This is a genomic window from Chryseobacterium sp. TB1-D10, assembly GCF_059803555.1.
Window position 1 is genome coordinate 1 of the sequence record NZ_JAPFHB010000017.1, and the last position, 45,181, is coordinate 45,181.

The 45,181-nt window shown below is 36.2% G+C and carries 53 protein-coding genes and 2 pseudogenes; 35 read left to right on the forward strand and 20 right to left on the reverse strand.

Going from position 1 to position 45,181, the window contains the following annotated elements:
- The 13 genes and pseudogenes from OPU68_RS17450 to OPU68_RS17510 form a co-directional block, all read left to right on the forward strand.
- The coding region (locus OPU68_RS17450) for an RHS repeat-associated core domain-containing protein (protein ID WP_498475199.1) at nucleotides 1-909 on the forward strand (909 nt) is incomplete at its 5' end.
- A 10-nt stretch (nucleotides 910-919) separates the two neighbouring features.
- Nucleotides 920-1,396, forward strand: a complete 477-nt coding sequence (locus tag OPU68_RS17455; RefSeq protein WP_498475200.1) for an Imm26 family immunity protein — start codon at nucleotides 920-922, stop codon at nucleotides 1,394-1,396.
- 15 nt (nucleotides 1,397-1,411) lie between these two features.
- Nucleotides 1,412-1,726 (forward strand): hypothetical protein, encoded by a 315-nt coding sequence (locus OPU68_RS17460; protein WP_498475201.1) that lies wholly within the window; start codon nucleotides 1,412-1,414, stop codon nucleotides 1,724-1,726.
- Nucleotides 1,727-2,002: 276 nt separating this feature from the next.
- Nucleotides 2,003-2,566, forward strand: a complete 564-nt coding sequence (locus OPU68_RS17465; protein WP_498475202.1) for a hypothetical protein — start codon at nucleotides 2,003-2,005, stop codon at nucleotides 2,564-2,566.
- Between the two features lie 331 nt (nucleotides 2,567-2,897).
- On the forward strand, nucleotides 2,898-4,958 hold the full coding sequence (locus OPU68_RS17470; protein ID WP_498475203.1) for an RHS repeat domain-containing protein: 2,061 nt from the start codon (nucleotides 2,898-2,900) through the stop codon (nucleotides 4,956-4,958).
- Nucleotides 4,936-5,538 carry a hypothetical protein gene (locus OPU68_RS17475; protein WP_498475204.1) on the forward strand — a complete coding sequence of 201 codons (603 nt, stop codon included), beginning with the start codon at nucleotides 4,936-4,938 and terminating at the stop codon, nucleotides 5,536-5,538. Before OPU68_RS17470 ends, OPU68_RS17475 begins: the two co-directional genes overlap by 23 nt.
- Before the next feature lie 115 nt (nucleotides 5,539-5,653).
- Complete coding sequence (locus OPU68_RS17480) at nucleotides 5,654-5,794, forward strand: hypothetical protein (RefSeq protein WP_498475205.1); 141 nt, start codon at nucleotides 5,654-5,656, stop codon at nucleotides 5,792-5,794.
- A gap of 52 nt (nucleotides 5,795-5,846) precedes the next feature.
- Nucleotides 5,847-7,175 carry an RHS repeat domain-containing protein gene (locus tag OPU68_RS17485; protein ID WP_498475206.1) on the forward strand — a complete coding sequence of 443 codons (1,329 nt, stop codon included), beginning with the start codon at nucleotides 5,847-5,849 and terminating at the stop codon, nucleotides 7,173-7,175.
- Nucleotides 7,172-7,567, forward strand: a complete 396-nt coding sequence (locus OPU68_RS17490) for a hypothetical protein (protein WP_498475207.1) — start codon at nucleotides 7,172-7,174, stop codon at nucleotides 7,565-7,567. Before OPU68_RS17485 ends, OPU68_RS17490 begins: the two co-directional genes overlap by 4 nt.
- 30 nt (nucleotides 7,568-7,597) lie before the next feature.
- Nucleotides 7,598-7,789: pseudogene (locus tag OPU68_RS17495) on the forward strand (RHS repeat-associated core domain-containing protein); the annotation flags it as partial.
- 637 nt (nucleotides 7,790-8,426) lie between these two features.
- The gene (locus OPU68_RS17500) at nucleotides 8,427-8,963 is read left to right on the forward strand and encodes a hypothetical protein (protein ID WP_498475208.1); all 537 of its coding nucleotides are present in this window, start codon (nucleotides 8,427-8,429) and stop codon (nucleotides 8,961-8,963) included.
- 163 nt (nucleotides 8,964-9,126) lie between these two features.
- Nucleotides 9,127-10,032, forward strand: a pseudogene (locus OPU68_RS17505) (RHS repeat-associated core domain-containing protein); the annotation flags it as partial.
- Nucleotides 10,025-10,621: a hypothetical protein gene (locus OPU68_RS17510; RefSeq protein ID WP_498475209.1), complete on the forward strand. Its 597-nt coding sequence runs from the start codon at nucleotides 10,025-10,027 to the stop codon at nucleotides 10,619-10,621. The pseudogene OPU68_RS17505 and the gene OPU68_RS17510, both read left to right, overlap by 8 nt.
- Before the next feature lie 37 nt (nucleotides 10,622-10,658).
- On the opposite strand, the gene OPU68_RS17515 is transcribed toward OPU68_RS17510, so the two are convergent.
- Nucleotides 10,659-10,988 carry a hypothetical protein gene (locus tag OPU68_RS17515; RefSeq protein WP_498475210.1) on the reverse strand — a complete coding sequence of 110 codons (330 nt, stop codon included), beginning with the start codon at nucleotides 10,986-10,988 and terminating at the stop codon, nucleotides 10,659-10,661.
- Between the two features lie 36 nt (nucleotides 10,989-11,024).
- Here OPU68_RS17515 and OPU68_RS17520 point away from each other — a divergent pair, with 36 nt between their 5' ends.
- The 10 genes from OPU68_RS17520 to OPU68_RS17565 all read left to right on the forward strand — a co-directional run bounded on the left by OPU68_RS17520 (nucleotide 11,025) and on the right by OPU68_RS17565 (nucleotide 19,666).
- The gene (locus OPU68_RS17520) at nucleotides 11,025-11,216 is read left to right on the forward strand and encodes a hypothetical protein (RefSeq protein ID WP_498475211.1); all 192 of its coding nucleotides are present in this window, start codon (nucleotides 11,025-11,027) and stop codon (nucleotides 11,214-11,216) included.
- Nucleotides 11,217-11,243: 27 nt separating this feature from the next.
- A complete protein-coding gene (locus OPU68_RS17525) occupies nucleotides 11,244-11,609 on the forward strand; it encodes a hypothetical protein (RefSeq protein ID WP_498475212.1) in 366 nt (121 codons plus the stop codon).
- Nucleotides 11,610-11,777: 168 nt separating this feature from the next.
- On the forward strand, nucleotides 11,778-13,421 hold the full coding sequence (gene pgi / locus OPU68_RS17530) for a glucose-6-phosphate isomerase (RefSeq protein WP_498475213.1): 1,644 nt from the start codon (nucleotides 11,778-11,780) through the stop codon (nucleotides 13,419-13,421).
- Nucleotides 13,422-13,492: 71 nt separating this feature from the next.
- Nucleotides 13,493-14,377, forward strand: coding sequence for a bifunctional 5,10-methylenetetrahydrofolate dehydrogenase/5,10-methenyltetrahydrofolate cyclohydrolase (locus OPU68_RS17535; RefSeq protein WP_498475214.1), 885 nt, complete (start codon nucleotides 13,493-13,495; stop codon nucleotides 14,375-14,377).
- Complete coding sequence (locus OPU68_RS17540) at nucleotides 14,370-15,002, forward strand: 7-carboxy-7-deazaguanine synthase QueE (RefSeq protein ID WP_498475215.1); 633 nt, start codon at nucleotides 14,370-14,372, stop codon at nucleotides 15,000-15,002. The genes OPU68_RS17535 and OPU68_RS17540 overlap by 8 nt, the downstream gene beginning before the upstream one ends.
- A gap of 9 nt (nucleotides 15,003-15,011) precedes the next feature.
- Nucleotides 15,012-16,382 carry an exopolysaccharide biosynthesis polyprenyl glycosylphosphotransferase gene (locus tag OPU68_RS17545; RefSeq protein ID WP_498475216.1) on the forward strand — a complete coding sequence of 457 codons (1,371 nt, stop codon included), beginning with the start codon at nucleotides 15,012-15,014 and terminating at the stop codon, nucleotides 16,380-16,382.
- A 31-nt stretch (nucleotides 16,383-16,413) separates the two neighbouring features.
- The gene (locus tag OPU68_RS17550) at nucleotides 16,414-17,166 is read left to right on the forward strand and encodes an MlaE family ABC transporter permease (RefSeq protein ID WP_498475217.1); all 753 of its coding nucleotides are present in this window, start codon (nucleotides 16,414-16,416) and stop codon (nucleotides 17,164-17,166) included.
- Nucleotides 17,166-17,984, forward strand: coding sequence for an ABC transporter ATP-binding protein (locus OPU68_RS17555; RefSeq protein WP_498475218.1), 819 nt, complete (start codon nucleotides 17,166-17,168; stop codon nucleotides 17,982-17,984). Before OPU68_RS17550 ends, OPU68_RS17555 begins: the two co-directional genes overlap by 1 nt.
- Entirely contained in the window at nucleotides 17,968-18,603 is a 636-nt protein-coding gene (locus OPU68_RS17560) for an outer membrane beta-barrel protein (protein WP_498475219.1), read from the forward strand. Before OPU68_RS17555 ends, OPU68_RS17560 begins: the two co-directional genes overlap by 17 nt.
- Before the next feature lie 217 nt (nucleotides 18,604-18,820).
- Nucleotides 18,821-19,666, forward strand: a complete 846-nt coding sequence (locus OPU68_RS17565; RefSeq protein WP_498475220.1) for an AraC family transcriptional regulator — start codon at nucleotides 18,821-18,823, stop codon at nucleotides 19,664-19,666.
- Here the strand turns inward: OPU68_RS17565 and OPU68_RS17570 are convergent.
- From OPU68_RS17570 to OPU68_RS17585, 4 genes are read right to left on the reverse strand one after another with little or no spacing between them, the layout of a single operon-like run.
- Nucleotides 19,663-19,941, reverse strand: a complete 279-nt coding sequence (locus tag OPU68_RS17570) for a hypothetical protein (protein WP_498475221.1) — start codon at nucleotides 19,939-19,941, stop codon at nucleotides 19,663-19,665. The genes OPU68_RS17565 and OPU68_RS17570 overlap by 4 nt on opposite strands.
- A gap of 28 nt (nucleotides 19,942-19,969) precedes the next feature.
- Entirely contained in the window at nucleotides 19,970-20,776 is an 807-nt protein-coding gene (locus OPU68_RS17575) for a M48 family metallopeptidase (protein ID WP_498475222.1), read from the reverse strand.
- Nucleotides 20,777-20,827: 51 nt separating this feature from the next.
- Nucleotides 20,828-21,883, reverse strand: a complete 1,056-nt coding sequence (gene thiL, locus OPU68_RS17580; protein ID WP_498475223.1) for a thiamine-phosphate kinase — start codon at nucleotides 21,881-21,883, stop codon at nucleotides 20,828-20,830.
- A 59-nt stretch (nucleotides 21,884-21,942) separates the two neighbouring features.
- Nucleotides 21,943-22,446 carry an acyl-CoA thioesterase gene (locus tag OPU68_RS17585; protein WP_498475225.1) on the reverse strand — a complete coding sequence of 168 codons (504 nt, stop codon included), beginning with the start codon at nucleotides 22,444-22,446 and terminating at the stop codon, nucleotides 21,943-21,945.
- A gap of 168 nt (nucleotides 22,447-22,614) precedes the next feature.
- Here OPU68_RS17585 and OPU68_RS17590 point away from each other — a divergent pair, with 168 nt between their 5' ends.
- The 4 genes from OPU68_RS17590 to OPU68_RS17605 are packed head-to-tail and all read left to right on the forward strand — an operon-like array spanning nucleotide 22,615 to nucleotide 25,778.
- Entirely contained in the window at nucleotides 22,615-23,826 is a 1,212-nt protein-coding gene (locus OPU68_RS17590; RefSeq protein ID WP_498475226.1) for a BaiN/RdsA family NAD(P)/FAD-dependent oxidoreductase, read from the forward strand.
- Nucleotides 23,827-23,877: 51 nt separating this feature from the next.
- Nucleotides 23,878-24,210 (forward strand): bacteriophage spanin2 family protein, encoded by a 333-nt coding sequence (locus OPU68_RS17595; protein ID WP_498475227.1) that lies wholly within the window; start codon nucleotides 23,878-23,880, stop codon nucleotides 24,208-24,210.
- A gap of 9 nt (nucleotides 24,211-24,219) precedes the next feature.
- Entirely contained in the window at nucleotides 24,220-24,855 is a 636-nt protein-coding gene (locus OPU68_RS17600) for a DUF2306 domain-containing protein (protein WP_498475228.1), read from the forward strand.
- Nucleotides 24,852-25,778 carry a YARHG domain-containing protein gene (locus tag OPU68_RS17605; RefSeq protein ID WP_498475229.1) on the forward strand — a complete coding sequence of 309 codons (927 nt, stop codon included), beginning with the start codon at nucleotides 24,852-24,854 and terminating at the stop codon, nucleotides 25,776-25,778. The genes OPU68_RS17600 and OPU68_RS17605 overlap by 4 nt, the downstream gene beginning before the upstream one ends.
- On the opposite strand, the gene OPU68_RS17610 is transcribed toward OPU68_RS17605, so the two are convergent.
- A complete protein-coding gene (locus OPU68_RS17610) occupies nucleotides 25,757-26,137 on the reverse strand; it encodes a ribosomal maturation YjgA family protein (RefSeq protein WP_498475230.1) in 381 nt (126 codons plus the stop codon). The genes OPU68_RS17605 and OPU68_RS17610 overlap by 22 nt on opposite strands.
- The gene (locus OPU68_RS17615) at nucleotides 26,134-26,631 is read right to left on the reverse strand and encodes a hypothetical protein (protein WP_498475231.1); all 498 of its coding nucleotides are present in this window, start codon (nucleotides 26,629-26,631) and stop codon (nucleotides 26,134-26,136) included. Before OPU68_RS17615 ends, OPU68_RS17610 begins: the two co-directional genes overlap by 4 nt.
- A 193-nt stretch (nucleotides 26,632-26,824) precedes the next feature.
- Between OPU68_RS17615 and OPU68_RS17620 the strand changes: the two genes are divergently transcribed.
- The 3 genes from OPU68_RS17620 to OPU68_RS17630 are packed head-to-tail and all read left to right on the forward strand — an operon-like array spanning nucleotide 26,825 to nucleotide 27,445.
- Nucleotides 26,825-27,019, forward strand: coding sequence for a hypothetical protein (locus OPU68_RS17620; protein ID WP_498475232.1), 195 nt, complete (start codon nucleotides 26,825-26,827; stop codon nucleotides 27,017-27,019).
- Nucleotides 27,020-27,027: 8 nt separating this feature from the next.
- Nucleotides 27,028-27,198 carry an energy transducer TonB gene (locus tag OPU68_RS17625; protein WP_498475233.1) on the forward strand — a complete coding sequence of 57 codons (171 nt, stop codon included), beginning with the start codon at nucleotides 27,028-27,030 and terminating at the stop codon, nucleotides 27,196-27,198.
- Between the two features lie 52 nt (nucleotides 27,199-27,250).
- Entirely contained in the window at nucleotides 27,251-27,445 is a 195-nt protein-coding gene (locus tag OPU68_RS17630) for a hypothetical protein (protein WP_498475234.1), read from the forward strand.
- 2 nt (nucleotides 27,446-27,447) lie between these two features.
- On the opposite strand, the gene mutS is transcribed toward OPU68_RS17630, so the two are convergent.
- Entirely contained in the window at nucleotides 27,448-30,003 is a 2,556-nt protein-coding gene (gene mutS / locus OPU68_RS17635) for a DNA mismatch repair protein MutS (protein WP_498475251.1), read from the reverse strand.
- A 171-nt stretch (nucleotides 30,004-30,174) separates the two neighbouring features.
- On the opposite strand from mutS, the gene OPU68_RS17640 reads away from it, so the two are divergent.
- The 3 genes from OPU68_RS17640 to OPU68_RS17650 all read left to right on the forward strand — a co-directional run bounded on the left by OPU68_RS17640 (nucleotide 30,175) and on the right by OPU68_RS17650 (nucleotide 32,658).
- Nucleotides 30,175-30,669: a hypothetical protein gene (locus OPU68_RS17640; RefSeq protein ID WP_498475235.1), complete on the forward strand. Its 495-nt coding sequence runs from the start codon at nucleotides 30,175-30,177 to the stop codon at nucleotides 30,667-30,669.
- Between the two features lie 157 nt (nucleotides 30,670-30,826).
- Nucleotides 30,827-32,236, forward strand: a complete 1,410-nt coding sequence (locus OPU68_RS17645; protein WP_498475236.1) for an MBL fold metallo-hydrolase — start codon at nucleotides 30,827-30,829, stop codon at nucleotides 32,234-32,236.
- Between the two features lie 119 nt (nucleotides 32,237-32,355).
- A complete protein-coding gene (locus OPU68_RS17650) occupies nucleotides 32,356-32,658 on the forward strand; it encodes a thioredoxin family protein (RefSeq protein ID WP_498475237.1) in 303 nt (100 codons plus the stop codon).
- On the opposite strand, the gene OPU68_RS17655 is transcribed toward OPU68_RS17650, so the two are convergent.
- Nucleotides 32,655-33,416 carry a nitrilase-related carbon-nitrogen hydrolase gene (locus OPU68_RS17655; RefSeq protein ID WP_498475238.1) on the reverse strand — a complete coding sequence of 254 codons (762 nt, stop codon included), beginning with the start codon at nucleotides 33,414-33,416 and terminating at the stop codon, nucleotides 32,655-32,657. The genes OPU68_RS17650 and OPU68_RS17655 overlap by 4 nt on opposite strands.
- A gap of 231 nt (nucleotides 33,417-33,647) precedes the next feature.
- Between OPU68_RS17655 and OPU68_RS17660 the strand changes: the two genes are divergently transcribed.
- Complete coding sequence (locus OPU68_RS17660; RefSeq protein WP_498475239.1) at nucleotides 33,648-34,442, forward strand: murein L,D-transpeptidase catalytic domain family protein; 795 nt, start codon at nucleotides 33,648-33,650, stop codon at nucleotides 34,440-34,442.
- Between the two features lie 58 nt (nucleotides 34,443-34,500).
- On the opposite strand, the gene OPU68_RS17665 is transcribed toward OPU68_RS17660, so the two are convergent.
- Together OPU68_RS17665 and OPU68_RS17670 are read right to left on the reverse strand one after the other, a co-directional pair.
- A complete protein-coding gene (locus OPU68_RS17665) occupies nucleotides 34,501-35,190 on the reverse strand; it encodes a response regulator transcription factor (protein ID WP_498475240.1) in 690 nt (229 codons plus the stop codon).
- Between the two features lie 151 nt (nucleotides 35,191-35,341).
- Nucleotides 35,342-36,883, reverse strand: a complete 1,542-nt coding sequence (locus OPU68_RS17670; RefSeq protein WP_498475241.1) for a sensor histidine kinase — start codon at nucleotides 36,881-36,883, stop codon at nucleotides 35,342-35,344.
- Between the two features lie 190 nt (nucleotides 36,884-37,073).
- Here OPU68_RS17670 and OPU68_RS17675 point away from each other — a divergent pair, with 190 nt between their 5' ends.
- The gene (locus OPU68_RS17675) at nucleotides 37,074-37,565 is read left to right on the forward strand and encodes an SRPBCC family protein (protein WP_498475242.1); all 492 of its coding nucleotides are present in this window, start codon (nucleotides 37,074-37,076) and stop codon (nucleotides 37,563-37,565) included.
- Between the two features lie 82 nt (nucleotides 37,566-37,647).
- Here the strand turns inward: OPU68_RS17675 and OPU68_RS17680 are convergent, their stop codons facing one another.
- The 9 genes from OPU68_RS17680 to OPU68_RS17720 form a co-directional block, all read right to left on the reverse strand.
- A complete protein-coding gene (locus OPU68_RS17680; RefSeq protein WP_498475243.1) occupies nucleotides 37,648-37,992 on the reverse strand; it encodes a hypothetical protein in 345 nt (114 codons plus the stop codon).
- A 2-nt stretch (nucleotides 37,993-37,994) separates the two neighbouring features.
- A complete protein-coding gene (locus tag OPU68_RS17685) occupies nucleotides 37,995-40,040 on the reverse strand; it encodes a S9 family peptidase (protein WP_498475244.1) in 2,046 nt (681 codons plus the stop codon).
- Between the two features lie 102 nt (nucleotides 40,041-40,142).
- A complete protein-coding gene (locus OPU68_RS17690; RefSeq protein ID WP_498475245.1) occupies nucleotides 40,143-40,883 on the reverse strand; it encodes a uroporphyrinogen-III synthase in 741 nt (246 codons plus the stop codon).
- A 21-nt stretch (nucleotides 40,884-40,904) separates the two neighbouring features.
- Nucleotides 40,905-41,546 carry a DUF4271 domain-containing protein gene (locus OPU68_RS17695; RefSeq protein WP_498475246.1) on the reverse strand — a complete coding sequence of 214 codons (642 nt, stop codon included), beginning with the start codon at nucleotides 41,544-41,546 and terminating at the stop codon, nucleotides 40,905-40,907.
- A gap of 232 nt (nucleotides 41,547-41,778) precedes the next feature.
- Nucleotides 41,779-42,195, reverse strand: a complete 417-nt coding sequence (locus OPU68_RS17700) for a hypothetical protein (protein WP_498475247.1) — start codon at nucleotides 42,193-42,195, stop codon at nucleotides 41,779-41,781.
- A 59-nt stretch (nucleotides 42,196-42,254) separates the two neighbouring features.
- The gene (locus OPU68_RS17705; RefSeq protein WP_498475248.1) at nucleotides 42,255-43,457 is read right to left on the reverse strand and encodes an RHS repeat domain-containing protein; all 1,203 of its coding nucleotides are present in this window, start codon (nucleotides 43,455-43,457) and stop codon (nucleotides 42,255-42,257) included.
- A gap of 52 nt (nucleotides 43,458-43,509) precedes the next feature.
- Entirely contained in the window at nucleotides 43,510-43,728 is a 219-nt protein-coding gene (locus OPU68_RS17710; protein ID WP_498475249.1) for a hypothetical protein, read from the reverse strand.
- A 21-nt stretch (nucleotides 43,729-43,749) separates the two neighbouring features.
- Nucleotides 43,750-44,223 (reverse strand): hypothetical protein, encoded by a 474-nt coding sequence (locus tag OPU68_RS17715; protein ID WP_307427496.1) that lies wholly within the window; start codon nucleotides 44,221-44,223, stop codon nucleotides 43,750-43,752.
- A 7-nt stretch (nucleotides 44,224-44,230) separates the two neighbouring features.
- On the reverse strand, nucleotides 44,231-45,181 hold a 951-nt coding region (locus tag OPU68_RS17720), incomplete at its 5' end, for an RHS repeat-associated core domain-containing protein (RefSeq protein WP_498475250.1).

Here is a 45,181-nt window from a genome sequence, read left to right on the forward strand (position 1 = left end):
TATCCATTTGGGATGAGTTTTTTGAAACCTTTTGGTCAGGTTTCTGTATATGATCCAATGGCGATTCCTTATAATTACAAGTACAATGGTAAGGAACTGCAAGAGACGGGAATGTATGACTATGGCTGGAGAAATTACGCTCCCGACATCGGTAGATGGATAACTCCCGACCCATTACTTCAAGATTTAGACTTTACTTTTAATCCCAACGAGGTTGACGAAGATGACGACGACGAAGTTGAAGAAGCTACAGCTACGACACTTGGAGTTGGTGGCGGAATCTTCAATCCAAACAATCTCAATCCTTATACTTACGGATACAATGACCCAGTAAGATTTAATGACCCAGACGGAAAATGCCCGATTTGTATTTTAGTATTATTGGCGGTTACCATATCAGAACCATTTAAAAACGGAACAGGAAATCCACAAGCAGACAGACAGGCTTTTAAACAAGCGGAAAGTTTTAGAAATAACCAAATTGCAGATGTCGTAACCGGAGGCGGTGGAAGGGCTAAGACAAGCGCAAGTGTTGTTATGAATGTTGCGAAAAAAGAAGTTCAAAAACAGGTTCAAAAAGAAGTTCAGAAGACTTTTCAAACATATACTAAAACAAATCCTAAAAATGGAGAAGTTTATTCTGGAAAAACAAGTGGTACTAAAACCCCTCAAAAAAATGTTGAAACAAGGGATGGTAATCATCATATGAATAAAAAAGGATTTGGTCCTGCTAAATTGGATAAATCTTCTAAAAATTCAGATGCTATCCGTGGTAGAGAACAACAGCTTATCAAAAAAAATGGAGGAGCAAAATCTCAAGGAGGAACTTCGGGAAATCAAAGAAATTCAGTAAGTCCAAATAATCCTAATGCTAAGAAGTATGAAGATGCAGCTAAAAAATTAAAATAAATTTGGTAAAATGGCTAAGCAAAGAAGAACAAGAGGCTCTATATTAGAGATAAAATTAGACAATGGAAAATATGCATATGCGCAAGACTTGGATGTAGATGTGCTTTTCTATGACATTTATTTAGATAATCCTTTGAAAGATTTGACAATATTAAATGAAGTAAAACCATTATTTTTCATAGGGGTTTATAATGATGTAATAACCAATGGTGATTGGAAAAAGATAGGAAAATTACCCATAAAAGAAGATTATAAAGAAACTCCTTTAAAGTTTATACAAGATGGTTTAAATCCTAATAATTTTGAATTATATAATCCCAATACAGGAGAAATTACCCCTACAACAAAAAAGAAAATAATAGGCTTAGAACGTGCTTCTGTTTGGGACAAAAATCACGTAGAAGATAGAATTATAGACTATTATAACCAAAAGCCTTGTGTTTGGTTAAAAGAAGATAGAGAATTATTTAATAGAGATTTACCATAAAAAAAATAAGTTATTATGAGCATTAAGGATTTAAATGATTTTAAAATCATAATAAAAGGGCAACTTTGGGTTAATCTTCCAGTTATGTTAGTTATACTATTGTTCTGGTATATGCTATTTTTTAAATTTAATTTAGATTATAGATTAAGTGGAATACTCGGTTGTGTAATAGGATGGCTTTTATGGGAGATTTTAATTAGAAAATGGATTGTTTGGTGCTTAAACAATGATGTTAAGCCTGATAGAATATTGAAATTAGGTAAAAGGTCATTGTTGCTTTGGGGAAGAAATCAAATAGATGAGATTTTGAAAAAAAAGACAAAAAGATAAATAACAACAACCCTCCCCAGCTGGTGCGAGCGTCTCGCTCGTTCGTATTGACAGTCAGATAATAATTTGAAATTATTGATATAAATTATTACCGGGCAGACGGCGCAAAGCTGAAAAAGCAATTTACGCTGGTCAATAGTGACGGAATAAAGATTATCAATATCAAAAAATGTTGTAGGCGGATTAACTGTTGATAGGACAACAAGTAGTCAGATTGGTGGTGGAGTGAAATCAACTGTATCTGGAAGTTCGGGTGTAATTAAAAGAGATTGATTTATGTTTTATAAAGTTTCAAGCAAACAATCATTAAATGATAGGAATAAGATTTTTTTAGGGAGTGGAATTCCCACACTCGAAAAGAAAGCTTTTAAAAAATCTCCATTTGAAAGTAGTTGGTACGGAGAGTACAACAAGGATATAAAAGGTTATTCCTACGAACTCTGTAGATTGAAAGGGAATTATTTAGAAACTCTCATTATAAATATTCTGAAAGATGAAGATTGGATACAGATTTATTTAAATATTTTTGAATTAGAACCAGTACCAAATAAAATTGAAGAACTAATTGGAAGAGATGGAATAAATTTTCACATGTTACCAAATAATATAACTAAAATGAGATTGAGAAGTGATGATTATAAAGGTCCTCCATTGTTCCATATGCTTTTTTCTCCCGAACATAAAATTGGGAAATATAATACAGAGCAAGGTTATAAAAAAGAGGTTTTAAAATTGGAGAAATTAGTAAAATCTGATATGGATAATATTGACTCTTTTGTGAATAGATGGCACGAATTACACATACCTCAAAAGACAGACTGGGAAGGCAATACAATTTAAATGTATTTTAAACTCAAACAAACCCACCATAATGCGGTGGGTTTACGTTTTAGATAATGTTATAAAGTTAGTGATGGTAGAGATTTTAAATATTAAGCTATTGAAAATCAATTAAAATAATAATTATAAATTAAATAAAAGAGAGTAGAATTTATCTGCTCTCTTTTATTTTTACAGAAAAAACGTGTCGAAAATGATTGAGGGTCATAAGGTGTTTCAAATTTAGTGACGGTACCAGACCAGACCCATCGGCACGTACAGCTACAACCATCTGGGCGGCTTTACCAAAACCGAAAGCACTTTGGATTTTACTGGCGTTCCCCAGAAAACAATGACCTACCACAAAAGAAGAAATGCTGATGCGGAACTGGTGGTAAAGGAAGATTTTGTATATGACAACCAAAACCGTCTGACGGTGCATACCCACAAGGTGAATAGCGATGCTCCGGTAACACTTGCCAAAAACAAGTACAACGAGATAGGACAGCTGACGGAGAAAGAAGTGGGCGGAGACCAGAACGGTAACAGTCCACTGCAAACCGTTAGCTATGCTTACAACATCCGCGGCTGGATGACCGGGATCAACAGCGGGGATATCCTTTACAATCCCTCAGACGGCTCCTACCTTCTTACCGGCGGAAAGCTATTCGGCTATAACATCCGGTACAACAATCCCGTAACCCCTTCCCTCGGCGCTGCAAAATACAACGGCAATATTGCCGAGGTGGATTGGATCTCAAAGGATGTTTCCCTGAAACGCTATGGCTACCAGTATGACGGGCTGAACAGGCTGTTGAGAGGCAATTACCAGGATCCCGGACGTGCATTACCGGAAACCCACATCAATGATGAAACACTCACCTATGATCTGAACGGCAATATCAAAACCCTGGTCAGAAATAGCAAACACGACAAACAATACACGCCGATTGTTGTAGACAATCTGGGCTACCAGTACACAGGAAACAGAGTCACCAATATTACAGACGGATCCGGCAACAGCAGCGGCTACGAAGGCGGCGGGCAAAACATTCCTTATGATGTCAACGGTAATATGACTGCAATGCCGGACAAAGGGATCTCTGCCATTGCCTACAATTTTCTGAACCTGCCAACGCAAATAAACCAGAATGTCAATGTGACTAATTATTTTTACAGGGCAGACGGAGTAAAGGTGAAGAAGAAATTTGTCTTGACCAACTCAGCTGGAACAAAGATTATCAATACCGAGTATCTGGATGGGTTCCAATACTCTACGCCTAATACGGAGCCAATACGCAAGGCGTTGGAAACGAAGGACGATGCCACAATGGATGTCGCAACCGCCGGAGAGGAAGAAGCTTTCTCCAAGGATGAGGATAAAAGAATAGCCATTATAGATACCGGAAACCCGCCTGTGGTAGACAATATGATCCTTTCTTTCTTCCCGACTTCTGAAGGTTTTTATGATTATGAGAATTTTCGTTATATTTACCAGTATAAGGATCATCTTGGGAATGTGAGGGTGAGCTATGTGAAAAACAGCGCAGGCGATCTTGAGATTAGAGACCGGAATGATTATTATCCTTTCGGGATGAGTTTTTTGAAACCTTTTGGTCAGGTTTCTGTGTATGATCCGATGGCGATTCCTTATAATTACAAGTACCAAGGACAAGAGCTCCAAGAGACTGGTTTTTACTCATTTAAGTGGAGAAATTACGACCCGAGCATTGGAAGATTTTTATCAATCGACCCATTAAGTGAGAAGTTTCCTTACAATTCTACTTATGCTTTCCAAGAGAATAAATTAGGAATGGGACGGGAATTTGAAGGTCTTGAATTAGTTCCTTTTGAGTTCCTGATTACGTCTAATTCTGCCATTGAACCTGTTATTCCACTTGCAGAAGCTGGTATAAGAGAAATTCCAATTGAGCCGGTTGTTATAACAGCTTCTAGAGCAACACCACCTTCCGCTCCGGGATTCTGGGAAAAAATCGGAAATTGGTTTGATTCTGTATTCGATAGCAGTAGCGAGTCAACAGCACCTAGGTCTATGGATAAAACCGTAGAAAATATAAAACCTGAGAGTACGGCTGAAAGTGCTACTGAAACTGGGAAAATTTATAGAGTTCCAGGAGAGCAAACAGAAAGTGGTAAACCATATGTTGGCAGGACTAAGCAAAGTAGTCCGGCGCAAAGAGGAAGGGGCGCAAATGATGGTAGAAACAGAGGAGGAGACACAGAAGTAGTAGACAAATATGACCCTAAAAATCCAGGAGAAGGTGCATATAAAGAACAAAAGGCAATAGATAAAGAAGGAGGCATTAAAAATTTAGATAATAAAAGAAATGAGGTTAGCCCTAAACGAATGAAAGAATTAGATAATACTTATGGAGACAATAAACATCGATAAAAAAGCAGAATTTTGGGATTGGTTTGAATCGCATCATTCAGAATTACCTTCAGATAAAATTACCGATGCTTTAATTAATGAGCTTAATGATAAAATATTATCTCTGGCTGATTTAAATTGGGAAATTAGAGAAGGTGTAGAAAAGTCGAATATGTTAATCATTTCTGCGGGTGGCGATAATGAATTAATACCTGTAGCTAAAAAAATTATAGAAGTAGCACCAAATCTTAAAGATTGGGAATATAGTTATTATAAACCTCCTAAAAAATGGAACTACAGTTTATCCCTTAAAGAGCATATTGGTTTTGATAAAGAAATTAGTATTGATAATTGGGAATATGTTTTGTTGAAGTTTAATGATGGTACATTCGGAATTGTTATTAAAGCAGACAATATAAATACTTTCAAAGAAGATGATAAGTATACAATTGCAGATATAGTATTAGAAAGTATTTTAGGAGATGATTTAAGTTATAGCTTAATTAAAAATGTTGAAATTGTAGACGATTTTGCGAGTAGCCAAATCGAAAATAAGAACAATATAAAATATCTTTTTAATCATCTGTTAGAACGGATTTAGATAACTTAAAACTAAAAAGCCACCGCAATGCGGTGGCTTTTTGCTGTTATTATTTTTCAAACTGCTTATCCACAAGGTCGATGAAACCTTGCGCCAGTTCATCGAGTATCGGGAAATGCTTCTCTCCAAGTTGGCAGAAGTTCCTGTACAGGTTCTTGTGGGGATTGATGAACTCAAAGAAATCAAAGGGCAGTTTTTTGATAAGGTAGGTAAAGTCCTTGACCTTTGGGTCAGCGTACTCGCAGAGCTTCCATAGGATGCGGATGTTGATGTCGTTGGGACGGTAACCAAGGGTTGCATACGGAAATATGGCGCAAATAAACCAGAATGTCAATGTGACTAATTATTTTTACAGGGCAGACGGAGTAAAGGTGAAGAAGAAATTTGTCCTGACCAACTCAGCTGGAACAAAGATTATCAATACAGAACATCTGGACGGTTTCCAATACTCTACGCCTAATACGGAGCCAATACGCAAGGCATTGGAAACGAAGGACGATGCCACAATGGATGTCGCAACCGCCGGAGAGGAAGAAGCTTTCTCCAAAGATGAGGATAAAAGAATAGCCATTATAGATACCGGAAACCCTCCTGTGGTAGACAATATGATCCTTTCTTTCTTCCCGACTTCTGAAGGTTTTTACGATTATGAGAATTTTCGTTATATTTACCAGTACAAGGATCATCTTGGGAATGTGAGGGTGAGCTATGTGAAAAACAGCGCAGGCGATCTTGAGATTAGAGACCGGAATGATTATTATCCTTTCGGGATGAGTTTTTTGAAACCTTTTGGGCAGGTTTCTGTATATGATCCAATGGCGATTCCTTATAATTACAAGTATAACGGAAAGGAACTTCAAGAGACTGGGATGTATGATTATGGGGCGAGGATGTATATGCCAGATATCGGGAGATGGGGTGTTGTTGACCCTCTAGTGGAGAAACATCCTGACTTAAATCCTATGATGTATGCTGCAAATAATCCGTTAATGTTTATTGATCCTGATGGGAGAGATTGGGTAATAACGCAGAGCTATGATAAGAAAACAAATACTACTAATTATCAAATATCATTTACAGGCGCTGTATTAAATAGTTCATCAAATAAGAAAATTGATATGGCAGGATTTGCTAAGGCTGTACAAAGTCAGACAGAAGCTATTTTCAATAAAATAGATAATAATCCTAATGTAACAGTTTCAGCTGATATTAATATTAGGGTTATAGATGATAAAGAAGACCTCAAAAGTACAGATACATTAATTGAAATCAAGGACTCTAGTTCTAAAGATTTTGATGTCTATAAAGACGGTAAGACAGAGGTGCCTGGACAAGCAATGAATGGAAAGGAAATATCTGTAAATGAAAAATATGTTGGTGCTATGATCAGCGGTAAAAACAGTAAAACAATGCCACACGAAATAGGGCATACTGCTGGGTTAAAACATCCTGCGATGGACGAAGGTAATACATTTGGTGCTTCTCAAGAAGGTACAACATCAAATTCAAACTTTATGATACAGGGTAGAATAGCAAAACCTTCAGGTTTGAATGTTTATCAAATAAACAGGATGAATCGATTATATAAAGCCGGTAGTTTAAATAAGAAAAATATCAATCCTGTACATCAAAAATGAAAAATATTATTATAATCCTATTTTTAATTCTTACTTCTTGTCAAGATAAAAATACTTTAAATGAGAAAAAAATATTTTATTCGGAATTGACTGAACCGCAAGATTATATATATGTTGAATTATTATCATATTATCCTGCAAGTAATGCAGCGCAATCAAATTTTTATATTCTAAAAAATGCTGATAATAATGATACTCTATTAGTTGTTGATAAAGATAATCTTCCTGTTTCAGATTTTATAAAACATTATAATGGGGCTAAAAACACAGCTATAATATTAAGAAAATCTGACTTAAAGAATAAAGAAGAATATTTGGTTGAAATCCCTTCTAACTATAATACTAAAAATAAAAGAATTTATTTAGGAGAGTTAATTAGATTAATGGAATAGAAGATATGCCAAATTAGTAATTTTAAGAATTACAAGTACAATGGTAAAGAGCTACAGGAGACCGGAATGTACGACTACGGAGCGAGATTCTATATGCCGGATATCGGGAGATGGGGTGTGGTGGATCCTTTAGCAGAACAGTATAGAAGACATTCACCATATAACTATGCTGTAAATAATCCAATTAGATTTATCGACCCTGATGGTAGGTCTGCAACCGATATTTTCAAATGGGATAGTAAAGGAAAATTAACTAATGTGGCTCCTTCTGACAGAGACGTTATATATGCTGAAAATCAGTTTAAAAGTGATGGAAAAACTCTTAAAGAAGATGCAAAAGGTGTAGATGTAGGAACTCAAGGAACAGTGGAGGCAAATAAGGAAGTAGTTAAATTAGACAGCCCAATCACTGATTCTAAAGGAGGCTCATCTGATACCATGACGACTCTTAAACTCGACAACTCAGGTAAAGCGACAGAATTAGCAGAGTACATGTATAAAAATAATGGCAGTATTGAATTTGCAAATGGAACCTATGGTTCATCAGAGAAAGGAGGAACTATGTCAGTAATTTCAACATTTGGATTAAAAGGTATTTCTCCAATTGACCCACGAATCAATGGCATGACAAATTTCCCGGGTATAATGAGTTCATATGCATTAACCAGTCACGACCATAATCATCCATTAAATACTCTACCAAGCGGTTATTTTCCTTGGGGAAATGTTGGAGGTGAAAACAGAAAAATTTGGAGAGGCAATTACGATTACGATAATACAGTTAATCCAATTTATAAAAACACAATTTTTAGAGTTTATTGAAATGGTTCATATACAACATACAATAACAATGGTACAAATGAAAAATAAACTTACGTTATTATTTTTAACTTTTACATTTCAATTGACTTTTTCACAAATTCCTTGTGTTTCAAAAAAATATACATTTGATAATTTTATTGAGGCTTTTATTAGTATAAATAACGACGAAAATTTCAAACCCGACCTATCAATCATGCACATATCAAGTTTTTATTATACAGATAAGGGGTATATGATTACTATTACAAGGGACAATATCGAATCAACAATGGTAAATCCAAAGTCTCCCAATTTGGAATATTTTAAATATAGTGGTTTTGATTTATTACTTCAAGGTAAGACAGCCAAGGATATAACTTTTTTAAAAAAAATTATAAAGAAAAAAACAATATCAAATTTATCTAAAATTAAGTTTAAAGAGCCTTACGAGGATGTTTCAAATGACCCATATCAATGGTTTCTTTTATTTGATAAAAAAATGAATTTAATAAACTATACTTTGCCTGAAAGCAAGGAAAAGATTATTGGGCTATTTAAAGATTTCAAAATAAAAATTAATGTAAACAAAAGGTAATGTTTCAAACTTAGTGATGGCTATGATTTATGTTTCCCAGTACAAAGACCATTTTGGAAATGTGAGGGTGAGCTATGTAAAAAAACACGGCAGGCGATCCTATGATAATGGACAGGAATGATTATTATCCCTTTGGGATGAGTTTTTTGAAACCTTTGGTCAGTCCTCAGTGTATGATCCGATGGCGATTCCGTATAATTACAAGTACAATGGGAAAGAATTGCAAGAGACGGGAATGTATGATTATGGAGCTCGCCAATACTTACCCGACATTGCTCGTTGGGTTGTGCCAGATCCCCTTTCTGAAAAACATCCTGATTTAAATCCTATGATGTACGCAAATAACAATCCTATTCGTTTTGTAGATCCTGACGGAATGGATTGGGTTGAAGCTTCTAACGGAGATATTACTTGGCGAGATGATGTAACGGCTAAAAACCATAAAGATAAAGGTGTCCTTCAAAAAGGAGAGACTTATCGAGGTACTTATTATGAGCGCACTAAAACCTGGGACAATAAAAAACATAAGGGTTTAGTCTTAGAAACCTACCATACTTATAAAAAAATGGACTACTCCCGAGCAAAAGAAATGAGTGTTGAAATAGATGGAGAAATGAGAAATACTAAAATTGGTGATGTAGATGTAAAGCTAAATGTAACATTTGAAAATGGTAAAACAAAAACTTTAGGTTCTTATGACGGTGTCGCAGGAGGTTTTGGAAATGGAGCACCAGAGAATGGAGAATATACTGTAGATTCTTATCAAGATAGAGGCCCGAAAGGATGGTACAATAAAGGGATGAATCGAGACGGAATAGGATTTAGTTACAATTTAAATCCACAATTTGATACGGGAAGAAGTTTACTAAGAATACATCCTGATGGAAATAATGAAGGAACTCTTGGTTGCATTGGAATGTCTGGAGATCAGATTGTACTTACAACATTTAGAAATACGCTTAATAGTATGTTAAAAACCGGCGGACCTGTTCCTGTTAATATTAACATTAAAAATAATCCTAATAATAATGGTAAAAGTGGAGCAAAAATACCTAACGTTAATGAGTAGTTTTTTACTGTTGTTTTTTGCGCTTTTTAGTTGTCAACAATCAGAAAAAAAGATACAAGAAAAGATAGAAAATGAAACTGTTATCACAGAAAAATTTTCTAAGCCAGATTTTAAAATAAATCAATTAGAATTAAGAGAAGAAAATTCTCTAACTAATTTTTATTCTCAAAATATAAGATTATTAGACCACTTAAGATATTCTCCCGTAACTGTTTTTACAGATAAAGAAAAAAAAGAATACTTAATTGCTTATCAATATGAGGGAGATGTAAAGAATAGTTTTAGTTGCTTCGAGGTAGGATATTTAAAAGATGACCATACACTCGAGAAAGATGTTGCGAAAACTAAATATGATAATTTTAAGACAGAATCAGGACTGAAATTAGGAATGACCTTAGAAGAAATAACCAATCTAAAAGGCAGTGATTTTAAAGTTGAAAAAAAATCTAATGAACAAATTATCCGATACACAATTGATAATCCTGATAACCCAAAAATAAAACAATATGAAATGCCTCCGTATTTTATGGAATTTTATCTGAAAGACAACAGGCTTTATAAAATTATATTTGGTTTTGAATATCCCTAAAAATTAACCGCCACTCTTTCGAGTGGCGGTTTTTATTTTAGAATCGTTTGAAGTTTGTTCTGGCGATAAAAGCGTCAATAAGCGTAAAGACATAATCTTTGTCTTTGTCGGACATTTTATTTACTTCTTTTACTTTTTCCATCAATGTATCGTTGAGTTCGAGTTCTACGTTCCTTACTAAAAAATCCAAAGAAACCCCACGCTGGTGCGAGCGTCTCGCTCGTTCGTATTGACAGTCAGATAATAATTTGAAATTAATGATATAAATTATTACAATGCCGATGGCGCAAAGCTGAAAAAGAAATTTACCCTTGTCAATAGTGACGGAACAAAGATTATCAATACCGAATATCTGGACGGTTTCCAATACTCTACGCCTAATACGGAGCCAATACGCAAGGCATTGGATACGAAGGACGATGCCACAATGGATGTCGCAACCGCCGGAGAGGAAGAAGCTTTCTCCAAGGATGAAGATAAAAGAATAGCCATTATAGATACCGGAAACCCTCCTGTGGTAGACAATATGATCCTTTCTTTCTTCCCGACTTCTGAAGGTTTTTACGATTATGAGAATTTTCGTTATATTTACTAGTACAAAGACCATCTTGGAAACGTGAGGGTGAGCTCTGTAAAAAACGTTCTGGAGGTGAAGGATACGAATGATTATTATCCTTTTGGGATGAGTTTCTTAAAACCTGCTGTCAAGACAGTGTATGATCCGATGGCAATCCCTTACAACTATAAGTTTGGGGGCAAAGAGTTACAAGAGACAGGTCAGTACGACTTTGGAACAAGGATGTATATGCCGGATCTTGGGCGTTGGGGCGTTGTACATCCATTGGGTAATGTTCCAAAGTTAGTGATGGCTATGATTTTAAATATTAACTTGTTGAAATCGAGTGAAATTGTATTTATAAATTTTAAAAACGAGAGCAGAGTTACCCTACTCTCGTTTGTTTTTGTAGAAGAACCATCCTACAGATGATTAAGAATCATAACAGATGTTTCAGATTTAGTGACAAGGGTATTTTTCGTTTTCCCATCCAGCTCAGGTTTAAATATGATGTTAAAAACTAATTTAAATGGAAGTTGTTGATTTTTCTTAAATTTGCAGGTCGTTCAGACAATATTAAATTTTACAACTACAATTAATATGTTACCAAAAATAAATCCACTCCACACTTCCGCTTGGAAAGCTCTTAATGACCACTTTGCCAACAACGATTTTGAACTGAGAACACTTTTCCAGTACAACGAAAACCGTTTCAAAGAGTTTTCATTAGAAACAGAAAATTTCCTTTTTGATTATTCCAAAAACTTAGCAGATTCCAAAACCATCGAATTGTTGCTTGATCTTGCTAAAGAAACAGAATTGAAATCTGCAATCAAAAGTATGTTTGCAGGAGACAAGATCAACGAAACGGAAGGCAGAGCAGTGCTTCACACGGCTTTGAGAGACTTTTCTGATAAAGAGATTTTGGTGGACGGCGAAAACATCAAACCTGCCATCAAAAAGGTTTTGGATCATATGAAGGCTTTTTCAGAAAGCATTATTTCCGGTTCTCATAAAGGTTTTACAGGAAAAGAAATCACAGATGTTGTGAATGTCGGAATTGGAGGTTCAGATCTTGGACCGGTGATGGTTTGCTCTGCATTGAAGCATTTCAAAACCAGACTGAACGTTCATTTCGTTTCCAATGTGGATGGAAATCATATGGCTGAGGTTGTGAAAGACCTTGATCCGGAAACCACACTTTTCATCATTGCTTCCAAAACATTTACGACTCAGGAGACAATGACGAATGCCAAATCTGCAAAAGAATGGTTCCTGAAATCTGGCGCAACTGAGGCTGATGTTGCAAAACATTTCGTAGCTTTATCAACTAACATTCAGTCGGTTAAAGCGTTCGGAATTGCGGAAGAGAACATCTTCGAATTCTGGGATTGGGTTGGCGGCCGTTACTCGCTTTGGAGTGCGATCGGATTAAGCATCGTTTTGTCTGTTGGTTATGAAAACTTTGAACAATTGTTGAGAGGTGCTCACGATACAGATGTTCATTTCCAGACTGCGGAATTAGATAAAAACGTTCCGGTTTTGATGGGGCTTTTAGGAATCTGGTACCGTAATTTCTTTGCTGCCGGGACTTATGCGATTTTGCCTTACTCTCAATATCTTGACCGTTTCGCTGCCTATCTTCAGCAAGGCGATATGGAAAGCAACGGAAAATCGGTGGACAGAAACGGCGAATTTGTAGAGTACGAAACTGGACCAATCATTTGGGGAGAACCTGGGACCAACGGTCAGCACGCATTTTATCAATTAATTCACCAAGGAACAGAATTGATTCCGGCAGATTTCATTGCTTATGCAAAATCTGTGAATGAAGTGGGTGAGCATCAGGATATTTTGTTGGCAAACTATTTTGCACAAACAGAAGCTTTGGCTTTTGGTAAAACGGAAGATGAGGTTTTCAATGAACTGAAAACATCTGGTAAAACGGAAGAAGAAATAGAATTCCTTTTGCCTTATAAAATATTTGCAGGAAATACACCAACCAATTCATTCCTGTTCAAGGAATTGACACCATTCACATTAGGCCAATTGATTGCTTTGTATGAGCATAAGATCTTTGTTCAGGGTGCAATCTGGAATATTTTCAGTTTTGACCAGTTTGGAGTTGAGTTAGGAAAAGTATTGGCAGGAAAGATCCTTCCGGAACTTGAAAGCGAACATAAAATTGATACACACGACAGTTCTACAAACGGGCTGATCAATTATTATAAAGGAAATAAGTAAGAAATAAATCTGGTGTTGGGAAAGGAACACTCATTTTCAAATAAAATCTAAAAAGTAAAAAGAAAGAAAAAATGGCACAAATTCTAGACGGACTAAAGGTCTCAAAAGAGGTAAAAGCTGAAATCAAAGAGGAAGTTGAAAGAATCCTCGCCAACAAAAAAAGACCACCGCATTTGGTAGCGATTCTTGTTGGAAACAATGGTGCAAGTCAGGCTTACGTAAATAGCAAAGTGAAAGATTGCCAGGAAGTTGGATTCAGTTCTTCATTGATTAAATTTCCAAGTACGGTTGCGGAATCGGAATTATTGGAAAAGATTGATGAGCTTAATAAATCAAAAGCGGTAGACGGATTCATTGTTCAGCTGCCTTTGCCAAAACAGATCGATCAGGAAAAGATCATTATGGCCATAGATCCAAGAAAAGATGTAGATGGTTTTCATCCGGAAAATTTCGGGAAAATGGCTTTGGAAATGGACACCTTTTTGCCGGCAACACCATTTGGGATTTTGACCTTATTGGAAAGATACAACATTGAAACAAAAGGTAAAGACTGTGTGATCATCGGAAGAAGCCGTATCGTTGGGAAACCAATGAGCATCCTGATGGGAAGAAAAGATTTCCCGGGAAATTCTACCGTTACGCTAACACACTCTTACACAGAACATATAGAAGAATATACAAAGAAGGCAGATATTGTAATCACTGCTTTAGGCGATCCTAATTTCCTTAAAGGAGATATGATTAAAAAAGGCGCTGTGATTATTGATGTTGGGATTACTCGTGTAGAAGATAATTCTGAAAAAGGATATCATCTTGCGGGTGATGTAGATTTTGAAAGCTGCGCAGAAAAAGCAGATTGGATAACGCCTGTTCCCGGTGGAGTAGGACCAATGACGCGAGCAATGCTGATGAAAAACACCATCATTGCCTATAAAACTTCGGTTTATAATGACTAAAGAACAAGAAGACATATTATTAAAAGAAGGTAGAATGCTCCCAGTGATGGAGCATTTTTACACTATTCAGGGAGAGGGATTTCATGCAGGGAAAGCTGCCTATTTCATTCGCTTGGGCGGATGCGATGTCGGCTGCCATTGGTGTGATGTCAAAGAAAGTTGGGATCCGACACTTCACCCATTGATGAATACCGAGGCTATTGCAGAAACTGCAGCGAAACTTTGCAAGACCATTGTTTTGACAGGCGGCGAACCATTGATGTGGAATCTCGATATTCTGACTTCGAAGCTGAAAGAATTGGGTTGTACAATCCATATCGAAACTTCAGGAGCTTATCCAATGAGCGGACATCTCGACTGGATCACGCTTTCGCCAAAGAAAACGGGACTTCCATTAGCAGAAATTTATACAAAAGCGAGTGAACTGAAGATGATTATTTTTAATCAGAACGATTTCAAATTCGCTGAAGAACAAGGTAATAAGGTAAGTAAAAACTGCGAACTGTACCTGCAAAGTGAGTGGAGCAAACGTGACTCCATGTATCCGAAGATTACAGATTTCATCTTAGAAAATCCAAAATGGAGATCTTCTATCCAAACGCATAAGTATCTGAATATTCCTTAAATTTGATTTATGCAGAAACTTCGTTATTCCAGATATTTTAAAACTTTTGTGATTCTACTAGATATGATTCTGGTAGCAGCCGTTTTTTGTTTTTATTATTTCAGAAATTTCGAAGTTAAATATGACTCAGAGACGTTGGAGCAGAACCTATTATCAATATTACTTTTGTGTTTTTTTTGGATTTTGCTGAGTGGTAGAACGAGATTGTATCATATTCCAAGAAATGTAACGTACACTATTTTTCTTGAAAGAATTCTAATTCACGTTTTTTTCTTTTTCATAGGTGTCATTCTTTTGGCGAAAGTAAGCGCTAATGACTTTCTAAAGACCGAACGTTTTTATCTCGCCGGAATTTTACTGCTTGTTGTAATACCAATCAAAAGTATTATTTATTTTCTTTTAAAATATCTCCGAAGTATTGGCATCAACCAAAGAAATGTTATGTTTATCGGTGAAGGAGCTTCCTCAAATATTCTGGAGGAGATCATTCATCAAAGAAAAGATTATGGGTACAGAATTTATGAGTACCCATCTGATAATTATGAAATAGATAAAATAATAGAATTTTGGAAATACCACGGAATCCATACTATTTTCCTCCCATCTGAAAACTGTCTGGATAAATCTTTTGAAAATGAGCTTTTCCGTCAGGCAGAAGTTAACAAAGTTAAGATTTCATTGGTTCCCAATATTATTCAGAATCACTTCTTTGAATACGAATTCAACTATATAGAAACTGTTCCAATTCTTTCTCAGGCAAAATATCCACTTGATTTTTTTACCAATGTCACAATTAAAAGGTTGTTTGATATTGTTTTTTCATTGTTTATCTTAATATTAATTTGTTCCTGGCTGTTTCCCATTATTATATTATTGATAAAACTTGATGATGCGAAAGGATCAATATTTTTTATTCAGAAAAGATATGGCTATCACGATGAAGTATTTGATTGTCTGAAATTCAGGACAATGAAAACAAACAACAATTCTACGGAAAAAACAACGGATATCAACGATGATAGAATTACCAGAATCGGAAAGTTTCTCAGAAAAACGAGTATTGATGAATTGCCCCAATTCATCAATGTTATAATGGGAGATATGACAGTAGTCGGACCAAGACCACACATGCTGCTGGTGGATGATTTTTACAAACCAAAAATCAGCAGATATAGTCTCAGAAGTATGGTAAAACCAGGTATTACAGGACTTGCTCAGGTAAGTGGACTACGAGGAGATGAGGGCGACATGAATGTGGGGATGAAAAAAAGAATTCTTGCAGATTCTTTTTATGTAAGAAACTGGAGTTTTAGCATGGATATTGTTATCATTTTCAAAACCATTTTTTTATTAATTATTGGCGATAAAAATGCCCGCTGATATTTATCAGAAAAAGAACTAATTTTGTCTTATGTTAAAACAACTATTTGTAGCAATTGGGGAATATTTTATACTGTTGGGAAAAGCAATCAGCAAACCACAGAAAAGAAATGTTTATCTCAAACTTCTTGTGAGAGAATTTTATGATCTGGGAGTTAACTCTTTCGGATTGGTATTATTCACTTCATTTTTTGTGGGTGCAGTTGTAGCGATCCAGATGTTCAACAACTTCAGTGCTTCCTCATTCCCGATTCCCAATAGTTTTGTTGGGTATGCTACAAAAACTGTTTTGATCCTTGAATTTTCTCCAACGATTATTTCTGTAATTCTCGCCGGTAAAGTAGGATCTTACATCGCATCCAGTATTGGAACAATGCGTGTTACGGAACAAATCGATGCTTTGGATATTATGGGCGTCAATTCTCCCAATTTTTTAATTTTACCTAAGATAGTAGCCAGCGTTGTTTTCAATCCGATATTGATTGCAATCAGTATTGTAGTGGGTATTTGGGGCGGATATATTGCCGGACTGGCAACAGGCAGCTGGACAAAAGCAGATTATATCACGGGGATCCAAATGTACATGCCTTCCTATTTTATCTGGTATGCGTTTTTGAAAACTGCAGTTTTTGCATTTCTTATCGCAACGATTCCTGCTTATTTCGGTTATAATGTAAAAGGAGGATCTCTGGAAGTTGGCCGCGCCAGTACACAAGCCGTTGTTTGGACGATGATCTCCGTGATCATCATGAATTTAATATTAACCCAGATGTTACTCAGCTGATGATAGAAGTAAAAGAATTAAGAAAAAGCTTTAATAATGAAGTTGAGGTTTTGAAAGGCATTACGACATCTTTCGAAACAGGAAAGGTGAATCTCATCATCGGACAGAGTGGATCAGGAAAAACGGTTTTCCTGAAGTCTCTTTTGAATGTTTATGAACCATCCAGCGGCGCCATTTTATTTGACGGACGCGATATTATGACAATGTCCAGGGAGGAAAAGCAGATTCTACGGTCCGAGATTGGAACGGTTTTCCAGGGCAGCGCACTTTTCGATTCTATGACAGTGGAGGAGAATATCAGTTTCCCTTTGGATATGTTCACAAACCTAACTTATCGTGAAAAGAAAAGAAAAGTTCTGGAGGTAATCGGAAGAGTAAATCTTGATAAAGCCAACAAAAAATACCCTTCAGAAATATCGGGTGGGATGCAGAAAAGGGTAGCCATTGCAAGAGCGATTGTCAACAATCCGAAATATCTTTTCTGTGATGAGCCCAATTCGGGGCTGGATCCTTACACTTCCAATGTGATAGATGATTTGCTTTTGGAAATCACAAGAGAGTATAATACGACTACTATTATCAATACGCACGATATGAATTCTGTGATGACGATTGGGGAAAAGATTCTTTATCTGAGATTGGGAATCAAAGAATGGGAAGGCGATAAGAATATGTTGACTACAGCAAAAAATAAAAATCTTATTGATTTCGTTTATTCCTCAGAACTGTTTAAGCAGCTGCGGGAATTTATGTTAGAAAATGATCAAACAAGTTTAATTAATGATAAACCAGAAGACAACAATGAAAAAACTAATTAGTACACTTGCCATATTCCTAGGAGTGATGGCTTATTCGCAAGTAACATTTGGACTGAGAGCCAATGCTTTGCTAGACACGTCATCCGCAAGTTGGGAGAATTTTAAAGGAGCCGTAAATACTGCCGTAGATACAAAAGGTGGCAATTCTACAGGTTTTAATGTAGGTTTGGCAGCAAAAGTGGACTTTCCTGTAAGTGGATGGTTTGTAATGCCGGAAATCTATTACACGTCTTTTAAAAAGAGCGTTGAAACGACTGGCGATGTAGAGATAGAAGCTAAAAGTAACAGAATAGATGTTCCGGTCTTATTAGGTCATAATTTCCTTTTAGGAAAATTGGCGGCATTTGTTGGTCCGGTTGCATCTTACAATCTTTCTACAGATAATACATATGCTGACTTCAAAGAAAATGGCACAAAAGAATTCACTGTTGGTTACCAGATTGGAGCTCAGGCAACTCTTTCAAAATTTGTACTTAATGCAAGATATGAAGGCGCTTTTTCTAAGGACAGCAGAAAGTTTATCAATGCAGGAGCAGGTATTGCAGGTAGCGAAACAGAGATCAGATACGATAACCGTCCAAGTATGTTTATCCTGGGTATTGGTTACAATTTCAAATAATTTGTACCACATAAAAATATGAGAAGGCTGGAAAAATTAATTTCCAGCCTTCTTCATATATAGACCTTAAAAATTCACAAATTCAATCCTGTGAGAAATTGATTTTGTTATACAAATGTAGAGGCTATCCGTCAATAATCTTTTAACTCAATAAATAAAAAACAGAACAATATTAATATGTTTTGCTTATTTTTACATAAAATTAGTATTAACTGGAATGAAAGTAATTCTAGAACATATTTCTCCGGACGACAATAGCTCCTTCAAAGTATTGCATATCAAGGATATCCCGATCTCTGAGCTCAACTGGAAATACCATTACCACCCGGAAATTGAGATTGTCTGCGTACTGAAAGGCAAAGGCACCAGACATGTTGGCTATCACAAAAGTCACTTCGAAGACGGCGCGCTGGCGCTGATTGGTTCTAATATTCCCCATTCAGGATTGGGACTTAATGCTACAGATCCTCACGAAGAAATCGTAATTCTTTTTAAAGAAGAGATTCTTTCTCTTCCGGAAGGCGAATCCGATACCAATTCCATCAAAAAGCTGATAGAAATGTCCAGATATGGTGTGCTATTTTCTTCCGAAGTTAAAAATAACCTAATTCCCAAATTAGAAAAAATCACTCAGTCAGATGGCTACAAAAGGTATTTGCTTCTACTGGATCTTCTTTTTGAATTGTCAAAAACAGAAGATTATGAATTGTTGAATACCGAGATAATGCCTTATACAATTGTTTCAAGAAACAGAAACAGGCTGGAAGCAGTTTTTACTTATGTCGAAAATGGCTATCAGAATGAGGTTGATATTCAACAGGCTGCGGATTTGGCTAATCTTACAAAACCGGCTTTCTGTAATTTTTTCAAAAAAGCAACTTCCATTACTTTCGTGGAATTTGTAAATCGGTACAGAATCGATAAAGCCTGTATTCTGCTTTCACAAGAAAAAAGCATAGCAGAAAGCTGCTATGCTACAGGTTTTAATAATATCACGTATTTTAATAAGATATTTAAAAAATATACCAAGACGACGCCTGGACAATTTATCAGAAGTCTTTAATTACGAAGACTTCCGCTGTTCAAATTATTTTCAACGCGTTGTTTTTCCAGCTCGGCTTTTTCTTTTTGAAGCTGTTTGAATTCATTTCTGAGTTGTGCCTCTTTTACAGCAGTACCTTTGCTGATGTAACCAACCAATCCGCCAATAATCAATCCGATGCCGATGCCGGAAAGTGCACCGTAAATGACTCTAAGATCTATTGCCATATCGTTAAGATAAAAAAGCAATGCGCCAAGTCCCAGCAAAATAATCCCTATTACAACTAAACTTTTCATTCTAAAATGTTTTTACTAATGTAGTGAATTAAAGTTTACCACCAGCTGCTTTATAATATTGCAAAGCTTTTGGCATATCGGCATTCAGGTCAGCAATTCTGTTAGCAGGATTTGGGTGAGTAGATAAGAATTCCGGCGTTTTGCTTCCTGTAGACGACGCTTCCATTCTCTGCCAGAAAGAGGTTGCGCTTCTTGGATCATAACCGGCCATTGCCATTAACTGTAATCCCATTTCGTCTGCTTCAGACTCTTGTTTTCTGCCGTAAGCTAAAAGTCCAACTTGTGCGCCTACCGGATATACTTTTTCAAAAATTCCTGCCCACTGGCTGTTAGACATAGACCCGCTGATCAGACTCCCGCCATACTGAGCAAGCATTGCCTGAGAAATTCTTTCGTTTCCGTGGCCAGCCAACGCGTGAGAAACCTCGTGACCCATTACAACAGCAACACCATTATCATCTTTACAAACAGGCATAATTCCGGTATAGAAAGCCACTTTTCCACCCGGCATACACCATGCGTTCAACTGCGCATCCTGGATGAGATTGAATTCCCAACTGTAATTGGCAAGATCCGACTCTCTCCCTATATTTTTATAATAAGCGTAAGCTGCATTTTTGATTTTTGCGCCTACATTTTTAACTCTGTTTGCATCTGCAGTTCCGGTCACAACTTTTGCACTGGAAAGTGTCGTTCTGTATTCGGTAGCTGCAGCAGTAGCAATCTCGCTATTATTAGCAATTTGGATAGAAGATCTTCCTGTTACAGGATTTGTAACACAAGCCGTAATGCCTAAGCCGGCTAATAATAAAGTTGAAATTTTTACAATTTTCATCGTTTTGATTTTATTAATCTTTATTGTGCTTTACAAGTTCTATTCCAAAAATTATTCTTTGTTCAGGAATGCATCCCAGCCCTGTGCTGTCAAAGGAATCAGTTGATTCGATCCTCTTGCGATAAGGAAATTACCTTCGTTATTTTCTGTAGCGTGGCCAATGATGGTAAAATCCGGATGATTTTTAATTTTATTGAAATCATTAGGAGAAATCGTGAAAAGCAATTCGTAGTCTTCACCACCATTTAAAGCGGCCATTGCAGGATTCAGATTCAGTTCATCTGCTGTATGAATGGTTGTTTCATCCATCGGAATTTTCTCCTCGTAAAGGTTAAAACCAACTTTTGACTGATCCGATAAATGAAGAATCTCCGAAGCCAAACCGTCCGAAACATCAATCATCGAGGTTGGAAGGATGTCCAATTCTGCTAATTTTATTTTAACATCTGTTCTCGCTTCCGGTTTCAGTTGTCTTTCAAGAATATAATCATAACCATCCATTTCCGGCTGCATATTCGGATTCGCCAGAAAAACAGAATGTTCTCTTTCTAAGATCTGCAATCCCAAATAAGCACCGCCAAGATCACCAGTCACAACCAAAAGGTCATTCGGTTTTGCAGTACTTCTTTTGACAATATATTCTTCTTTTTCGATTCCGATGGCTGTGATGCTTATCACCAGACCAGCGTTGGAACTTGTTGTATCTCCGCCAACTAAGTCTACTTTGTACCTGTTGCAAGCCAAAGCAATTCCATCATAGATCTCTTCCAAAGCTTCCACTGGAAAACGGCTGGAAACGGCAACGGAAACCAAAATCTGGGTTGGTGTTGCATTCATCGCAGCAATATCGCTTAGATTGACAACAACCGCTTTGTAACCCAAGTGCTTCAACGGAACATAGCCAAGATTAAAATGAATTCCTTCCGCCAGCATATCTGTAGAAACGACAATTTTCTGACCTTCAGAATCAATGATCGCCGCATCATCGCCAATAGAAAGTTTTGTCGAGTTCTGAACGATTGGGAAACTTTCGGTCAAATGTTTTATCAGACCAAATTCTCCAAGTTTGGAAATGGGCGTGAGTTCTTGTGATTTATCTTCGAGCATAATTTTTATTAATGATGAATTATAAATGATGAATTATCTCCATCAAGATTTAATATTATTTACTTAAAATCTGTAAAAACAGAAGTGTCGATATTCTCTGGTCGGAAAGGCAAAGTTTTAAGGAATTCTCTTGTGATGACTTTCACATTTTCAGATTTGAACTCGTCCATTACCAAGATAATATCTTCCGGCGGCGTTGTTATTTTTCTCAACATAATATCAATCCAAACGCCTGTGGCTTCGGCAGTTGCACAATGAGTTCCGTCAGGAAGGTAAAATTTGTGAACAAACTGATAAATAGAACCGTCTTCGGAAATTGCTGCAACTTCCAATCCAACAAAAACAGTCTGGTCTGCGTAGATTTCTCTAAAGAAAGAATATTTCTCGTGCATCATCACCGGACCTACGCCCCAACGGTTGAGCTGCGTCAAACCGATTTTGTTTTTATTAAGGAAGGCCATTCGGGTTTGTGAGCAATAGTCGACATAAGTGGAATTTCCAAGATGACGATTCGCATCAATATCGCTCCATCTTACTTCAAATTTATGGTAATAAACAGACATGTTTTCGATTTTTAATATTCTTCAAAATTAACCATTTGAGATGGATCTTAAAAATGTAATTTTGTGTAGTGAATATAAAGCGACGTACTTGCGATATGTTTGTAGAAAAATTTGAAACACCAACTAGAGCTCCATCGGAGCGACATTTTGGTTTATAAGGTTAAATTAATGTCAAAAAAGAAAAAAATAATTATCATTGGAGGAGGAGCAACTGGTTTTTTCACAGCGGCAAATCTTGATGAGAATAAATATTATGTTACAATTCTAGAGCAAAACTCCGATGTTTTACAAAAAGTAAAAATCTCCGGAGGCGGACGTTGCAACGTGACTCATGCGTGTTTTGACCCAAGAGAATTGGTCAATTTCTACCCGAGAGGAAACCGCGAATTGTTGAGCGTTTTCACAAAGTTTCAGCCTGGTGATACGATGGATTGGTTTGAAACCAGAGGAGTTCCTCTGAAAATTGAAAAAGATAATCGAACCTTTCCCGAATCAGATTCTTCGCAAAGCATTATGAATGCGATGATAAATGAAGTTAATAATAAAAACTTCGAGGTCAAAACTCAAGTTTCAGTTACTGAGATTATTAAAGAAGATGAAACTTATTTAATTAAAACAAAACAAGGTGATTTCACAGCGGACACTGTGATTTATGCAACCGGAAGTTCTCCGAAATCCGTAAAATTAATTCAAAATCTTGGACATAAAATAGTGGAAGCTGTGCCTTCACTTTTCACTTTTAATATCAAGGATGATTTGTTGAAAGATCTTCCGGGAACCAGTTTTGAAAATGCCGAAGTCCGTATTCCAAGTTTGAAAACCGAAGAATCCGGACCGCTTCTCATCACGCATTGGGGACTTTCCGGACCGGCAGTTCTGAAAATTTCTGCTTGGGAAGCCAGAAATCTGGCGAAATTGAAATATAATTTTGAAATTGAGGTAAATTTTATTTCAAAACCAATTTCAGAAACTGAAGAGGAGTTGAAAGCCTTTAAAAACAGCAATCCGAAAAAATCTATCGGACAGTCCAAAATATTTAATATAACAAATCGTTTTTGGAATAAGATCCTTGAAATTAATAATATTAATCCCGATAAACAAATTGCAAATATTACCAAAAAAGAAGTAGATTTGATTTTGGAAAACCTTTGTGCTAAAAAATTGAAAGTCACAGGAAAATCAACATTCAAAGAAGAATTCGTAACGGCTGGTGGAGTGGATTTAAAAGAGATTAACTTTAAAAATATGGCTTCAAAGATTCTTCCGAATTTTTATATCGCCGGTGAAGTTCTTGATATAGACGCTATTACGGGTGGTTTTAACTTCCAGGCTTGCTGGAGTGAAGGGTGGTTGATTTCACAATATCTTAATACAATATAAATAAAATCTTTTGTTAACTTTGAAACCATAATTAATTATTATTACAATAAAATGAAATTTGCAAAAAATATTACTAAAGCCATTGTTCTTTCTTTGTTTTTTTTCCTTGCGTCTTGTCACACAAGAGTAGTCTCGCCAAACAAGCCGATGAATGACAACTCGATAGATCTTTATAAAAAATACACGATCCAGACCAAAGATGCAAAATCTCAAAAAATAGAAGTTTTGAAATTAGATGCGACCAAAATCTACGGGAAAAATAAAGCCGGGGAAATGGTAGAAATCGAGAAAAGCGATGTGAGAGAGATCAAGAAACCGGATATTATTCTTTCTGTTTTAATTGGTCTTGCAGCTGTTGCAGCTGTTGTTTTTATCCCGATTTAAGCCGAAGTTATGCTTGGTTTCAGCAAATCCAAGAATGTTGTTTTAAAAGGAATTGTTGCAATTAATTTTATATATTTCTTTGGGTTGATGCTGAAAATCACATCAGACTACATTCCTGTAAGTTCCAATGTCAGTTTTCTGATGATAAAACAAACGGAAGTCGCTTCCCGACCGGAATATCTTTCTATCTTTTACTTGCACGTTTACAGCAGTATTTTCGCTTTGATGGCGGGATTTATTGCTGTTTTTTTTGATAAAAATCTAAAATATCTGCATCGGTTTTCTGGAAGGATTTATGTTTTTACTACCTTGCTATTTTCTGCATTGTCAGGAGTTTATATTGGTATTTTTGCCAATGGCGGATTACTTTCAAAAGTGGCATTCGTTCTGCTTGGGATTCTTTGGTTCTACACAACTTACAGGTCTTATAAAGAAATCCGGAAGCGCAATATTCTGCAGCATAAATTCTGGATGTGGCGTAGTTACGCACTTGCGCTTTCTGCAATTACATTGCGGATGTGGAAGGTAATTTTAGTATATTTATTCCATCCCAATCCGATGGATGTTTATCAAATCATTGCGTGGCTTGGATGGGTTCCCAACTTATTATTAGTGGAATATATAATCAAAAAACAAAAACGATGAAAAACTTAAATCTAATTTTCGCAAGTCTGATTTTTACTTTTGTTGTCATTTCTTGTAAAAAAGAAGAGAAGTCAAGTGAACAAATCAAAACAGATTCTTTAACTTCCAAAAAAGAAGTAGAGCAGGAATTCCATAAAGAATGGTACGGCATCTATACCGGAGATTTCAACTCAAAACCTACACCAACCGAATATGGAAACGAGATTTTAGAGTATAAAAAAATCTCTGTCAAAATCAATAGAATTACCAAAGACAGTGTTTACGGCTATTCCGTCGTGAATGGAAATCAAAGGTCTTTCCGAGGTATTCTTAATGAAAATACAGTAGGATTTGTTCTGGATGAGCCGGGAAGTGATAAGTCGGACGGAAGATTTCAGTTGAAATTGAAAGAAGACAGTTTGATTGGAGATTGGATTGCGTTCAATAAATCATCGGTCAAATCGCCTGAAAAAACTTTGAAACTTACCAGAAAAGAATTTGCTTACAATCCAAATTTTATGCTTTCCAAAGACAATTCTGGAGAAAGTAATTACGAAAATCCTGTAGACTGGAACGGCGGAAAGGTAAAGAAAAATTCTTTCGTAAACGACGAAGGGAAAACTGAAACTTACGAAAACACATTCTACAGAAGTGCTTCAGATAATGTCTTCAAAATCAATGCTTCTAAACAGAAATTAACCGAAAAAGATCTGAAAAACCTTAGAAAACTGGATCTTCAGATTATCAGAAACACGGTTTTTGCACGTCACGGATATTCCTTCAAAAAAGAAACTTACCGCCAGTTTTTTGAAAATGCAGATTGGTACGTTCCGGTTTCGAATAATGTAGACTCGGAACTTTCGCCTTTGGAAAAAGAAAATGTTGCGCTACTTGCTCGCTTAGAAAAGTATGCAGAAGATCATTACGATACTTTTGGGCGATAAAGTCCAGACTCGATTAAAAATAAAATCACGCATCCGGCAAAGTAGCAAAGAATGTCAATCCAGCTGAAGGAATTCCCCAAGATAATCATCATCAATCGATTGTCTTTGAATCCCAATAATTCTCCAAAGTGAAAATACTGGAGAAGCTCTATCAAACAAGAAAATATAAAGATTCCGATAATTAATTTTACAGGTTCAAAATCGAAAAATGATTTGATGAAATAATACATCAGCATCACCACGAAAACGTCGCCCAGATAGGCTCTCACAAAAAACCAATCTTTTAATTTGGTCGCAATCAAAACTTCGATAAGGAAGATTACAATCGCAATCAAAAAGTATTTAAAACTAAATTTCATAAAAAGAATTTGGAGTTTGGATATTTGACTTTTCGATATTCCAAATAAGAGACAATACTGTAATAACCTACGAAGAGAAATACTTTTCCAGCTGTTGACATCAAAAGACCGTCGCCAACCCTCTCGTGATGCAAAATTCCCATTTTGTCTAAAATTGACTCTGTGACAGTCACAACAAAACTGACTGGAAAAACCAATAAAAACCGTTTGGCCTTGGATGTTATCAAATTATTTTTCTCCTTAGGATCTAAATTGAAAAGCAGAATCCTATTAGCTAAAAACAATGCAATAAAAGTATTGAAATACACAGAGTTAAAACCGTATTCGAAAAAGAAAACAGCAAAAGCAATTGCCAAAATACTCATTAGAATGATTCGCCGGATCTTGTCTGGAAAATAAATCAAAATAATAATAGGAATTGCCAGAAAAATATCAAAAAACCAGAGATAGATGTAATTTTTCTCTACCTCAGAATCTTGAGAATTTGGGAACATAGCGATCAAAAGATACTGCATGGCAAGCAGTCCAAACGCAATAGCAGTCTCATATTTTGAGAAAAAATTATGCGTTTCTAATATTTTAAAATGCCCCAGATTTGTAAGTTTAATTGTAAAAAACCAAATTTAAAAATACTTTTTGAAACTTCCACCAAATTCTGTAAATCAATATCTTTGAAAAAAAATAACTATGAAAAAATTATTATTTTTCTTTCTATTTCTTGTTAGCGTAACCACATTTTCACAATCTAAAGAAGAATTTACAGCTGAAAAAGTTGATGTGACGGCAGAGTTTCCCGAAGGCATTCAGGTATTTAGAAGTGAATTTGCAAGAATATTAATGTTAATAAAATTAAAGGCAAAGGCATTTTTCGCACAGAATTAGTTTTTATTGTGGAAAGAGATGGAAGTATTTCTGGGATTAAAGCAAAAGGAGAAAACGAGAGTTTTAATCAAGAAGCAATAAAAGCGCTAAAAAAAATAAAAACAAAATGGCAACCGGCAAAAGTAAATGGTGTTGATGTAAGAAGTTATTATAAGTTTCCTTCGACTGCAAATATTTAATTGCCAATAATTTCGGTTTAATTTTTGAAATTACTTATTTAAATTTACCAAAATGAAAAAACTATTATTAATCAGCTCATTAGCATTATTCGCAACCAGCTGTATTCCAGACAAAGACAAGCGTGAACAACGCAAAGATGATCACAGCGCAGAGCATATGAGAAATGAAGGCGTTGACTCGACATCACTATCTGCTGATAGTAAAAATGTAGATACTGTTGCGGTTAAAAAAGATTCAGTTAAATAAATCTATTTCCCAATCATTTTCTTTATCGAATTCAGCTTCATCAAAGCTTCAATTGGCGTCAAAGTATTGATGTCAATTTTTGTGAGTTCTTCCCGGATATTTTCCAAAACAGGATCATCCAACTGGAAGAATGAAAGTTGAAGGTTTTCTTCTGTCACGCGTTTTATTTTCTCTCCCGAATCTTGTGTTGATCTGCTGGATTCCAGGGTTTTAAGAATTTCATTTGCGCGATTCACGACTTTAGATGGCATTCCTGCCAACTTCGCCACGTGGATACCAAAACTATGTTCGCTTCCTCCTGAAATTAATTTTCTCAAGAAAATAATCGTTCCTTTCGCTTCCTGAATAGAGACGTGGAAATTTTTGATTCTTTCAAAATTGATGGACATTTCGTTCAGCTCATGATAATGCGTAGCGAAAAGCGTTTTCGGTTGCGTTGGATGCTGATGAAGATATTCTGCAATCGCCCAAGCGATGGAAACACCGTCATAAGTAGAAGTTCCACGTCCGATTTCATCAAGTAAAATCAAACTTCTGTCCGAAATATTATTAAGGATATTCGCTGCCTCATTCATTTCCACCATAAAAGTAGATTCGCCGGCAGAAAGATTATCCGAAGCACCAACTCTGGTAAAAATCTTATCCAAAGTTCCAATCTCAGCGTGTTTCGCTGGAACAAAACTTCCGATTTGAGCCAACAAAGAAATGATTGCAGTTTGTCTCAAAATCGCTGATTTACCAGCCATATTCGGTCCGGTTACCATAATAATCTGTTGAGAATCTCTGTCCAGAAAAACATCATTCGGAATGTAAGATTCACCAAGAGGCAAAGATTTTTCGATGATTGGATGTCGTCCTTCCTGAATGTTGATTGAGAAAGAATCATTAAGAATCGGTTTGGTGTAATTATCTTCAACCGACAATTCTGACAATCCAACAGCGCAATCGAGCTCGCCAATCAATTTTGAATTTTCCTGCAACTGGTCGATGTAGATCATCACATTGTCACAGACATTCCTGTAAAGTTTAAACTCCAGCGCACTAATTTTATCAGTAGCGCCAAGGATTTGAGTTTCGTATTCTTTCAGTTCTTCGGTAATGTAACGTTCGGCATTTACAAGCGTTTGTTTACGGATCCACTCAGCGGGAACTTTGTCTTTATGCGTATTTCGAACTTCAATGTAATAGCCAAAAACACCATTGAAATCAATTTTCAAACTTGTAATTCCGGTTCTTTCGATTTCTCGTTGGCACATTTCGTCCAGAAAACCGCGACCTTTATTTTGAATATTTCTAAGATGATCGAGTTCTTCAGAAATTCCTTCTCGGATCACATTTCCCTTGCTGATGTTAACCGGAAGTTCGTCATTCAAATGATCTTTAATAAAATCAATCAAATCATCAAGGTTGATAATCGGATCCAGCCAGGCTAAAACATCAGGAAATTTCAACAGTTTTGTTCTGATTTCCTGAATGTTGACAACTGATTGGCGGAGATAACCTAATTCTTTAGGTGAAATCTTTTCCGCCGCCAATTTTCCAATTAATCTATCCAAATCAGAAATGCCTTTAAGCAAATCTTTAACATCATATTTCAACGAATCTTCCTTATTCAAAAACTCGATAAGGCTAAGCCTTCTGTTGATATCACCAATATTTTTTAAAGGTAAAATGATCCGTCTTCTCAATAATCTTCCTCCCATTGGCGTACAGGTTTTATCAATAATATCAAGAAGAGATTTTCCTTGCTGACTCGCCGAATAAACGATTTCCAGATTCCTTAGAGTAAAACCATCCATCATCAGATAATCATCTTGGGGAATCAGATTGATTCTTGTAATGTGCTGTAAAAGTGCGTGATGTGTATCTTCCACCAAATAAGCAAAGATGGCTCCAGCTGCAGTAACTCCCAATTTATGTTCCTCGATCCCGAAACCTTTAAGAGATTGTGTTTTGAAATGCGAAGTCAGTTTCTCGTAAGCGTAAGGAAATCGGAAAGCCCAATCCTCAAGTTTGAAAGCACTTTTGTTTTTTAATTGCGTCGGTAATTCTGTTGTTCTTTGATAAATAATTTCACTCGGGTCAAAAGTGTGAACGATGTGAAGCAATTTTTCCAGATTGCCTTCACTCACGAGAAATTCTCCAGTGGAAACATCCACCAAAGCCAGTCCGTATTTTTCTTTTTCTTTATGAAGGGAAAGTAGGAAATTATTTTTCTTGGAACTCAAAACCTGATCATTGAACGTAACACCTGGCGTCACCAATTCTGTCACACCACGTTTTACAATTCCCTTTACCGTTTTTGGATCTTCCAACTGGTCACATATCGCAACACGCAATCCGGCTCGCACGAGTTTTGGCAAGTAAGAATCTACGGAATGATGTGGAAATCCAGCCAGTTCTATATGACCTTCGCCATTAGCTCTTTTGGTCAAAACAATACCAAGAATCTGAGAAGTTCTGATGGCATCCTGCCCAAAAGTCTCGTAGAAATCTCCCACGCGGAACAACAAAAGTGCATCAGGATATCTTGCCTTGATGGTGTTATACTGCGTCATTAACGGGGTTTCTTTCTTAGCCAAAGTATTGATTTTAGAAGCGCTAAAATACGAATTAATTCAGAGAATATTAGACCATCAATTTTGTCATATCTGGAATATTAGATCAATAAGCTTACTCTTAATTAAAAGAAAATTAGAAATAATCCGTTTAATTCTTAAATTTGGCTAATGAAAAATATTTATCTCCTTATTATATCGTTTTCTATGATCAGCTGTTATACTTACAAAGCTAAAACAGAAAATGACCCCAAAAAGCCGGAAACTTCCCAACCGCAAGTACAATCCGACGAATTTTCAAGAAAGGCTATGGCTGTTTCTCAGGCAAAGGGCGCAGTGGCGAAGTCTAAAACTGCCGGAAAACCGAAGGCTGATGACAATAAAAACCAGAATCAACCAATGAATATTCAGGATAAGTTGGAGGCTAACAAGTATTTCAAAATTGAAGTTGGAGGCAAACCTTACAAAATTCAGGTTGATAAATGGGAAAGTGACACATTGGTTGCTCACGTAGTTCATAAACCGAAAAAGATTCTGAAATTCCATAAAAACCAAATCAATCAGTCAACTATTGCAGAACGTCGATTTTCGCAGCCAGTTGCAGATGTCATTACAGTTGCAGCTTATGCGGCTGTGGGAGTAGGGATTTGGGCATTGGTTAAATAATAAAAAAATCAAGCGTCTGTTTAATTTCAAATCGATATCATAAATAATATCAGTTAAAATTTATTTATAGTTAGTCCAAATAACCTCATATTTGTAGTTGTAAAATTTCAAATAATTTAAAATTTAGATTATCTGAACATTAAACCATTGACAGACAATGAAAATTGAGCAAATATATACCGGTTGTCTTGCGCAGGGTGCGTACTACATCGTTTCCGAAAATGAAGCGGCGATCATAGATCCGCTGAGAGAAATCAAACCTTACCTCGAGCGTTTGGAGAAAGATCAGGTAAAACTCAAATATATTTTTGAGACGCATTTCCATGCAGATTTTGTTTCGGGGCATCTTGATCTTTCCAAAAAGACGGATGCGCCAATTGTTTACGGACCAACGGCAAAACCCGAATTTGAAGCGATCATAGCGGAAGACCATCAGATTTTCGAAATTGGAAAAGTTAAAATAAAAGTCCTTCACACGCCGGGTCATACTTTGGAAAGTTCAACTTATCTTTTGATTGACGAAAATGGCATTGAAACAGCTATTTTCTCTGGTGACACTTTATTTCTGGGTGATGTTGGGAGACCGGATTTGGCTCAGAAGTCAGGAGAAATTACCGAAAGAGATCTCGCTGGAATGTTGTACGAAAGTCTACACAGCAAGATTCTGCCATTGGATGATTCTATCACAGTTTATCCGGCTCACGGTGCGGGCTCTGCTTGTGGAAAAAACATGCAGAAAGAAACAGTGGATACCTTGGGAAATCAAAAAAGAACCAATTATGCCCTGAGACAGCCAACCAAAGAAAGTTTCATTGATGAAGTACTGGATGGTTTAACGGCGCCACCAAAATATTTTGGGATGAATGTAGCTTTGAACAAAGGTGGCTATGAAAGTTTTGAAAAAGTTCTTAAGAAAGGTAAAAATCCAATTGCAGTTGAAGATTTTGAAATAGCGGTAGAAGAAACCGGCGCTTTGATTTTGGATACCAGAAGTGCCGCGGATTTCCATAAAGGTTTTGTCCCGAATTCAGTAAACATCGGCATCAAAGGTGATTTTGCACCTTGGGTTGGAGCGATGATTGTGGATGTTCAGCAACCGATTATTCTCGTTTCAGATCTTGGTTCTGAGGAGGAAGTTATCACAAGACTTAGCCGAGTTGGCTTTGATAATGTAGTAGGTTTTTTGGAGGGCGGTTTTGAAAGCTGGAAAAATTCCGGAAAAGAAATAGACGACATCAAAAGAATTTCTGCCGAAGAATTTGTTTCAGAATATATTGAAGGACAGAAAGTTATAGATGTAAGAAAAGAAACAGAATACGAAGCGGAACATATAGACAAGGCTTACAGCAAACCTTTGGCTTATATCAATGATTGGGTGAATTCTATTGATAATTCAGAGCATTTTTACATCCATTGTGCTGGTGGCTACAGAAGTATGATTGCGGCAAGTATTTTGCAGTCAAGAGGTTACAGGAATTTCACAGAGGTTGAAGGTGGTTTTAATGCCATAAAAAAGTTTGATAAAGTTCCTACAAGTAATTTTGTTTGTCAGACGAAAACTTTATAATATTTAAAAGACTTTCCTTCGTCTAGCTCAGGATAAACTTCGCCTCAGCCTGACAAACGCTGAATTTTTTCACTCAGTATGTCAAAGGATCTAAAACCTAACTTCTAACATCTAAAATAATGTCACAAAAATTTCAAGAACTCATACAATCGGAACGTCCTGTTCTCATTGATTTTTTCGCAACCTGGTGTCAGCCATGCAAAGTACAGTCTTCAGTTTTGAATTCTGTAAAAGAACAAGTTGGCGAAAAAGCACGAATCGTGAAAATTGACATCGATCAATTTCCATCAATCGCTAGTCAATATAATGTGCGAGGTGTTCCTACTTTGGCAGTTTTCAAAAATGGAGAAATGCTTTGGAAGGAAAGCGGTGTTCACGATGTGAATTCTTTGGTGGGTGTGTTGGAGCAGTATTCTAATTAAAATTTAATTTCAAACTCTTCTCTCTCTGCCAAAAACGGAAACTTACTTCTGAATTCCTTTAATTCCTCAAGATTCCATTTGGAAAGAACGATATTATTTTCTCGTTCGGAAATTTCTTTTCCGTCTGGGAAGTATGCCAGAGAGCTTTCTTCATAATCGTTTTTATAACCATCAATTCCCATCCTGTTCAATCCAAAAAGAAAAGCCTGATTTTCGATTGATCTTGCCTTTAACAAAGATTTCCAGGCTTCAACTCTGGAACTTGGCCAGTTTGCGATGTATAAAATCGCATCATAGTCATCCTGATTCCTGGAAAAAACCGGAAATCGCAAGTCAAAGCAAACCTGCAAAAGAATTCTAAATCCTTTGTATTCTATAATTTTCCGTTCAGTTCCTGCTGTGTAAACTTTGTCTTCACCAGAGTAGGAAAACAGGTGTCTTTTATCATAATATTCAAAACTTCCGTCTGGAAAAACGAAGTAAAATCTGTTGTAGAATTTTCCATCTTCTTCCACAGAAACGCTTCCTGCGACGGCAGAATTTTTTGATGTGGCAAAGGATTTCATCCAAATTAAAGATTCATTATTTCGGTCTGCCACTTCTTCTGCTTCCATACAAAATCCTGTGGAAAACATTTCCGGAAGCAAGTAAACATCAGCCACAACTGATGAAAAATTATTCTCAACTTTTCTGAAATTCTCTTCTTTATTCTTCCAAATAATGTCCAGATTCAGACCTGCAATTTTAAGTGTTGACATATCTTAAATATTTGTATTGCAATTTATTAATTTAAAATTCGTTTCTATCAGTATTCTCTGATTTTAAATTTCAATCTATTTTCATAAGAAAGTCTTAATAAAATAAATCGCAAAACATCTCTTTTAAGTTAAACTATCCTAAAGAACTGTTAAAAACGCACACAATAACATATTGAAAATGATATAATTGTAATTTTGCACCACTAAAAAACAAAAAAATATTATTAATTTATGAAGAGATTCCAATTATTATTAGGATTGTTTTATTTGATCACAACTTCTTTCTATCCATCGGGTTCTGAGAATCATTCTCAATCCCAAATCACGGTGAAAGAAATAAAACTAAGTCCTAAAAAGAATTTCTTACCAGTAAATGAAGCACAAGAAGTGTACAAAAATCTACAGTTTGAAGGAGAAAAATTGAATTTTGAAGTTTTTGAAAAAGCATTTTTAGGATTCCAAAATTTGAAAAAATCCGGTAAACTGGAACCAACGGCGCATTTGCTTTCGGTTTGTGATTTTAGTCTTTCTTCCAACAGAAAACGCCTTTGGGTGATAGATACTGGAGAGAAAAAATTACTGTTTAATTCCCTGGTTGCACACGGAAAAGGAACGGGTGAAGAGTTTGCTATGAATTTTTCGAATACCGAAGATTCGCACCAGTCAAGTCTTGGATTTTACATTACAGAACAGACTTATGAAGGCGATAACGGCTATTCTCTGCGATTATTCGGAATGGACAAAGGTTATAATGATGCGGCACTGGAAAGATGCATCGTGATGCACGGCGCAAATTATGTGAGTGAAGATTTCATAAAAGCTGAGAAAAGATTAGGCAGAAGTTGGGGTTGCCCGGCGGTTCCCAGAGAATTGGCGCAGCCTATCATCAATACGATAAAAAATAAGACGTGCTTATTCATTTATTATCCGGATCAAAATTATCTTTCAAGTTCTGAATGGTTGAAAAACAATGAACAAAAAGACCAAATCTTAAACGTTTCAGAGCAGAAAATGGCGACAAATTAAGTAAAAAGTAATATGAAAGAAAAATCCCTTCAGAACTTCTGAAGGGATTTTTTTATGTTTAAGGATTCTTGACCAACAATCGGAAACCTTCTCCGTGAACGTTGATGATTTCTAATCCGTCATCTTCTTTCAGGAGTTTTCTCAGTTTTGCGATGTAAACATCCATACTTCTTGCAGTGAAGTAATTTTCTTTTTTCCAGATTTTTCTAAGCGCAAGATCTCTCGGCATAAAGTCATTCCTGTGGATGCAAAGCAATTTCAGAAGTTCATTTTCCTTAGGCGATAATTTATAGTCATTTTCATTCACTCGTAGCTGTCTCAGCATAGAATCGAAGAAAATATTGCTGATCTTGAACTGCTCCTGGTCTTCGTTTTCCAAAACGGCGCTTCTCTGTAGAATTGCTTTTATTTTATACAGAAGTAACTCTGTATCAAATGGTTTTGTGATATAATCATCTGCTCCAATCTGATAACCTTTCAGGATATCTTCACGCAGGTTTCTTGCAGTGAGGAAGATGATAGGTGTATTTTTATCAATTTTCTTAACGTCTTCTGCCAGAGAAAATCCGTCTTTTTTCGGCATCATCACGTCAAAGATGCAGATGTCAAATTCTTTTTCTGTAAACTCTTTCAGTCCCATTTCTCCGTCGGTTGCTAGTGTCACCTCGAAGTTGTTTATCGTAAGATAATCTTTAAGAACTGCGCCAAAACTCTGGTCGTCTTCTACTAATAATATTCTATTGCTCATATCTTTTAATTTATGATTTGATAAAGAACTAATGTTCTTGTAATGTTAATATTTATTTTAATTTTTAATTTAATGATTTACAAATTCCTCTCCATTTTTTACCATCCTACATCCTTCTTCATAAATAATTTTTTGATTAAATATTTTTCTACTACACCATCGGAAGTTTTATTGTAAACGTACTTCCTTTCCCTTTATAAGAATCTACGGAAATTTGTCCTTTGTGGATTTCGACAATCTTTTTCACATAAGACAATCCAAGTCCCTGTCCTTTTACATTATGAATATTTCCTGTTTCTTCCCGGAAGAATTTTTCAAAGATCTTCGTTTTGTTTGTGCCGTCCATTCCCATTCCTTTGTCAGAAATTTCGATCACGTAGAAATTGGCTTCATTTCTTGTGCTTACCCTTATTTCCGGTGTTTCGGGAGAATATTTGTTGGCATTATCAAGAAGATTAATCAGTGCATTCGAGATATGAAATTCATCAACCAAAAAATTATATTTGGTAGCATTGAAATCTGTGATGAGAGTTCCATTTCGCTGATCTACAATCAGTCGGAAAGATTCTGTAACACTTTTTATTAATTCCCGCACATTGGTTTCCCTCAAGTGCAAAGGCATCTCGTTACGTTCCAGTTTGGACATATTCAGCACCGTTTCCACCTGCTTTTTCATTCTCAGATTTTCCTGTTTTATAAGACCGGAATAGTATTTGACTTTATCGGGATTCGTTGCGATCTTATCATTTGCCAGAGAATCTGCAGCCACAGAAATGGTTGCCAAAGGTGTCTTGAACTCGTGCGACATATTATTGATAAAATCCGTTTTGATCTCAGCAATTTTTTTCTGACGCATCATATAATTAATGGAAATAATATAAATCCCAAGAATCGTCAGGAGTGAAATAAAAGTCCCCAGAAGCATAGGCAGATTGTGCTTCACCAGTGAATAATCTTTTCTAGGGAAAACAATCGCCAACGTGTAAAGCGTTCGATCCTTGCTGTCTGTAAAAAGCGGATAGGTATAATTGGTTTTGTCCTTTTGATCCAGATAAATATTATTGGCAATGGTTGTCAGCTTGTTGGATTTATTAATAACGCCGAACCCGAATTTTGTATCGATTCCTTTCAGTCTGAGTTCTTTGCTGATTACGGAATCAATAACTCTGTTGTCTACTCTTTTTTCAATCGGAAGATTGGTTGCGCTAAGCCTAGCGAACTCTTTCATTTGAAAAGAATTATTATCAATATCTCTACTGATGTTGGTTGTAAGCGGTTCCGGTGAAGTTCTTTTAAGCTTCAGCTGGCCTTCGTCCTTGTAAAGTTTTGTTGTGTAAAGTGTGTCGCCTTTTGCAGAAACCGGAATGTTTTGTTTCTCAACAATACTGGTTTGGAAAAGGATATTAGAACGATTTGCGGAGTCAGAACTTTGCTGGATATAAGTTTTAGTTGGCTGATTGGAAGAGGCTAAAACTTCTTTCCCAACGCCGCCATAAGTTTCATTCCAATATTTGTTAACCTCAATTTGATTGACTTTTTGGGTGGAAGTTTCTAATGCGGAATAAACTTTGTTTGAGAAATCCTGTTCGAGAGATGTGTATAATTCTTTGATCCAATACAACTGTAAAGAGACGAATACAATCAATGAAATCGTCATAAATACAGAAATAATTGGAATGAATTTGTTATTCATATATTAATTAATTTGAAAAGTTAAAATTAATGATTTTAAGATTGTCTTAATAAAAAATAACGGTTGAAATTATTAAATATTTCTTAAAATTCACAGATTTAACGTTTTATTGTGAATATCAAATATTCTGCCACAACAGAAATTGGGATTTGAAATATAAGTATTAAATTTAAAAAAATATAAAAACGATATGAACTCAGATATTATTTTCAACGCAGATTTAGACTCAACGAGTATTTACGTAATGAAAGTTTTTTCCGCAGATGTTACCACGGTTTGGAATTATTTTACCAAACAAGAACTGATCGATCAATGGTGGGGTCCAAAACCATGGAATTGCGAAACCATCAAAATGGAATTTAGAGAAAATGGAATCTGGCATTACGCAATGGTAGGTCCAAATGGGGAAAAAGCCTACTGTGTTGTAAATTTTGGCGAGATCAATGAACACCGAAGCTTTGACCAGGAAAGTAAATTCTCTGATGAAAAAGGCATTGTTGATGAGGAAATGCCCGCAACCAGCTGGCTTTTCGGATTTACCGGCGTAGAAGAAGGAACCAAGCTGACTGTAAATATCAAAGTTTCTACCAAAGAAAAAATGCAGCAACAGCTGGAAATGGGCTTTGAAGGTGGATTCAAAATGGGACTAAATCAATTGGAAGATTTGTTATCTGGAAATTAAATTTCTCGCAGATTTAGCTAATTTTGCAGATAATAAGTTCAAAAAAATCTGTTTTATCTGCAAAATCTGCGAGAAAAAAACCTTAACCCAATTCAATTTCCTCATCCTGAAAATACTGAATGATCGCTTTTTTCATGAGAAGCGATTGTTCATTCGGTTTCAGTTCCGGAAGATCATCTAATTTATCATAATGAGGCCAGCCATCTTCGTAATGCGTGAATTTGTAGTAACCAAAAGGTTCCAGTAATCTGCAAACTGCAATGTGCAAAAGATTGACTTTATCATCTTTCGTAAATTTCTGCTGTCCGCTTCCCAATTCCTGAACACCAATGATGAACAATAATGTATCGATTGGTGGATTTTTCTCGGTTTGGAAATTCACTTCAAAAAAGCGTTCTACTTTTTTCCAGAGTTCTGCTTCGCTCATAATTAATTTTTTAAACCTTCAACTTTAAACAAAAATGCATATTCCAAAGCGATTTCTTTCAGGCTTTCAAATCGGCCGCTTGCACCGCCGTGACCGGAACTCATATCAGTTTTGAAAATCAGAATATTATTATCCGTTTTTAATTCTCTCAGTTTTGCTGTCCATTTTGCCGGTTCCCAATATTGGACCTGAGAATCGTGGAAGCCTGTGGTAATTAAGATATTTGGATAATTTTTCGCTTCGATATTATCATAGGGCGAATAGGATTTCATATAATCATAATATTCTTTCTCATTCGGATTTCCCCATTCGTCGTATTCTCCGGTTGTCAAAGGAATAGTATCGTCCAACATTGTTGAAACCACGTCTACAAAAGGAACCTGCGCCACAATCCCGTTGAAAAGTTCCGGATTATAATTCATTACCGCGCCGACCAAAAGTCCGCCGGCACTTCCGCCCATTGCATAAAGGTGATTTGGAGAAGTGTAATTTTCTGATATTAAGTGTTTTGCAGCATCGATGAAATCAAAAAATGTATTCTTTTTCTGAAGCATTTTTCCGTCTTCATACCATTCTCTGCCAAGATATTCTCCGCCTCGGATGTGTGCAATGGCAAAGATATAACCTCGGTCTAGCAGCGATAATCTGGTGCTTGAAAAGCTTGCATCTACCGTGTGACCGTAGCTTCCGTAGCCGTAGAGTAGAAGTGGCGTGTTTTCAGATTTTGCTGTGTCTTTATGATAAACCAAAGAAATCGGGACTTGTTTTCCGTCTCTTGCAGTTGCCCAGATTCTTTCTGAGATATAATTTTCTTTGAAGAATTTTCCGCCCAAAACTTCCTGTTCTTTCAGGAGTTTGGTGGTTTTTTCTTTCATATCATATTCGAAAGTTGAAGCTGGTTTGGTCAAAGAAGTGTAGCCGAAACGTAATTTTTCGGTATCAAATTCCATATTTGTCCCGATGTACGCGGTGTAAGTCGGATCGGAAAATGGCAGATAATGAGAATCTCCGGTTTGGCTTTCAATGATTTTAATTTGAAGGAGTCCACGTTCTCTTTCTTCCAAAACGAAATAATCATTAAAGATTTCGAAACCTTCAATCAAAACATTTTCTCTGTGCGGGATAAAATCTTCCCAGTTTTCAATTCCGGGATTTTCAACTTTAGTCTTCACAATTTTAAAATTCGTAGCATCATCAGCATTTGTTACAATGTAAAATTCATCCTGATAATGTTCCACAGAATATTCCAAATCCTCAGTTCTTGGCTGGATGATTTTCCAATCTGCAAAAACATCATTGGAAGGAATGAATCTGTGCTCATCTTCATTCGTACTGGATGAGGAGATGAAAATATAATCTAACGTTTTGGTTTTGTAGACATTAACGTCAAACGTTTCATCTTCCTCGTGGAAAATCAAAACGTCTTTTTCAGTTTCGGTTCCCAACTCGTGGCGGTGGATTTGAAATGCTCTCAGGCTTTCATCTTTTCTTATATAAAAGACATAATTGTCATCGCCGGACCAAACCGCCTTTCCGGTCGTGTTATCAATTTCGTCTTTGTAAATTTCGCCGGTTTTCAGATTTTTAAAGAAAATTTTATAAATCCTTCTCCCGACAACATCAGTTGAAAATGACAAAATATCATTATTAACGCTAATAGAAATACTTCCAATATCAAAATATTCGTGACCTTCTGCTAAGACATTGGCATCCAGAAGAATCTCTTCTTCGTTTTCCAAAGTTTGAAACTTTCTCGAGAAAATCGGATATTCTTTCCCATCCTCATACCGGACGATATACCAATATTGATTGAAAAAATAAGGCAGAGACTCGTCGTCTTTTTTGTAACGGGATTTCATTTCTTCATAAAGGTCGTTCTGAAGATCTTCCGTTTCTTTCATCACAAAATCTGTATAAGCATTTTCTTCTTCCAGATATTTGATGACTTCGGGGTTTTCTCTTTCATTCATCCAGAAATAAGGGTCATTCCTCTGGTCATTATGAATTTCGAGAAGTTTATCTATTTTTTTTGCTTTTGGAGCATTCATTCTTTGGAAAGTATTTGTCTGAAATGATTTTCAGATTTAACAAATTTAAACAAAAAACCATCTTCTCGGAAAGAAGACGGTTTTGATTTATGAAGTCAATAATTACTTATTGATGCTTTTGATGTATTTTTCTACCGCCATTGTCATAGACGGCGTTTCTTTGGTTGGAGCCATCACATTGACAGTCAATCCGGCTTCTTCTGCTGCGGCTTGCGTTGTAGTTCCGAAAACAGCAATTTTGGTTTCTTTCTGTTCAAAATCAGGGAAATTGATTTTCAAAGACTTGATTCCTTGCGGGCTAAAGAAAACCAGCATTTCGTAATCATTGATGTTAATATCAGTCAGGTCGCTCGCAACTGTTTTGTACATGATTGCTCGCGTCCACTCGATATTTGCAGAGTCCAACACTTTTGGAACTTCCGGTGTCAAAATATCAGATGAAGGCAAAAGATACTTTTCGGACGGATGTTTTTTGAATAAAGTTGCCAAGTCGGAAAAATTCTTCTCGCCAAAGCTTATTTTCCTTTTTCTGTAAACAATATGCTTCTGCAAATAGTTGGCAATGGCCTCGGACTGGCAGATGTAGCGCATCGAATCCGGCACTGCGAATCTCATTTCCTCTGCAAGACGAAAATAATGATCAATCGCATTTTTACTCGTGAAAATAATCCCTGTATATTGAGTCAGGTCTATTTTCTGCGTTCTCAGATCTTTCGCATCCACACCTTGAACGTGAATAAAAGGACGGAAATCAATCTTGATTTTCTCTTTTTTTGCAATCTCCAGATAAGGCGAAGATTCGTTTGGCGCTGGTTGTGAAACTAAAATAGATTTGATTTTCATCTTGAAATGTCTATGTTACATTTAATAAAACAAGAACTTCCATAGTACCAAAACAGGTACTATTTGAAGCGTGCAAATATACAAAAATTTATAATACCATTTTTCTGGCAAAATTGCTTGATTATGAAAAATATAGATTAGGTTTTTCAGCACAAACAATGAAATTAATATAATTATGATGACATAAAAATATTGTACCAAATCCACCGGATAGTAGAAAAGTGCAAATCCGGCGATCATAAAGCCAATGGATTCCAGAAAATAAAACTTGCTGGAGATCAGGGCCAGACCCTTCAGGTTTTTCCCATTGCCAATACTGTTGTAGAAAAGAAATGTGATAAAATTCTTGATCACATCAAAAGCCAAAACAGCTAAAACTGAAAATCCAAATTTATTAAGTTGAAGTCCAAAAATCTTAATATCAGAAATGAATTTTGGAATAATGGGTACGAATTGGGACAAGAGTAGAGAGATCATAACAGCCCTTACGATGGAAATAATCATCCATGAAGGTGTAAGATTGTTGGAATCATCAATTTTCTGTAAAAGAAAATCCTTGATGTTAGCATCCCGATTGAAAACAGAAAGCACAATAATGTAAGCGAAGACACTTCCGAGAATACAATATATTACCCAATCATTATGTTCCGTAATTCTAACCAACCTACAATTTTTTGCAAAAATAGGAATTAGATTACTGGAATATGTTAATTAGTTTATAAATATTCAACTTATTTAAAAAATAAAATATTGAAGTTCCGAAATAATTTCCAGCATATTATTTTAGGCGCTTCAGAAAATCAACAGCTTCAGAAAATTGTCTCTCCTGTAAGAATTTTATGAGTAATAATCCCAAAACCTACGATTGCATTTTTTACACAAATATTGTGGCTTTTTAGTTTTTTGCAGTTCCATTTTTAATAATACTGTTTAAATAACAAAGTTTTAATACACCTAATATCATTCTCATCTTTTGCGATACGTTTTTTCTGTAAAAACGAGAGTAGAATTGCCTACTCTCGTTTTTTGAATTTATAATTATTGTCTTAATTGAATAGCTTAATATTAAAATCGTCACTACTATCACTAACTTTGCTTCCAATCTACTGTGTTGAATTCCTTTATCTATAATGGCTATTCTTTTATCCTCATCCTTGGAGAAAGCATCTTCCTCTCCGGCGGTTGCGACATCCATTGTGGCATCGTCCTTCGTTTCCAATGCCTTGCGTATTGGCTCCGTATTAGGCGTAGAATATTGGAACCCGTCCAGATATTCGGTATTGAATAATCTTTGTTCCGTCACTATTGACAAGGGTAAATTTCTTTTTCAGCTTTGCGCCATCGGCATTGTAATAATTTATATCATTAATTTCAAATTATTATCTGACTGTCAATACGAACGAGCGAGACGCTCGCACCAGCTGGGGGGGGGTTGAAGTATCCATTTAATCTAGGATCTCCAATTTTGCATTTATACAAAGAACCATAAGAACGGTTATATGTGTTTTTATTATATTTATCTAAATAAAATTTTGTAATAGCTCCGTCTTTTCCTGAGTCTTTTGAAAGATATGCACCTGTCAATTCAACTCCAAGATAATCAGATAGCTTAACCGCAAATTCCTCTGCTTGTGCCAAAGTTGGCTGTCCTTTTTCTCCAACATCTACAATCTGATCAGAAGTTTTTAAATTTTGTCCGTCTTTCAATATTCCCTTAGCAATATTATCTACCTCTACTTTAACATTTCCTTTTTTATCTCTAACAACTTCTCCATCTTTCGATTTAACAATTCTGTCAGGATCATTATTAGTTTCGCCAACTTGTCTTACTTCTCCTGTTTTTTTGTTAAGTGTAAAATCTGTGAGAACTCCACGACCGTCAGGATCAATATTGCTTATAGGATTGTTAAGTGTGTAATTAAAAGGCGACCATTCTAAATACTTCTCCGCCAATGGATCCACCACCCCCCATCTACCAATATCGGGCATATACATCCTCGCACCATAATCATACATTCCGGTTTCTTGAAGCTCTTTTCCGTTGTACTTGTAATTATAAGGAATCGCCATCGGATCATACACAGAAACCTGACCAAAAGGCTTCAAAAAACTCATCCCGAAAGGATAATAATCGTTCCTGTCCATTATTTGCAAATCGTTTCCGTTTTTCACATAGCTCACCCTCACATTTCCAAGATGATCCTTATACTGGTAAATATAACGAAAATTCTCATAATCGTAAAAACCTTCAGAAGTCGGGAAGAAAGAAAGGATCATATTGTCTACCACAGGAGGGTTTCCGGTATCTATAATGGCTATTCTTTTATCCTCATCTTTGGAGAAAGCTTCTTCCTCTCCGGCGGTTGCGACATCCATTGTGGCATCGTCCTTCGTATCCAATGCCTTGCGTATTGGCTCCGTATTAGGCGTAGAGTATTGGAAACCGTCCAGATGTTCTGTATTGATAATCTTTGTTCCAGCTGAGTTGGTCAGGACAAATTTCTTCTTCACCTTTACTCCGTCTGCCCTGTAAAAATAATTAGTCACATTGACATTCTGGTTTATTTGCGCCATATTTCCGTATGCGACTCTTGGTTACCGTCCCAACGACATCAACATCCGCATCCTATGGAAGCTCTGCGAGTATGCAGACCCAAAGGTCAAAAACTTTACCTACCTTATCCAAAAACTGCCCTTTGATTTCTTTGAGTTCATTAATCCGCACAAGAACCTGTACTGGAACTTCAGCCAACTTGGAGAGAAGCATTTCCCAATACTCGATGAACTGGCGCAAGGTTTCCTTGACCTCGTAGACAAGCAGTTTGAAAAATAATAATAAAGCCACTCAATTGAGTGGCTTTATTATTTATCTCTGAGTTTTCCCTGTCCCATCAGTAGCATAACCTTCTAAGATATTTATGCTTAAAAAAGAAGCATCATTATTTATATCGGAAAATTTTTCAGCATTTTCTTTATAAATGATAGGTTTATACTTTTCTTTATTTGATATGTAATCCTCAAACAAATACTTTTTATTTATAGGATTAGAAGATTTATAATCGTAGTTGGATTCTTTACTCAATAAAATAAGATGTGGTAATTTATCACTATAATATACTGTAAGATAACCAAGGTTTGAGGTCTCTATATAACCATCTTTTGGTTTTGTAATCCCATAATATTTACCCGGAATCAGATAACAAGTTCCTCCATATCTTTTCCACATCGTAATATATTGTCCATTGGTTGCTTTGAAAAAAGAACGACTTTGATCATACCAAACAAATAAAGCTCCTAAAACTGCAATCAATATAACGAAGACTTTCAGTATTCTTTTCATAATTAAATTATTTGGGTCCACGTAATGGATTTGAGGATTGGGACTTGTAAACTGCGGCACGCCTACTATCATAATTTTTGTGTCCGAGAGTATGACCTATTTTTTGAGCCATTTGAGTGGTTTGTCCTTCAGTAGCAAAAGTACCTTGTTGCTTGCTTTGGAGAGCATCAAATCCTAATCTTGCGGTTCCCCAGGTTAAACCATTATTTCCAGCAATATAACCTGCTCCAAAATTTCCAATATCTCGTGCTGAAGCGATAACAGAAACGTTATCAGTCTTATCTCCAGTATCTACTGAAAACAAAACACCACGATAGCTATATTGTTGCACGGTCATTCCTTCAGGTCTTTGATCGGTTCCTCCAGCTTCTCCATTGGGACCATTGGTTTTAAAATCATATTGTTCATTACCTTTACCGTTCGCCATATATTTAATAATATTAGGCTCATTAGCACCCATCAAATCATTAAGGAAATCATTGCCACTTAAATCACCTGGACTAATTACAGCACCTACAACAGCTTGGTTATCGTCTCCCATAAAAGAGCGAGGGGTTAAAGAGTTAGCAAGATGGTCTGAAGTTTCTACATCATAATTGCCTTTCGCATCTGCTACATAAATCCCATTATTCCCATCATCTTTAGCACTTACGACAGTATATGTACCATTTTCATTTAATTTTACACCTGTGCTTTCAACTCCACGACCATCGGGATCGATGAATCGTATTGGATTGTTTACGGCATAATTGTAAGTAGAGTGTCTGCGGTATTGTTCTGCTAATGGGTCAACAACTCCCCATCTACCAATATCGGGCATATAAAATCTTGCGCCATAATCGTACATCCCCGTTTCTTGTAACTCCTTCCCGTTGTACTTATAATTATAAGGAATCGCCATTGGATCATATACAGAAACCTGACCAAAAGGTTTCAAAAAACTCATCCCAAATGGATA

Coding starts and splice junctions, on each gene's coding strand:
- OPU68_RS17690 (WP_498475245.1), bottom strand. CDS start 40,883: ATGAAAATCAAATCTATTTTAGTTTCACAACCAGCGCCAAACGAATCT.
- OPU68_RS17555 (WP_498475218.1), top strand. CDS start 17,166: ATGATAGAAGTAAAAGAATTAAGAAAAAGCTTTAATAATGAAGTTGAG.
- OPU68_RS17670 (WP_498475241.1), bottom strand. CDS start 36,883: ATGAATAACAAATTCATTCCAATTATTTCTGTATTTATGACGATTTCA.
- OPU68_RS17570 (WP_498475221.1), bottom strand. CDS start 19,941: ATGAAAAGTTTAGTTGTAATAGGGATTATTTTGCTGGGACTTGGCGCA.
- OPU68_RS17620 (WP_498475232.1), top strand. CDS start 26,825: ATGAAAAAATTATTATTTTTCTTTCTATTTCTTGTTAGCGTAACCACA.
- OPU68_RS17585 (WP_498475225.1), bottom strand. CDS start 22,446: ATGTCTGTTTATTACCATAAATTTGAAGTAAGATGGAGCGATATTGAT.
- OPU68_RS17675 (WP_498475242.1), top strand. CDS start 37,074: ATGAACTCAGATATTATTTTCAACGCAGATTTAGACTCAACGAGTATT.
- OPU68_RS17590 (WP_498475226.1), top strand. CDS start 22,615: ATGTCAAAAAAGAAAAAAATAATTATCATTGGAGGAGGAGCAACTGGT.
- OPU68_RS17565 (WP_498475220.1), top strand. CDS start 18,821: ATGAAAGTAATTCTAGAACATATTTCTCCGGACGACAATAGCTCCTTC.
- OPU68_RS17545 (WP_498475216.1), top strand. CDS start 15,012: ATGCAGAAACTTCGTTATTCCAGATATTTTAAAACTTTTGTGATTCTA.
- OPU68_RS17480 (WP_498475205.1), top strand. CDS start 5,654: ATGCTTCTCTCCAAGTTGGCAGAAGTTCCTGTACAGGTTCTTGTGGGG.
- OPU68_RS17595 (WP_498475227.1), top strand. CDS start 23,878: ATGAAATTTGCAAAAAATATTACTAAAGCCATTGTTCTTTCTTTGTTT.
- OPU68_RS17680 (WP_498475243.1), bottom strand. CDS start 37,992: ATGAGCGAAGCAGAACTCTGGAAAAAAGTAGAACGCTTTTTTGAAGTG.
- OPU68_RS17660 (WP_498475239.1), top strand. CDS start 33,648: ATGAAGAGATTCCAATTATTATTAGGATTGTTTTATTTGATCACAACT.
- OPU68_RS17460 (WP_498475201.1), top strand. CDS start 1,412: ATGAGCATTAAGGATTTAAATGATTTTAAAATCATAATAAAAGGGCAA.
- pgi (WP_498475213.1), top strand. CDS start 11,778: ATGTTACCAAAAATAAATCCACTCCACACTTCCGCTTGGAAAGCTCTT.
- OPU68_RS17705 (WP_498475248.1), bottom strand. CDS start 43,457: ATGGCGCAAATAAACCAGAATGTCAATGTGACTAATTATTTTTACAGG.
- OPU68_RS17605 (WP_498475229.1), top strand. CDS start 24,852: ATGAAAAACTTAAATCTAATTTTCGCAAGTCTGATTTTTACTTTTGTT.
- OPU68_RS17455 (WP_498475200.1), top strand. CDS start 920: ATGGCTAAGCAAAGAAGAACAAGAGGCTCTATATTAGAGATAAAATTA.
- mutS (WP_498475251.1), bottom strand. CDS start 30,003: ATGACGCAGTATAACACCATCAAGGCAAGATATCCTGATGCACTTTTG.
- OPU68_RS17615 (WP_498475231.1), bottom strand. CDS start 26,631: ATGTTCCCAAATTCTCAAGATTCTGAGGTAGAGAAAAATTACATCTAT.
- OPU68_RS17600 (WP_498475228.1), top strand. CDS start 24,220: ATGCTTGGTTTCAGCAAATCCAAGAATGTTGTTTTAAAAGGAATTGTT.
- OPU68_RS17575 (WP_498475222.1), bottom strand. CDS start 20,776: ATGAAAATTGTAAAAATTTCAACTTTATTATTAGCCGGCTTAGGCATT.
- OPU68_RS17500 (WP_498475208.1), top strand. CDS start 8,427: ATGAAAAATAAACTTACGTTATTATTTTTAACTTTTACATTTCAATTG.
- OPU68_RS17470 (WP_498475203.1), top strand. CDS start 2,898: ATGACCTACCACAAAAGAAGAAATGCTGATGCGGAACTGGTGGTAAAG.
- OPU68_RS17715 (WP_307427496.1), bottom strand. CDS start 44,223: ATGAAAAGAATACTGAAAGTCTTCGTTATATTGATTGCAGTTTTAGGA.
- thiL (WP_498475223.1), bottom strand. CDS start 21,883: ATGCTCGAAGATAAATCACAAGAACTCACGCCCATTTCCAAACTTGGA.
- OPU68_RS17490 (WP_498475207.1), top strand. CDS start 7,172: ATGAAAAATATTATTATAATCCTATTTTTAATTCTTACTTCTTGTCAA.
- OPU68_RS17475 (WP_498475204.1), top strand. CDS start 4,936: ATGGAGACAATAAACATCGATAAAAAAGCAGAATTTTGGGATTGGTTT.
- OPU68_RS17630 (WP_498475234.1), top strand. CDS start 27,251: ATGAAAAAACTATTATTAATCAGCTCATTAGCATTATTCGCAACCAGC.
- OPU68_RS17665 (WP_498475240.1), bottom strand. CDS start 35,190: ATGAGCAATAGAATATTATTAGTAGAAGACGACCAGAGTTTTGGCGCA.
- OPU68_RS17535 (WP_498475214.1), top strand. CDS start 13,493: ATGGCACAAATTCTAGACGGACTAAAGGTCTCAAAAGAGGTAAAAGCT.
- OPU68_RS17510 (WP_498475209.1), top strand. CDS start 10,025: ATGAGTAGTTTTTTACTGTTGTTTTTTGCGCTTTTTAGTTGTCAACAA.
- OPU68_RS17485 (WP_498475206.1), top strand. CDS start 5,847: ATGGCGCAAATAAACCAGAATGTCAATGTGACTAATTATTTTTACAGG.
- OPU68_RS17685 (WP_498475244.1), bottom strand. CDS start 40,040: ATGAATGCTCCAAAAGCAAAAAAAATAGATAAACTTCTCGAAATTCAT.
- OPU68_RS17650 (WP_498475237.1), top strand. CDS start 32,356: ATGTCACAAAAATTTCAAGAACTCATACAATCGGAACGTCCTGTTCTC.
- OPU68_RS17465 (WP_498475202.1), top strand. CDS start 2,003: ATGTTTTATAAAGTTTCAAGCAAACAATCATTAAATGATAGGAATAAG.
- OPU68_RS17550 (WP_498475217.1), top strand. CDS start 16,414: ATGTTAAAACAACTATTTGTAGCAATTGGGGAATATTTTATACTGTTG.
- OPU68_RS17640 (WP_498475235.1), top strand. CDS start 30,175: ATGAAAAATATTTATCTCCTTATTATATCGTTTTCTATGATCAGCTGT.
- OPU68_RS17645 (WP_498475236.1), top strand. CDS start 30,827: ATGAAAATTGAGCAAATATATACCGGTTGTCTTGCGCAGGGTGCGTAC.
- OPU68_RS17540 (WP_498475215.1), top strand. CDS start 14,370: ATGACTAAAGAACAAGAAGACATATTATTAAAAGAAGGTAGAATGCTC.
- OPU68_RS17655 (WP_498475238.1), bottom strand. CDS start 33,416: ATGTCAACACTTAAAATTGCAGGTCTGAATCTGGACATTATTTGGAAG.
- OPU68_RS17610 (WP_498475230.1), bottom strand. CDS start 26,137: ATGAAATTTAGTTTTAAATACTTTTTGATTGCGATTGTAATCTTCCTT.
- OPU68_RS17560 (WP_498475219.1), top strand. CDS start 17,968: ATGAAAAAACTAATTAGTACACTTGCCATATTCCTAGGAGTGATGGCT.